This is a genomic window from Streptomyces nitrosporeus, from assembly GCF_008704555.1.
Classification (GTDB): Bacteria; Actinomycetota; Actinomycetes; order Streptomycetales; family Streptomycetaceae; genus Streptomyces; species Streptomyces nitrosporeus.
In genome coordinates, this window is sequence record NZ_CP023702.1 from 625,609 (window position 1) to 683,279 (window position 57,671).

At 72.8% G+C, this 57,671-nt stretch carries 44 protein-coding genes (2 of these 44 only partly in view); 21 read left to right on the forward strand and 23 right to left on the reverse strand.

All coding sequences use genetic code 11. From position 1 onward, the window contains the following. Positions 1-1,448: the 3' portion of an ABC transporter ATP-binding protein gene (locus tag CP967_RS02835; protein ID WP_150486399.1), read on the forward strand. 451 nt of this gene lie to the left of the window's left edge; only the last 1,448 of its 1,899 coding nucleotides appear in the window; its start codon lies off the left edge, out of view; its stop codon occupies positions 1,446-1,448. Positions 1,449-1,556: 108 nt separating this feature from the next. On the opposite strand, the gene yicI is transcribed toward CP967_RS02835, so the two are convergent. Continuing rightward, positions 1,557-3,824, reverse strand: coding sequence for an alpha-xylosidase (gene yicI / locus CP967_RS02840; RefSeq protein ID WP_150486400.1), 2,268 nt, complete (start codon positions 3,822-3,824; stop codon positions 1,557-1,559). Positions 3,825-3,879: 55 nt separating this feature from the next. After that, a complete protein-coding gene (locus tag CP967_RS02845; protein WP_150486401.1) occupies positions 3,880-6,762 on the reverse strand; it encodes a glycoside hydrolase family 3 C-terminal domain-containing protein in 2,883 nt (960 codons plus the stop codon). 384 nt (positions 6,763-7,146) lie between these two features. Between CP967_RS02845 and CP967_RS02850 the strand changes: the two genes are divergently transcribed. Genes CP967_RS02850 through CP967_RS02875 form a run of 6 tightly spaced genes read left to right on the forward strand, consistent with a single transcriptional unit; the run spans position 7,147 to position 17,350 of the window. Further along, positions 7,147-8,823, forward strand: a complete 1,677-nt coding sequence (locus CP967_RS02850; protein ID WP_150486402.1) for an extracellular solute-binding protein — start codon at positions 7,147-7,149, stop codon at positions 8,821-8,823. 1 nt (position 8,824) lies between these two features. Beyond that, a complete protein-coding gene (locus CP967_RS02855) occupies positions 8,825-9,847 on the forward strand; it encodes an ABC transporter permease (protein WP_150486403.1) in 1,023 nt (340 codons plus the stop codon). Between the two features lie 17 nt (positions 9,848-9,864). Next, positions 9,865-10,788 (forward strand): carbohydrate ABC transporter permease, encoded by a 924-nt coding sequence (locus tag CP967_RS02860; RefSeq protein WP_150491664.1) that lies wholly within the window; start codon positions 9,865-9,867, stop codon positions 10,786-10,788. Positions 10,789-10,842: 54 nt separating this feature from the next. Further along, positions 10,843-13,089, forward strand: a complete 2,247-nt coding sequence (locus CP967_RS02865) for a sialidase family protein (protein WP_150486404.1) — start codon at positions 10,843-10,845, stop codon at positions 13,087-13,089. Positions 13,090-13,103: 14 nt separating this feature from the next. After that, positions 13,104-15,083 carry a beta-galactosidase gene (locus CP967_RS02870; protein WP_150491665.1) on the forward strand — a complete coding sequence of 660 codons (1,980 nt, stop codon included), beginning with the start codon at positions 13,104-13,106 and terminating at the stop codon, positions 15,081-15,083. Between the two features lie 23 nt (positions 15,084-15,106). After that, complete coding sequence (locus CP967_RS02875) at positions 15,107-17,350, forward strand: glycosyl hydrolase family 95 catalytic domain-containing protein (RefSeq protein ID WP_150486405.1); 2,244 nt, start codon at positions 15,107-15,109, stop codon at positions 17,348-17,350. Between the two features lie 212 nt (positions 17,351-17,562). On the opposite strand, the gene CP967_RS02880 is transcribed toward CP967_RS02875, so the two are convergent. The 4 genes from CP967_RS02880 to CP967_RS02895 form a co-directional block, all read right to left on the reverse strand. Then, positions 17,563-18,570: a LacI family DNA-binding transcriptional regulator gene (locus tag CP967_RS02880; protein WP_150486406.1), complete on the reverse strand. Its 1,008-nt coding sequence runs from the start codon at positions 18,568-18,570 to the stop codon at positions 17,563-17,565. Positions 18,571-18,771: 201 nt separating this feature from the next. Next, entirely contained in the window at positions 18,772-18,978 is a 207-nt protein-coding gene (locus CP967_RS02885) for a hypothetical protein (RefSeq protein ID WP_150486407.1), read from the reverse strand. Between the two features lie 82 nt (positions 18,979-19,060). Next, positions 19,061-19,852 (reverse strand): ATP-grasp domain-containing protein, encoded by a 792-nt coding sequence (locus tag CP967_RS02890; protein WP_150486408.1) that lies wholly within the window; start codon positions 19,850-19,852, stop codon positions 19,061-19,063. A 137-nt stretch (positions 19,853-19,989) separates the two neighbouring features. Next, entirely contained in the window at positions 19,990-21,231 is a 1,242-nt protein-coding gene (locus tag CP967_RS02895; RefSeq protein ID WP_150486409.1) for a peptidase, read from the reverse strand. Positions 21,232-21,599: 368 nt separating this feature from the next. On the opposite strand from CP967_RS02895, the gene map reads away from it, so the two are divergent. Continuing rightward, positions 21,600-22,376: a type I methionyl aminopeptidase gene (gene map, locus CP967_RS02900; protein ID WP_150486410.1), complete on the forward strand. Its 777-nt coding sequence runs from the start codon at positions 21,600-21,602 to the stop codon at positions 22,374-22,376. Between the two features lie 180 nt (positions 22,377-22,556). Here map and CP967_RS02905 read toward each other — a convergent pair whose 3' ends face one another. The 3 genes from CP967_RS02905 to CP967_RS02915 all read right to left on the reverse strand — a co-directional run bounded on the left by CP967_RS02905 (position 22,557) and on the right by CP967_RS02915 (position 26,097). Then, positions 22,557-23,783 carry a cytochrome P450 family protein gene (locus tag CP967_RS02905; protein ID WP_373300419.1) on the reverse strand — a complete coding sequence of 409 codons (1,227 nt, stop codon included), beginning with the start codon at positions 23,781-23,783 and terminating at the stop codon, positions 22,557-22,559. After that, positions 23,780-25,072 carry a cytochrome P450 gene (locus CP967_RS02910; protein ID WP_150486411.1) on the reverse strand — a complete coding sequence of 431 codons (1,293 nt, stop codon included), beginning with the start codon at positions 25,070-25,072 and terminating at the stop codon, positions 23,780-23,782. Before CP967_RS02910 ends, CP967_RS02905 begins: the two co-directional genes overlap by 4 nt. 266 nt (positions 25,073-25,338) lie before the next feature. After that, positions 25,339-26,097, reverse strand: coding sequence for an SDR family oxidoreductase (locus CP967_RS02915; protein ID WP_150486412.1), 759 nt, complete (start codon positions 26,095-26,097; stop codon positions 25,339-25,341). Between the two features lie 139 nt (positions 26,098-26,236). Between CP967_RS02915 and CP967_RS02920 the strand changes: the two genes are divergently transcribed. The 3 genes from CP967_RS02920 to CP967_RS02930 all read left to right on the forward strand — a co-directional run bounded on the left by CP967_RS02920 (position 26,237) and on the right by CP967_RS02930 (position 30,823). Next, entirely contained in the window at positions 26,237-27,085 is an 849-nt protein-coding gene (locus CP967_RS02920) for a helix-turn-helix transcriptional regulator (RefSeq protein WP_150486413.1), read from the forward strand. Between the two features lie 161 nt (positions 27,086-27,246). Next, positions 27,247-27,891: a YceI family protein gene (locus CP967_RS02925; RefSeq protein ID WP_150486414.1), complete on the forward strand. Its 645-nt coding sequence runs from the start codon at positions 27,247-27,249 to the stop codon at positions 27,889-27,891. Positions 27,892-28,582: 691 nt separating this feature from the next. Further along, positions 28,583-30,823, forward strand: coding sequence for a M4 family metallopeptidase (locus CP967_RS02930; RefSeq protein ID WP_229888515.1), 2,241 nt, complete (start codon positions 28,583-28,585; stop codon positions 30,821-30,823). A 67-nt stretch (positions 30,824-30,890) separates the two neighbouring features. Here the strand turns inward: CP967_RS02930 and CP967_RS02935 are convergent, their stop codons facing one another. The 7 genes from CP967_RS02935 to CP967_RS02965 form a co-directional block, all read right to left on the reverse strand. After that, the gene (locus CP967_RS02935) at positions 30,891-32,339 is read right to left on the reverse strand and encodes an amidase (protein WP_150486415.1); all 1,449 of its coding nucleotides are present in this window, start codon (positions 32,337-32,339) and stop codon (positions 30,891-30,893) included. Beyond that, positions 32,336-33,604 (reverse strand): NADH:flavin oxidoreductase, encoded by a 1,269-nt coding sequence (locus CP967_RS02940; RefSeq protein ID WP_373300420.1) that lies wholly within the window; start codon positions 33,602-33,604, stop codon positions 32,336-32,338. Before CP967_RS02940 ends, CP967_RS02935 begins: the two co-directional genes overlap by 4 nt. Then, a complete protein-coding gene (locus CP967_RS02945; protein WP_150486416.1) occupies positions 33,601-34,623 on the reverse strand; it encodes an oligopeptide/dipeptide ABC transporter ATP-binding protein in 1,023 nt (340 codons plus the stop codon). Before CP967_RS02945 ends, CP967_RS02940 begins: the two co-directional genes overlap by 4 nt. After that, positions 34,620-35,711 carry an ABC transporter ATP-binding protein gene (locus CP967_RS02950; protein ID WP_229888516.1) on the reverse strand — a complete coding sequence of 364 codons (1,092 nt, stop codon included), beginning with the start codon at positions 35,709-35,711 and terminating at the stop codon, positions 34,620-34,622. The genes CP967_RS02945 and CP967_RS02950 overlap by 4 nt, the downstream gene beginning before the upstream one ends. Then, positions 35,708-36,742, reverse strand: a complete 1,035-nt coding sequence (locus CP967_RS02955; RefSeq protein ID WP_150486418.1) for an ABC transporter permease — start codon at positions 36,740-36,742, stop codon at positions 35,708-35,710. The genes CP967_RS02950 and CP967_RS02955 overlap by 4 nt, the downstream gene beginning before the upstream one ends. Next, entirely contained in the window at positions 36,735-37,703 is a 969-nt protein-coding gene (locus tag CP967_RS02960; RefSeq protein ID WP_150486419.1) for an ABC transporter permease, read from the reverse strand. Before CP967_RS02960 ends, CP967_RS02955 begins: the two co-directional genes overlap by 8 nt. A gap of 225 nt (positions 37,704-37,928) precedes the next feature. Next, a complete protein-coding gene (locus CP967_RS02965) occupies positions 37,929-39,548 on the reverse strand; it encodes an ABC transporter substrate-binding protein (protein WP_150486420.1) in 1,620 nt (539 codons plus the stop codon). Between the two features lie 397 nt (positions 39,549-39,945). On the opposite strand from CP967_RS02965, the gene casG reads away from it, so the two are divergent. Beyond that, the gene (gene casG / locus CP967_RS02975) at positions 39,946-41,589 is read left to right on the forward strand and encodes a steroid-24-oyl-CoA synthetase (protein WP_150486422.1); all 1,644 of its coding nucleotides are present in this window, start codon (positions 39,946-39,948) and stop codon (positions 41,587-41,589) included. A 233-nt stretch (positions 41,590-41,822) separates the two neighbouring features. Here the strand turns inward: casG and CP967_RS02980 are convergent, their stop codons facing one another. Both CP967_RS02980 and CP967_RS02985 read right to left on the reverse strand, forming a co-directional pair. After that, on the reverse strand, positions 41,823-42,599 hold the full coding sequence (locus CP967_RS02980; RefSeq protein ID WP_150486423.1) for an SDR family oxidoreductase: 777 nt from the start codon (positions 42,597-42,599) through the stop codon (positions 41,823-41,825). Positions 42,600-42,812: 213 nt separating this feature from the next. Next, positions 42,813-43,424 carry a TetR/AcrR family transcriptional regulator gene (locus tag CP967_RS02985; RefSeq protein ID WP_150486424.1) on the reverse strand — a complete coding sequence of 204 codons (612 nt, stop codon included), beginning with the start codon at positions 43,422-43,424 and terminating at the stop codon, positions 42,813-42,815. Between the two features lie 212 nt (positions 43,425-43,636). On the opposite strand from CP967_RS02985, the gene CP967_RS02990 reads away from it, so the two are divergent. Together CP967_RS02990 and CP967_RS02995 are read left to right on the forward strand one after the other, a co-directional pair. Then, positions 43,637-44,512, forward strand: a complete 876-nt coding sequence (locus tag CP967_RS02990; RefSeq protein ID WP_150486425.1) for a TIGR03619 family F420-dependent LLM class oxidoreductase — start codon at positions 43,637-43,639, stop codon at positions 44,510-44,512. Further along, positions 44,509-44,988: a nuclear transport factor 2 family protein gene (locus tag CP967_RS02995; RefSeq protein WP_150486426.1), complete on the forward strand. Its 480-nt coding sequence runs from the start codon at positions 44,509-44,511 to the stop codon at positions 44,986-44,988. The genes CP967_RS02990 and CP967_RS02995 overlap by 4 nt, the downstream gene beginning before the upstream one ends. A gap of 113 nt (positions 44,989-45,101) precedes the next feature. Here CP967_RS02995 and CP967_RS03000 read toward each other — a convergent pair whose 3' ends face one another. Continuing rightward, positions 45,102-46,022 (reverse strand): SDR family oxidoreductase, encoded by a 921-nt coding sequence (locus CP967_RS03000; protein ID WP_150486427.1) that lies wholly within the window; start codon positions 46,020-46,022, stop codon positions 45,102-45,104. 164 nt (positions 46,023-46,186) lie between these two features. On the opposite strand from CP967_RS03000, the gene CP967_RS03005 reads away from it, so the two are divergent. From CP967_RS03005 to CP967_RS03020, 4 genes are read left to right on the forward strand one after another with little or no spacing between them, the layout of a single operon-like run. Further along, positions 46,187-47,002 carry an enoyl-CoA hydratase family protein gene (locus tag CP967_RS03005; RefSeq protein ID WP_229888517.1) on the forward strand — a complete coding sequence of 272 codons (816 nt, stop codon included), beginning with the start codon at positions 46,187-46,189 and terminating at the stop codon, positions 47,000-47,002. A gap of 14 nt (positions 47,003-47,016) precedes the next feature. Then, positions 47,017-47,865: a CoA transferase subunit A gene (locus tag CP967_RS03010; protein ID WP_150491669.1), complete on the forward strand. Its 849-nt coding sequence runs from the start codon at positions 47,017-47,019 to the stop codon at positions 47,863-47,865. Beyond that, the gene (locus tag CP967_RS03015) at positions 47,862-48,677 is read left to right on the forward strand and encodes a CoA-transferase subunit beta (RefSeq protein WP_150486428.1); all 816 of its coding nucleotides are present in this window, start codon (positions 47,862-47,864) and stop codon (positions 48,675-48,677) included. Before CP967_RS03010 ends, CP967_RS03015 begins: the two co-directional genes overlap by 4 nt. Beyond that, positions 48,674-49,777, forward strand: a complete 1,104-nt coding sequence (locus CP967_RS03020; protein WP_150486429.1) for an NAD(P)H-dependent flavin oxidoreductase — start codon at positions 48,674-48,676, stop codon at positions 49,775-49,777. The genes CP967_RS03015 and CP967_RS03020 overlap by 4 nt, the downstream gene beginning before the upstream one ends. Before the next feature lie 192 nt (positions 49,778-49,969). Here the strand turns inward: CP967_RS03020 and CP967_RS03025 are convergent, their stop codons facing one another. Further along, positions 49,970-50,980, reverse strand: a complete 1,011-nt coding sequence (locus CP967_RS03025; protein ID WP_150486430.1) for a HEAT repeat domain-containing protein — start codon at positions 50,978-50,980, stop codon at positions 49,970-49,972. Between the two features lie 3 nt (positions 50,981-50,983). Further along, positions 50,984-51,673 (reverse strand): HEAT repeat domain-containing protein, encoded by a 690-nt coding sequence (locus tag CP967_RS03030; RefSeq protein WP_150491670.1) that lies wholly within the window; start codon positions 51,671-51,673, stop codon positions 50,984-50,986. Between the two features lie 791 nt (positions 51,674-52,464). On the opposite strand from CP967_RS03030, the gene CP967_RS03035 reads away from it, so the two are divergent. Continuing rightward, the gene (locus CP967_RS03035; protein ID WP_150486431.1) at positions 52,465-54,021 is read left to right on the forward strand and encodes a hypothetical protein; all 1,557 of its coding nucleotides are present in this window, start codon (positions 52,465-52,467) and stop codon (positions 54,019-54,021) included. A gap of 33 nt (positions 54,022-54,054) precedes the next feature. Here CP967_RS03035 and CP967_RS03040 read toward each other — a convergent pair whose 3' ends face one another. Continuing rightward, positions 54,055-55,092, reverse strand: coding sequence for an XRE family transcriptional regulator (locus tag CP967_RS03040; RefSeq protein WP_150486432.1), 1,038 nt, complete (start codon positions 55,090-55,092; stop codon positions 54,055-54,057). A gap of 247 nt (positions 55,093-55,339) precedes the next feature. Here CP967_RS03040 and CP967_RS03045 point away from each other — a divergent pair, with 247 nt between their 5' ends. Together CP967_RS03045 and CP967_RS03050 are read left to right on the forward strand one after the other, a co-directional pair. Then, on the forward strand, positions 55,340-55,588 hold the full coding sequence (locus tag CP967_RS03045; RefSeq protein ID WP_150486433.1) for a hypothetical protein: 249 nt from the start codon (positions 55,340-55,342) through the stop codon (positions 55,586-55,588). A 725-nt stretch (positions 55,589-56,313) separates the two neighbouring features. Continuing rightward, entirely contained in the window at positions 56,314-56,706 is a 393-nt protein-coding gene (locus CP967_RS03050; protein WP_167535316.1) for a peptidase inhibitor family I36 protein, read from the forward strand. Positions 56,707-57,024: 318 nt separating this feature from the next. Here CP967_RS03050 and CP967_RS03055 read toward each other — a convergent pair whose 3' ends face one another. Continuing rightward, positions 57,025-57,671: the 3' portion of an esterase/lipase family protein gene (locus tag CP967_RS03055; RefSeq protein WP_150486435.1), read on the reverse strand. The gene runs 613 nt beyond the window's last position; 647 of the gene's 1,260 nt are visible here — the last part of the coding sequence; its start codon lies off the right edge, out of view; its stop codon occupies positions 57,025-57,027.

The following is a 57,671-nucleotide window of genomic DNA, read 5'->3' on the forward strand; positions in this document are numbered from 1 at the left end:
CCCAGCGGGCGTTCAGCAACACGCTCTCCGGGGTCGTGTCCAACCTGGTCACCCTGCTGCTGACACTCGCCGTGATGCTGACCCTGTCCTGGCAGATCACCCTGCTCGCCCTGGTCCTGCTGCCGGTGTTCGTCGTACCCGCCCGGCGGCTGGGTTCGCGCATGGCGGCGCTCCAGCGGGAGGCCGCCGGACACAACGCCAGTATGGGGACGAGGATGACGGAGCGTTTCTCCGCGCCGGGCGCCACCCTGGTCAAGCTGTTCGGCCGCCCCGCGGAGGAGTCCGCGGCCTTCGCGGCGAGGGCGGGCCGGGTACGGGACATCGGGGTCCGTACGGCGATGCTCCAGTCGACGTTCATCACGGCGCTCACCCTGGTCTCGGCACTGGCGCTGGCCCTGGTCTACGGGCTCGGCGGCCACTACGCGCTGCGCGGCAGCCTGGAGCCCGGCGCGGTCGTCGCCCTGGCCCTGCTGCTGACCCGGCTCTACGCGCCGCTGACCGCTCTGGCCGGGGCGCGGGTCGAGGTGATGAGCGCGCTGGTCAGCTTCGAGCGGGTCTTCGAGATCCTCGACCTGAAGCCGCTGATCGCCGAGAAGCCGGACGCCCGGCGGGTGCCGGACGGACCGGTGTCCGTGGAGTTCGACGGGGTGTCCTTCGGCTACCCGTCCGCCGACAAGGTCTCCCTCGCCTCGCTGGAGGAGGTCGCCACGCTCGACGCACGGGGCGGCGGGACCGTGCTCCACGACGTCTCCTTCAGGGCGGAACCCGGGCAGACGGTGGCCCTGGTCGGCTCCTCGGGAGCGGGCAAGTCGACCGTCGCACAGCTCCTCCCCCGGCTGTACGACGCCGATTCCGGCACCGTGCGGCTGGGCGGCGTGGACGTACGCGACCTGAGCGCGGACTCGATCCGCGCCACCCTGGGCATGGTCACCCAGGACGGCCACCTCTTCCACGAGTCGGTGCGGGCCAATCTGCTGCTGGCCCGGCCCGACGCGTCGGAGGAGGACATCTGGGACGCGCTGCGCCGCTCCCGGCTGGAGGGCCTGGTCGCCTCCCTGCCCGACGGGCTGGACACGATCGTCGGGGAGCGGGGCTACCGGCTCTCCGGCGGGGAGCGCCAGCGCCTCACCATCGCCCGGCTGCTGCTGGCACGTCAGCGGGTGGTCATCCTCGACGAGGCGACCGCGCACCTGGACTCCACCTCGGAGGCCGCGGTGCAGGAGGCCCTGGCCGAGGCGCTGGAGGGCCGCACCGCGGTGGTGATCGCCCACCGGCTGTCCACGGTGCGGGCCGCGGATCTGATCCTGGTGGTCGAGGCGGGCCGGATCGTCGAGCGCGGCACCCACGACGAACTGCTGGCGCTGGAGGGGCGGTACGCCCAGCTCCACCGCACCCAGTTCGACCGGCGGGGGCCCCGGGAGACCGAGCCCGTGGAGTCCGTGGGCTGACGGGCGGGGCCGGGGGCACCGCTCCCCGCCCGGCGACTCCGGCGGCTCCGGCCGCCGACCGCCGCCTGACCGGGGGTCAGGGGACGGGCGGCGGCGGGGCGGGCGCGGTCAGGCCACGGTCACCGTGCCCGTTCCCTCTCCGGCCGCTCCGGTCTCCTCCACGCCGACGCGGTACGGCCGTCCGGTCCCCTCCGCCGTGACCCGCACTCCGGCCGCGTCCCGGACGACGTGGAACGACGCCGCCGCGGCTCCGGTGAGATCCGGCACCGTGACGGTGCGCTCGCCGGCGGCGGAGCCGAAGACGCGCAGGGTGAGGTGGTCGAGCCAGTCGCCGTCCGGGCGCTGGTCGTCGGTGCCCCAGGGCAGGACCGCGCCGTCCCGCACCAGCAGGGGCAGGCTGTCGAAGCCGTGGGTCTCCTGGCGCCAGGCCGGGCCGGTGACCGTCTCGCCGGTGAGCAGGGAGGTCCAGGTGCCCTCGGGTACGTAGTACTCGACTTCGCCGTCCTCGGTGAAGACCGGGGCGACCAGCAGGTCCGGGCCGAGCATGTACTGCCGGTCCAGGGTGCGGGTGGCCGGGTCGCCGGGGAACTCCGCCAGCATGGGGCGCATCACCGGGACGCCGGTGCGGTGCGCCTCGGCGGCCACGGCGTAGAGGTAGGGCATCAGCCGGTGCTTGAGCAGGGTGAACTTCCGTGCCACGTCGACGGCTTCCTCGCCGAACTCCCACGGCACCCGGTAGGAGACGTTGCCGTGCAGGCGGCTGTGGGAGGAGAGCAGGCCGAAGGCGAGCCAGCGCTTGAAGACCGCCGGGTCGGGCGTGCCCTCGAAGCCGCCGATGTCGTGGCTCCAGAAGCCGAACCCGGACAGCGACAGGGACAGCCCGCCGCGCAGCGACTCCGCCATCGCGGTGAAGGAGGCGAAGCAGTCTCCGCCCCAGTGGACCGGGTACTGCTGGCCGCCGGCCGTCGCGGAGCGGGCGAAGAGGACCGCCTCGCCGGTGCCGCGTTCCCTCTCCAGGAGGTCGAAGACGGTGCGGTTGTAGATCTGGGCGTAGTAGTTGTGCATGCGCTCCGGGTCGGAGCCGTCGTGCCAGACCACGTCGGTGGGGATGCGCTCGCCGAAGTCGGTCTTGAAGCAGTCGACGCCCTGGTCGAGCAGGAGGCGCAGTTTGCCGTTGTACCAGGCGGCGGCGGCCGGGTTGGTGAAGTCCACCAGGGCCATGCCGGGCTGCCAGAGGTCCCACTGCCAGATGTCGCCGTCCGGCCGCCGTACCAGGTAGCCGTGTCCGGCCGCCTCGGCGAACAGTGCCGATTTCTGGGCGATGTAGGGGTTGATCCACATGCTGATCCGCAGCCCGCGCTCCTTGAGGCGGGCCAGCATGCCCTCGGGGTCGGGGAAGACCTCGGGGTCCCAGAGGAAGTCCGACCACTGGTACTCGCGCATCCAGAAGCAGTCGAAGTGGAAGACGCTGAGCGGGATGCCCCGCTCGGCCATGCCGTCGACGAAGGAGGTGACGGTGGCCTCGTCGTAGGAGGTGCAGAAGGAGGTGGTGAGCCAGAGGCCGAAGGACCAGGCCGGCGGGAGGGCCGGCCGGCCGGTGAGGGCGGTGTAGCGGGAGAGCACCTCCTTCGGGGTGGGTCCAGCAACGATGTAGTACTCCAGCGTCTGGTCCTCGACGCTGAACTGGACCTGGCCGACGGCCTCGGAGCCGACCTCGAAGGAGACCTTGCCGGGGTGGTTGACGAAGACGCCGTAGCCGCGCGAGGACAGGTAGAACGGGATGTTCTTGTAGGCCTGCTCGCTGCTGGTGCCGCCGTCGGCCTGCCAGATGTCCACGCTCTGGCCGTTCTTGACGTACGGCGTGAAGCGCTCGCCGAGGCCGTAGACGTTCTCGCCGACGTCCAGGGCGAGCTGGGCGATCATGTGGTGGACGCCGTCGGGGGTGGTGGCGAAGGCGGTGCCCTTGGGGCCGGCTCCGGTCAGGTGCCGGCCGTCGGGGCCGAGGAAGGTGATGCCCCAGGGGCCGTCGCCGTCCATGCGCAGCGTCAGGGGGCCGCTGGTGAGTTCGGTGGTCCCGCCCTCCTGCCGGGTGCGGGCGCCGGGGGCGGAACCGTCACCGGGGTAGAGGGTGAAGTCGGGGCCGCGGCGGGCCTTCCCGGCGTGGTGGGTGGTGCGTACGCCGATGACGCCCTCGGCAGGCGAGAAGCACTCGACGGTGATCAGCGGGGTGTTGAGGGTGTCGCCGCGTGCGGCCACCTTCTTGACGGAGGCGTAGGCGGTGAACCGGTTCTCCTCGACGCGCAGGTCGCGGATCTCGGTGGCGTAGGAAGCGCGTACGCCCTCACGCATCAGCCAGAAGCCGTCGGTGAACTTCATGCGGTCTCCTTGCCGGGGGTACGGGGGAAGGGTCGGGGGCGGCGGGCGGCGGGGGTCACTGCGCGGCCCCGGCGCGCGTGAAGCCGAGGTGCGCGAGGCGCACGGTGCCGTGCAGGGTGACGCGTACGTCGTGCACGCCCCGGGGCGTGAAGCCGGCCTCGGCGGTGGTGTAGTCGTACGGTCCGCCGGTGGCGGGCACGGGGACCTCTGCGGTGCGGCCGTCCGCCTCGACGGTCACCGAGCCCCCGCCGGAGACGGCCAGTGTCAGCCGCGCGGCTCCGTCGCCGAAGTCGCAGGCTCGGAAGAGGAGTTCGCCGGGGGTTCCGTCGGCGGCCGGGGTGACCGCGTCGCCGTCCCGCTTCGTGCGGTCGACGATCTCGGTGCCCTGCTGGGTGTCGTAGGCGGCGGCCTCCAGGCCGTGTTCCAGGACGGGGCGCGGGCCGGACGGCAGCCCGTCGAGGGTGACGGACGCGGTGAGGCGGATGTCGGCGCTGGAGGCGCCGGCCAGGATGTCGTACGTACCGGGCTCGACGGCCCAGCGGCCGTGCGCGACGCTCCAGTGGCCCAGTTCCTCGACGGGGACCAGGAATTCGAGGCGCTCGGAGGCGCCGGGGGCGAGGTGCAGGCGGCGGTGGGCGACCAGCTTCCGCCCCGGCAGGTCGCGGGAGGCGGCGTCGGCCGCCCGGACGTAGATCTGGGCGACCTCGTCGGCGGGGACGGGGCCCTCGTTGGTGACGGTCAGCGAGATCCGCAGCTGGTCGCCGTCAGGCCCGGCCTCGATGTCCGTGTAGCCGAAGTCGCTGTATCCGAGCCCGTGGCCGAAGGGGTAGAGAGGGGTGCCCTCGAAGTAGAGGTAGGTCTGCCGGGAGCCGATGACGTCGTAGTCGAACAGGCCGGGCAGGTCCGTGTCGGCGGCGTACCAGGTCTGCGGGAGGCGGCCCGCCGGGGAGACGTCTCCGGCGAGGACCCGGGCGAGCGCGGTGCCGGCCGCCTGGCCGCCGTGCGCGGTCCAGAGCAGGGCGGGCAGTTCGGCCGCCGCGTCGGGGACCGCGTAGGGGTAGGCGGAGGTGAGGGCGAGGACGGTGCGCGGGTTGGCCGCGCGGGCGGCGCGCCACAGCCGGTCCTGCTGGGCCGGGAGGGCGAGGGTGGTGCGGTCCTCGGTCTCGCGGCCGTTGATGTGGGGGTCGTTGCCGGCGACGACGATCACGGTGTCGGCGGCCTCGGCCACCCGGGCGACGGCGTCCTCGCCGCGCTCGACGGTGACCGTCTCGAAGACGGTCGCGCCGGCCGCGGAAATCTTTTCCCCGCCGGCGGCAACCTTCGCGCCGTCGGCGGCGACTGACACGTACCCACCGGTCCCGATGTGCAGAAGGCGGTGCCCGCCCGCGTGTCCCTCCACCGCTTCCCTGCGGAAGGTCTCCTGGACGACCCAGCCGCCCGGCTCCTCGGCGGACGCCCTGACGTATCCGTCGTCGGCGACCGAGAGGTACAGCCCCTCGTCGGTCCGGAAGGTCAGCACCCCGTCGCCCCAGTCCACGACGGACAGTTCGGTGCCCGTCGCGTCGCAGGTCAGCGGTGGCAGGTCGGTGCGGCCCGCCAGCAGAGCCGGGTCCAGGGCGCCTTCGGCCCCGCGCGTCCCGCCGTCGGCGGGTGCCGTGTTCTCCGGCACCCGCAGCCGGCCGCCGTCGCAGGCCAGCAGGACGCGGTCGGTGCCTTCGGCGTACAGGACGCGGCCGGCGCCGTAGCGCTCACGGATTCCGTCGAGCGGGGTGGAGCGGTGGATCAGGGTGCCGCTGTACCAGTCCAGCTTGCAGGCGTCGGCGAGCAGTCCGACGACGGCGACGGTGCGGCCCTCCTCGGGTGCCAGGGGCAGCAGGCCGTCGTTCTTCAGCAGGACGACGGCCTGTTCGGCGGCCTCCTGGGCGAGCGCCCGGTGCCCGGGGGTGTCGAAGGCGTCCGTCGCCGCGTAGGGGTCGAGTTCCGGGTCGAACTCCCCCAGCGCGAAGCGCAGGGCGAGCAGCCGGCGGACGGCGGTGTCGATGTCGTCCTGGGTGAGGAGGCCCTTGTCGAGCGCGCCGCGGATCCGGCCGGTCATGACGGAGGAGTCCTGGCCGTGGTCGGTGAAGCTGTCGACACCGGCCTTGAGGGAGGCGGCGGTGGCCTCCTCGTGGGTGTCGAAGTAGTGCTCGGAGTCGACCAGGTTGGAGGGGGCCCCGGCGTCCGAGCAGACGACGAGCGGCTGGTCGGTCCAGCCGCGCAGCTGCTGCTCCAGGAGCGGGGAGACGTGGTTGGGGCGGCCGTTGACCAGGTTGTAGGCCGGCATGACCCCGGCGACCGCTCCGGCGCGTACCGCGTCGCGGAAGGCCCGCAGGTCGTACTCGTGCAGGACGCGGGGGCGCACCGAGGAGGAGGCGGTGTCGCGGTCGGTCTCGTTGTTGTGGGCGAGCCAGTGCTTGAGGACGGGGGCGGTGCGCCAGTAGTCGGGGTGGTCGCCGCGCAGTCCGCGGGTGTAGGCGACGGCGATCGCGGAGGTGAGGGCCGGGTCCTCGGAGTACCCCTCCTCGCCGCGGCCCCAGAGCGGGTGGCGCAGCAGATTCACCGTCGGGGCCCAGACGTTGAGGCCCACCCGGTCGTCCGTGGCGCGCTTGGCGCGCACCTCGTCGCCGACGGCCTCACCGACCCTGCGGACCAGTTCCCCGTTCCAGGTGGCGCCGAGACCGACGGCCTGCGGGAAGACGGTGGCCGGTCCCATCCAGGCGACGCCGTGCAGCGCCTCCTGCCCGGTGCGGAAGGGGCCGACTCCCAGGCGCTCGACCGCGGGGGCGAACTGATGGAGCATCGCGATCCGCTCCTCGGGCGTGAGCCGCCCGAGGAGGTCGTCGACGCGTGCGGCGAAGGGGAGTCGGGGGTCTCGGAAGGGCAGCGGATGGTCCGTCACGTGCGGGTCCCCTAGTAAAGGTGGGAGGTATGACCGAGCAGAACGCTTCGAAAGATCTTCACAGATCTTCGAAGCGCTTCGATGCTCTGCGTCCGACCCGCACGTGTCAAGGGTGTGCCCTGAGCATTTCGGGCAGCGTGGGCGGTAGGCCGGAAAACAGTTGGGACACAGGTCGGAGGAATATGGAATCCGACTCTTGTGCGACCCGATCGCTTCACTTAACCTCGCTGCAACATCGAAGCGCTTCGACGCCTCATGGTTGACCCGCTTCATCTCGGTCGGCGCCGTGTCGCCGGCTCGTCGGTTACGCCCCTACCTCAGACACAGGAACCGGACGGCACACCGCCCCCGGCTCGACCTGGTGCACCACGAAGGGTTGACGCAATGACGCCGAACATCCCCTCCTCCCCCAGCCGGAGACGGTTCCTCGCCTCCACCGCGGTCGCCGCGGCTGCCGTGGGCGGCGGGATTCCGCTCCTCGCCGCCTGCGGCGGCGGTACCGGCGGCAGCTCGAAGAACGAGGGCGCGACCACGGGCAAGAAGCTGAAGGACATCCTTCCCGCCTACGTGCCCTCGAAGGCCGTCACCCCGGACATCCCCAGCAAGAACGGCTCCGCGGCCGGTTTCACCACCGCGCTCCCGGCCGACCAGCTGGCCGTGTCGGTGCCGAAGAAGCTGGGCAAGGGCAGCGAGCTGACCGTCATGGCGCCGCTGTGGGGCACCTCGCCGGCCGAGGGCAACCCCTACTGGACGGCGATGGACGAGGCCGCCGGCGTCAAGGTCAAGTGGCAGAACCAGGACGGCAACACCTACGGCCAGAAGCTGGGCGCGGTGCTGGCCTCCAGCGCCATCCCGGACGCCGTCGTCATCCCCGGCTGGGAGCTGGGCGGCAAGATCCCGAGCGCCATCGCCAACAAGTTCGCCGACCTCGGCCCCTACCTCTCGGGCGACAAGGTCAAGGCGTACCCGAACCTGGCGGCCATCCCCACCGGCGCCTGGCAGCGCGGTGTCTTCGCCGGCCAGCTGCGCGGCCTGCCGATGCCGGCCGAGTCCACGCCGAACATCACCCCCTTCTACCGGGCCGACATCTTCGAGGAGAAGGGCTGGGAGACCCCGACCACCACGCAGGAGTTCTACGACCTCTGCAAGGAGATCAACGCCCCCAGGAGCAAGGTGTGGGCGTGCAGCGACATGACGTGGTCTGCGTGGGTCTTCTTCGGGGTGCTGCCGGAGAAGCCGTACTACTGGAAGCTGGTCGACGGCAAGCTGGTCAACCGCTACGAGACCGACGAGTACCTGGAGGCGCTGGAGTGGTCGCGCTCGCTGTACTCGGCCGGCTTCGTGCACCCGGACGCCAAGGCCGAGACGGGTGACATGCGCACCACCTTCTCCGCCGGCAACGTCATGATGTACAACGCGGACATCTCGGACTGGTACGCCGCCTGTGCGATCCAGCGCCTGGACAACCCGGACTTCAAGATGGGCGCCATCGACTTCTTCGCCCACGACGGCGGCGCGCCCACCATCTACGAGGCCGCGCCCTCCAACATCTGGTGCATGATCAGCAAGAAGGCCGACAAGAAGACGGTCGAGGACATCCTCGCGCTGGCCAACTACACCGCCGCTCCCTACGGCTCCAAGGAGCAGCGTCTGAAGGCCTACGGCCTGGAGGGCACGCACCACACCCTGGAGGACGGCGTCCTGACGAAGACCGAGGAGGGCAACAACCAGGTCTTCGCCACCTACGAGTACATCGCCTCCCCCTCGCCGTTCCGCGCCTACCCCGACCACCCGGACGTCGCCAAGGGTGTCGTCGAGTGGCAGCAGCGCCAGGGCGCGCACCTGAAGAAGCCGCTGTTCCACGGCATGCAGATCCAGGAGCCCACCCGCTACACCGAGCTGAACGCGCAGTTCGAGGCGCTGGAGAAGGACATCGTGCGCGGGCGGAAGAAGGTCGGCGACATGCAGCAGCAGGTCTCCGACTGGAAGAGCAGGGGCGGCGACAAGCTCCGCGACTGGTACAAGAAGCTGCTCGACGAGACCGGTGAGTCGGCTTCCTGACATGTCACTGAGCACAGAGGGCCGGCGGGCGCGGAAGGCTTCCGCGCCGCCGGCCGAGAAGGGCACGACGGTCACCGGGGAGCCCCCGGTGACCGGGAAGGTGCCCCTGCGGCACCGTCTGCGCCGGGACCGGACGCTGATCCTGATGACCCTGCCGGCGATCCTGCTGCTGCTGGTCTTCGCGTACGTCCCGCTGGTGGGCAACGTCGTCGCCTTCCAGGACTACGACCCCTACATCGCGGACAACGCGTTCCAGGCCATCCTGAACAGCCCGTGGGTGGGCTTCGAGTGGTTCGAGCAGATGGTGAACGACCGGCTGTTCTGGTCGGCGCTGGGCAACACCCTGACGATCTTCCTGCTGCAGCTGACGCTGTTCTTCCCGGTGCCGATCCTGCTCGCGCTGTTCATCAACAGCTTCGTGCGGCCCCGGGTCCGGGCGGTGGCGCAGGCCATCCTGTACCTGCCGCACTTCTTCTCCTGGGTCCTCGTCATCACGGTGTTCCAGCAGATGTTCGGCGGCGCGGGGCTGATCGCGCAGACCCTGCGGGAACACGGTCACGAGGGTTTCGACCTGATGACCGACCCGGGACTGTTCAAGTTCCTGCTCACCTTCGAGATGATCTGGAAGGACGCCGGCTGGGGCGTCATCGTCTTCCTCGCCGCGCTGGCCTCGGTCAGCCCGGAGCTGTACGAGGCGAGCGCCATGGACGGCGCGAACCGCTGGCGCCGGATGTGGCACGTCACGCTGCCCGCCCTGCGCCCGGTCGTGGCCCTGCTGCTGGTCCTCCAGGTCGGCAACGCGCTCACGGTCGGCTTCGAGCAGATCCTGCTCCAGCGCACGGCGGTCGGTCCGGGCGCCTCCGAAGTCCTCGACACCTATGTCTGGAACGTCGGTATCACCTACGGCGGGTTCAGCTACGCGGCAGCCGTCGGCATCGTCAAGGGAATCTTCGGTCTGCTGCTGGTCCTCGGGGCCAACAAGGTCGCCCATCTCATGGGTGAGCAGGGGGTGTACAAGAAGTGAGCGGCCTGCTCTACAGAATGACCGGCGTGGCCGGTGTGAAACCGGGGACCCGCGGCCGGCTGCGGCCGGTGTGGGAGGAGGAGCCCACGAAGGCGGGCCTCGCCTCCAAGGGCGTCGTCCTGGTCCTGATCTGCCTGGCCGTCCTCTTCCCGCTCTGGGTCGTGGTCGTCACCAGCCTGTCCTCGGTGAAGACCATCACCGAGGCCGGCGGGCTGGTGGTGATCCCGCGGGGGGTCACGTTCATCGCCTACCAGGAACTCCTGGGCGGCGGCCAGGTCACCCGCGCCACCCTGGTCAGCATCTGTGTGACGGTGGTCGGGACGCTCTTCAGCATGACCGTGTCGATCATGTGCGCCTACGGACTCTCCCGCCCCGGGTCCGTGCTCCACCGGCCGCTGCTGCTGACCATGCTCGCCACGATGTTCTTCGGCGCGGGGCTCATCCCCACCTATCTGGTGGTGCAGGGCCTGGGGCTGACGGACTCCTATCTGGCGCTGATCCTGCCGAGCGCGCTGAACGTCTTCAACATCCTGGTGCTGCGCGCCTTCTTCATGAGCACGGCCCAGGAGCTCATCGAGAGCGCCCGCATCGACGGGGCCGGCGACGTCCGCATCCTGTGGCAGATCGTCATGCCGCTCTCCCGCGCGGTCATCGCCGTGATCACGCTCTTCTACGCGGTCGGCTACTGGAGCGCCTGGTTCAACGCCTCCATCTACATCAGCGACCCGAAGATGCTGCCGCTGCAGAACGTGATGAACCAGCTCGTCCTCAAGCAGGAACGGCCCACCGGCCTGGCCCAGGTGATCAACACCGGTCATCTCTCGCCGCTCGCGATCCAGATGGCGGTCATGGTGCTGGCGCTGATCCCGGTCGCGGTCCTGTCGCCCTTCGTCCAGAAGCACTTCAAGGAGGGCATGCTCACCGGCGCCGTCAAGGGCTGACGTCCGCCGCTCCCGCCCCGCCCCCTCCCCTCCCTCCCCGGAAGGTCCCTCGTCATGCGCGCTTCGTCCGACCCGAGACCCGAATCCGTCCAGCACACCGGGCCGGGGCGCCGGGCCGTCCTCGCGGGCGCCGCCGTGGCGGCCGCCTCCGCCACGGTGCTGCCGGCGGCGGGCGCCGCCTCGGCGGCACGCCGGCCCGCCGCGTCCGAGCGGTACCGCTGGCGTACCGCCGCGATCGGCGGCACCGGTTTCGTGACGGGTCTCCTGTTCCACCCGTCGGCGCGCTCCCTCGCCTACGCCCGTACCGACATCGGCGGGGCCTACCGCTGGGACGCGCGCGCCTCCCGCTGGACGGCGCTGACCGACCACATCGGCTGGGACGACTGGAACCTGCTGGGCGTCGAGGCGATGGCCGTCGACCCGGCGCACCCGGACCGGCTGTACCTGGCGCTCGGGACGTACGCCCAGGACTGGGCGTCGCCGGGGGCGGTGCTCCGGTCCGAGGACCGGGGCGCGACCTGGGAGCGTACGGACCTGACGGTGCGGCTCGGCGCCAACGAGGACGGCCGGGGCGCGGGCGAACGGCTGCTGGTCGACCCGCGTGACAGCGAGACCCTGTGGCTGGGCACCCGGCACGACGGGCTGCTGCGGTCCGCGGACCGGGGGGCGAGCTGGTCGGCGGACACCTCGTTCCCGGCGGCCGTGTCGGCGACCGGGCAGGGGGTCACGCTGCTGGTCGCGGCGGGCCGCACGGTGTACGCGGGCTGGGGCGACGGCGGGACGGCGCTGTACCGGACGACGGCCGCGGGCGGCTGGGAGGCCGTGCCCGGACAGCCGTCCGCCGGCACCGCGACCGGCGTGCCGATCCGCGCCGCCTACGACGCGCACACCCGCGCGCTGTACGTGACGTACGCGAACGGGCCGGGCCCCAACAACCAGACGGACGGTTCGGTGCACCGCCTCGACACGGTCACCGGCGCCTGGAGCGACGTCACCCCGGTGGTCCCGGGCGAGGGGGACGCCTTCGGCTACGGCGGTGTCGCGGTCGCCGCGTCCCGCCCCGGTACGGTCGTGGTCTCCACCAACAACCGCTGGGGACAGGTGGACACCCTGTTCCGGTCCACGGACGGCGGGGCGAACTGGACCTCGCTGAAGGACACCGCGGTGCTGGACGTGTCCGAGACCCCCTATCTCGAATGGGGCGGCGAGGGCGCCAAGTTCGGCTGGTGGATCCAGGCGGTCGCCGTCGATCCGCACGACGCCCGCCACATCGTGTACGGCACCGGCGCGACGGTCTTCGGGACACGGGACCTGGTGCGCTGGGCGCCGGAGATCCGGGGCCTGGAGGAGACCTCCGTACGCCAGCTGATCTCACCGCCGTCGGGGCGCGCCCGGCTGCTCAGCGGGCTCGGTGACATCGGGGTGATGTACCACGACTCGCTGACGGCCTCCCCTTCCAGGGGCATGGCGTCGAACCCGGTGTTCGGCACGGCGACCGGGCTGGCCCTGGCCACCCTGGAGCCGTCGTACGTCGTCCGGGCCGGCTGGCCGTCGGGGTCCTCCTCGGCGGGCGCGTACTCGCGTGACGGCGGCCGCAGCTGGAAGCCGTTCGCGGCCCAGCCGGAGATCGCCGCCTCCGCCCCCGGCCCGATCGCCGTCTCCGCGGACGGCGCGGTGCTGCTGTGGTCGTTCGTCCACTGGGACGGCACCACGTACGCCGCCCACCGGTCCACCGACAACGGTGCCACCTGGGCGGAGGTCCCCACCTTCCCCGAGGGCGGTGCCCCGGTCGCCGACCCCGTGGACCCCGCCCGCTTCTACGTCTACGACACGGACACCGGGGCGGTGTTCCGCTCCACGGACGGCGGCGCCACCTTCACCCGGGGCGCCACCGGACTCCCCTCGGGCGACGTCCAGTTCAGGATCGCGGCGGCGCCGGGCCGCTCCGGCGACCTGTGGCTGTCGGCCAAGGACAACGGGCTGCTGCGCTCGGTGGACGGCGGCCGGACCTTCACCGCGGTCGCCGGCTGCCAGGCCTCGCACGCCCTGGGCTTCGGCAAGGCGGCCCCGGGCAGCCGGGACCGCTACCCGGCCGTCTTCCAGACCGGCCGGGTCACGGCGGTCCACGACGACGTGGTCGTGCTCCGCTCCGACGACGCGGGCCGCACCTGGGTCAGGATCAACGACGACGCCCACCGCTGGGGGTGGACCGGTGAGGTCATCACCGGTGACCCCCGCGTCCACGGCCGTGTCTATCTGGGCACCAACGGCCGCGGCATCCAGTACGCAGACCCCGTATGAGGAACGAGAAGTCCATGCCGTCCCTGCACGACGCCACCCGCGGCCGCCTCCTCTTCGGGGGCGACTACAACCCCGAGCAGTGGCCCGAGGAGGTGTGGGCCGACGACGTGAGGCTGATGAAGGAGGCCGGGGTCAACTCGGTCACCGTCGGCGTGTTCTCCTGGGCGAGGATCGAACCACGCCCGGGGGCCCGCGAGTTCGGCTGGCTGGACCGGCTGATGGACCTCCTGCACGCGCACGGCGTCGGGGTGGTCCTGGCCACCCCGACGTCCTCGCCGCCGCCGTGGATGGGGGCGCTGCACCCGGAGACCCTGCCGCGCGCCGAGGACGGCACGGTCGTCTCCTACGGTTCGCGGCAGCACTTCTGCCCCAGTTCGCCGGTCTACCGGCGGTACGCCGCCGCGCTCACCGAGGACCTGGCGGCGCGGTACGCGGACCACCCGGCGCTCACCGTGTGGCACATCAACAACGAGTACTGCACGCACTGCTGGTGCGACGAAACGGCCGCGCACTTCCGCCGCTGGCTGACCGCCCGCCACACCACCACCGACGCGCTCAACGAGGCCTGGGGCACGGCGTTCTGGAGCCAGCGCTACGACACCTGGTCGCAGGTCCTGCCGCCCCGCAAGGCGCAGTACATGCGCAACCCCGCACAGGTGCTGGACTTCAAGCGGTTCACCTCCGACGCGCTGCTGGAGTGCTTCACCGCCGAGCGGGACATCGTCGCCCGGCACTCCCCGCACATCCCGGTGACCACCAACTTCATGCCGATGTGGGCCGGCCAGGACGGCTGGGCCTGGGCGGAGCAGGAGGACGTGGTCTCCGTCGACGTCTACCCCGACTCCCGGGACCCGCAGGGCGGGCAGTACAACGCGATGCTCGCCGACATGACGCGTTCGCAGGCCGGCGGGCCGTGGATGCTGATGGAGCAGGCCGCCGGCGGGGTCAACTGGCGTCCGGTCAACCAGCCGAAGCCGGCCGGGCTGAACCGGCTCTGGTCGCTGCAGTCGGTGGCCCGGGGCGCGGACGCGGTCTGCTACTTCCAGTGGCGCCAGTCGCGGCAGGGGGCGGAGAAGTTCCACTCGGCGATGCTGCCGCACGCCGGGGAGGGCGGCCGGACCTTCGGCGAGGTGAAGCGGATCGGCGCCGAACTCGCCCGTATCGGCGGGAAGGTGGCGGGCACGCACAGCACCGCGGACGTGGCCGTGCTGCACGACTGGGACGCCTGGTGGGCGAGCGCCCAGGAGGGCCGGCCCTCCACCCTGGTGGACTACCCGGACCTGGTGCGGGCCTGGCACCGGGCGCTGTGGGAGAACGGCACGGCGACCGACTTCGCCCGCCCGGAGTCCGGCCTCGACGGCTACCGGGTGGTCGTCGTCCCCCAGCTGTACCTGCTGCGGGACGCGGCGGTCGACAACCTGATCGCCTATGTCCGGGGCGGCGGCACCCTCGTCTGCGGGTTCTTCACCGGGGTCGCGGACGAGGACGACCGGGTCCGGCCCGGCGGCATGGACAGCCGGCTGCGGGAGCTGTTCGGCATCCGCAGGGTCCACGAGTGGTGGCCGCTGGACGCGGGCACCACGGTGGAGTGCGAGGGCCTGCGCGGCACCCTGTGGTCGGAGGAGCTGGAGCCCGACGGCAGCGCCGAGACGGTGTCCGCCTACCGGGGCGGTGAGCTGGACGGCCTGCCCGCGGTGCTCCGCAAGGGCTCCGCCTGGTACGTCTCGACGCTTCCGGAACCGGAGGCGCTGCGCGGCCTGCTGGGCCGGGTGACGCGCGAGGCGGGTGTGCGTCCGGTGCTGGAGGGGCTGCCCGAGGGGGTGGAGGCGGTGCGCCGGGGCGGTCTGCTCTTCCTGCTGCACCACGGCAGCTCCACGGTGACGGTGGAGTTGCCGGAAGGCGGCTGGAGGGATCTGCTCACCGGGACGGCGGCCGGCGGCCGGGTGGAACTGGGCCGTTTCGGCGTCGCGGTGCTCGAAGACGGCCCGGCATGACCGACGGGACAAGACGGCCCGGCATGACCGACGGGACCTGGGAGCCGCTGCCCGCCGCCCGCTGGGAGGACGCCTTCCTCAGCGGGAACGGGCGGCACGGCGCGATGGTGTGGGGCGACCCGGCGGACGACCGGGTGATCGTCAACCACCACAGCCTGGTGCGCCCCAACGGCAGTGAGCGGCTGGGGCCGCCGGAGCTCGCGCACCGGCTCGGCCGGGTGCAGGACGGGCTGCTGGCCGGGGAGGTGACGGCGGCCGAGGAGTTCGGCGCGGGCCGGCCCCTGGTGTGGGTGCAGCCCTTCCACCCCGCCTTCCAGACACGGATCCGCCGGGACCCCGGCCGGCACGGCGCGGGCACCGGTTACCGGCGCGCGGTGGACTTCACCACCGGCGAGGTCAGCGCCTCGTACGAGGCCTGGCGCAGCCGGGTGTTCGTCTCACGGGCCGACGACGTGATCGTGCAGCACGTCACGGATCCGGGTCTGAGCGCCGACGTCTGGCTGGACCCACTGCTGCCGGGCGCCCCGGCGCGGCTGGCGGTGGGGCGTTCGACGGTGCTGACCCCGGACGGGGCGCGGCTGGCGCTGCGGGTGGGGTACCCGGACGGCTCCACGGCGTACGCCGGGGTCACCGTGGTGCGGGTGGACCGCGGCACGGTGGCGGTGGCGGGCGACGGTGTGCGCGTCGAGGGGGCGCGCGGCCTGACGCTGACGACCCGGGTCCGCCGCGCGCCGGGCCCCACCGACTTCTCCGCCCTGTGGGCGGACCTGCCCGGGGACGAGTACGCGGAACTGCTCGCCCGGCATCTGCCGCTGCACGGCGGGGCGTACCGGAGGTCCTCCCTCACGCTGCGGGACGCGGCGGGTGAGCGGGAGCTGTCCGGCGGCGAGCTGCTGGCCCGCCCGCGCTCCCCGGCGCTGCTGGAGCGCCTCTTCGCGGCGGGCCGCTACCATCTGCTGTCCTCCTCCGGGGTGCTGCCGCCCCGGCTGACCGGGCTGTGGACCGGTGACTGGGACACCGCCTGGTCCGGGGCGTTCACCACCAACGCCAATCTCAACCTCCAGGTCGCGTCGGCCGCGAGTGCCGCGCTGCCGGAGGTATCCGAGGCCCACGCGGCGCTGGTGTACGGGCAGTTGGAGCACTGGCGGGACAACGCGCGGGCGCTGTTCGGTGCCCGGGGCATCGTGGCGCCCTCCCACACGGACGGTGAGTCGGGGCACACCCGGCACTTCCAGCGGGCCTATCCGCTGCATCTGTGGACGGCCGGCGCCGACTGGCTGCTGCAGCCGCTGCTGGAGCACGCCGAGGTGACGACGGGGGCACCGGACGCCGGGCTGACCGCCGCCCTGGTGGAGGTGGCGCTGTTCTACGAGGACTTCCTGACCCGGGAGGGCCCGGACGGTGAGCTGGCCGTGGTGCCCTCCTACTCGCCGGAGAACCGTCCGGCCAACGCGAGCTGGGGCACGGTCAACGCCACGATGGACATCGCGGCGGCCCGCCACGCCCTGACGACGGCCGCCGCGCACGCCGCGGACCATCCGTCGGCGGGGCGCTGGCGTGCGCTGGCGGCCAGGCTGCCCCGCTACCTGGTCAACGGGGACGGGGCGCTCGCGGAGTGGGCGTGGCCCGGCCTGGAGGAGACGTACGACCACCGCCATCTGAGCCATCTCTACCCGGTGTGGCCGCTGGACGAGATCAATCCGTACGACGCGCCCCGCGAGGCGGCGGCGGCGCACCGTGCGCTGGAGCTGCGCGGGGCGGAGAACGACTCCGCGCACGGGCATCTGCACCATGCGCTGATCGCCGCCCGGCTGCGGGACCCGGCACGGGTGGCGGGGGCGCTGGACGCGGTGCTGGGCGGGGACTTCTTCCACCACTCGCTGATGAGCGCGCACTATCCGTCCCGGAACGTCTACAACGCGGACGCGGCCCACACCCTGCCCGCCGCCGTCATCGAGTCGCTCGTCCAGTCCGCGCCGGGCCGCCTGGTGCTGCTGCCCGCCGTCCCGGCGTCCTGTCCGGCGGGTGAACTGCGCGGTGTACGCACCCGGTTCGGTGCCCGGCTGGACCTGAGCTGGTCCGGTTCGGGGGCCACTGCGGTGCTGCGTCCGGACCGCGACGCCCACGTCGATCTGCGTACGGGCGACGGCTACGCCCTCACCGACCGCCCGTCCGGTACCACGGCCGAGCCGCACGCCGGCCTCCCCGCGGCTCCTCTGGAGCTCACGGCCGGCGTGGACCGCGTCCTCACCCTGGAGGCGCGGTAGCAACCTCCGCCCCCGCGTGGAAGGGACACTCCCACGGCGCGTGCCCGCACCGCCTCGGGCAGGCCGGCCGCGGAGGCGGGCGGCCCGGGCTCCCGGACGAGCGGCTTCCCTGTCTCGCCGGGCCGGCGGCCCGGCCCGGGGCCCGGTGCGGGCCGCCGGCGCGGGAGGGGCCGGCCCGCCCGGACGGCGCCCGCCCCCTCCCTCGTCGCCGGTCAGACCGGGGCGGGGCCCGTGCTCGCCCGTACGGTCAGTACCGGGGCGAGCAGTTCGACCTCGTCCGCCTCGCGGCCGGCCAGTTTCGCCACCACCTGCTCGACCGAGCGCCGGCCCATCTCCTGGGCCGGGATGGCGACGGAGGTGAGCCGGACGGAGGCGCCGGTGGCCACCTGGTCGGGGCAGACGGCGACGACGGAGACGTCCTCGGGGACGGCCCGGCCCTGCTGCTGGAGCAGGTTGAGCAGGGGTTCGACGGCGGCTTCGTTCTGCACGATGAAGCCGGTGGTACCGGGGCGTTCGTCGAAGACCCTGGCCAGGGTCCCGGCCATCGCGGCGTAACCGCCCTCGCTGGGCCGGTGCAGGATCCGCACCCCGGTCTCCTGCGCCTTGGCCCGGATGCCGTCCACGGTCCGTTCGGCGAAGCCGGTGTGCCGTTCGTAGACGGCGGGGGCCTCACCGATCACCGCGATCTCGCGGTGCCCGAGCTCCGCGAGGTGTTCCACGCAGAGTGCGCCGGTGGCCTCGAAGTCGAGGTCCACGCAGGTGAGTCCGGCCGTGTCGGCGGGCAGCCCGATGAGGACGGCGGCCCGGCCGGACTCCCGCAGCAGTGGCAGCCGTTCGTCGTGCAGCTCCACGTCCATCAGGATCATCGCGTCGGCGAGCGAGCTCCCGGCGATCCGCCGGACGGCGGCGGGGCCTTCCTCGCCGGTGAGGAGGAGGACGTCGTAGCCGTGGGTGCGGGCGCAGGTGGCGACGGCGATGGCGATCTCCATCATCACCGGCACGTACATGTCCGTACGCAGCGGGACCATCAGCGCGATGATGTTGGACCGGCTGCTGGCCAGGGCGCGCGCCCCGGCGTTGGGGTGGTAGCCCAGCTCCTGGATGCTGTGCTGCACCCGTTTCCGGGTGGACTCGGAGATCGACCGCTTGCCGCTGAGGACGTAGCTCACGGTGCTCGCGGAGACTCCGGCATGCTGGGCGACCTCGGCAAGCGTGACCATTCGGCTCTCCATTACCAATGGGGCGGAAGGAGAGCAGGTACCGTTGGTGAAGCGCTTCGACAGCGCTCCCGTCCGCTCTGTTTTCCGCTCTGACATGCACAGATACACGAGCCTAGACGTGCTCACAGATGCTGTCCAGAGCGAAGATCGGAAGGGCGAGTCGAAGCGCTTCAACTCCAGGTCGGCGGAACTCCTGCGCCCTCAGGACGCCGACGGCCCCCCTCCTGTCGGCCGGTCCGCGGTCTCCTGGTACGCCGCCCGGGAGTCCGGGAGCCGGGGCCTCTCGCCGCTCGCCGCGCCGGACGCGGGGCCGAACGCCTGGAGGGACCCGATGGCCAGGAAGGCCGTCACCCCCGCCGCCAGGGCCCGGCCGGACCGTTGCGGGGTGCGCCGGGGGTTCACTGCCATGGCCTGGTCCGTTCGCTCGGAGGGAGGTGGGGTTCCGTCCTGTAGTCGCCGCCGGTGCCGGAAAGGTTGCCGTGATGCCGCGTCAGGTCCGCCGGAACCGTACGTCGTGTTCACGGAGTCCGGCTTCGGGACCGGCGGAGCGGAGGACCACGTCGAGGGCCCGGCCGGGGTCGGCGGCGTAGATGTTGCTGAACCAGGCCATGTTGGCCTCGACGACGGCCCAGCGGCCGGGCCCCGCTCCGCCGGCCGGCCGCATCAGGCCGATGTCCACGACGACGCCGCTGGGCAGGGTGTCACCGCACGTCCCGGTCAGCCGCCGGGCGAACGCCCGGACGGCGGGCTCGTCCGCGTGGCCGTCCAGGGGGGCCACGTCGAGCCGGCCGAAGGTGGCGTACTGGGAGCCGGTGCGCACCTCCCCGTCCAGCAGGTGGAGCCGGAACTCCCTCACCCAGGTGACCACTTCGCTGATCTGTACCGGCGGGTCGCCCTCCCCCGCCGGTGCGGGCAGACCGCTGCCGTCGGCGTACACGGCGGCCGGGAAGCTCTTGTCGGTGGGCGGCTTCGCGAAGAACGGGCCGGGGACCGCGCGGGCCCGGCTGAGGGGCAGGCACCGGACGCGGCGGCCGGTGAGCCCGTACGGCAGCAGGTCCAGCCAGCCGTCGGCCGGTTCGAGGAGCGCGGTACCGAGCCGCCGGGCGGCCCGGGCGGCGAAGCGCGGTCCGCCGTAGTAGTGGGCCGGGGTGCCGGGCGCGGGTGCGGGGGTGCCGCCGGGCGGCAGGACGGTGACGTCCATGCCGCGCCCGCGGGCCTCGTCCGCCAGCAGGGCGGCGGTGCTGGAGCGGTGCGGCGCGAGGGCGAGAAGCGGGGCGGCCATACCGCCCCAGCCTAAAGGCTGTCCGGCCGGTCCCGGGCGGAACGCCTCCGGACAGGCCTCCGCCGTGCGGTGTCCGGCGGATCAGGGGCGGCCGGTACGGAGGTCCGTACCGGCCGCTCCCCTTCCGTCCGGAGCTCTTACCGGCCGGCGGCGGCCCGCCGCCGGGCGGTGTACAGGAGGACGCCGCCCGCGGCCAGTACCGCGGCCGAGCCGCCCAGCACGGGGAGCGTGGAGCCGGAGCCGGTCGCGGCCAGGGCGTCCCCGCCCGTCTGCGGGGCGGAGCCGCCGGAGGCGGCCGTACCGCCGGTGGACGAGGAGCCCCCCGAGGTGGAGCCTCCGGACGAGGCGCCCTCGGACGCGGAGCCCCCGGACGCGGTGCCCCCGGTGGTGCCGGTGCCGGTTCCGGCGCCGACCACGATCTCGGCGGTGTCGTTGGCCGCGTTCTTGTCGAAGGGCCTGGCCTCCCCGCCGAAGGAGACCTTCCCCGCCGCCCCCTCGACGGCCTTGTCGATCCGCAGGACGAAGGTGTACTCCTCGCCGTCCGACGCGTGCACCCAGGACTGGGAGGTCCCGCAGCGGTAGTGGGTCTTGGTGACCGGCTCGCAGTAGCCGTCGCCCTTCACGACCGAGGTCCCCTCCGGGATGCGGACGTCCACGGTCGCGGCGCCCTGGCCCGGTTTCCGGTAGACCCACGCCGGGCCTTCGTTGACGAACTTCACCGTCGCGGTGACCTTGTCGCCGGCCTTGCCCTCGATCCGGGCGCCGGTCAGCGCGAAGTCGGCCGTGTTGGCCGTGGTGACCTCGGTGATCGCGTACCGCTCGCCGTGGGCCGCCCGGTCGCTGTCGGTCGCCGGGGCCTTCTCCACCAGCTTCAGGGGGGCGCCGGTGCCCGGTACGCGCTCGGTCTCGCCGGTGTCCTCGTCCCGTCCGGAGTCCGAGTCCGCGACGGTCATGACCACTTCGTCGTAGAGGGCGCTGTCCGACGCCTCCAGGCCGATCGGCTGCTCAGGCACGTAGAGGACGCCGGGCTTCAGCGGCTGGTCGATGGCACACACGGCCACGTCCCGCTCCGGTTCCTCGTCGCCGGAGGGCACGGTCGAGTACAGACAGTTCCCGTAGGAGGCGGCCGAGGCGAGGCCCGAGGTGACGGCGTAGCTCACCCAGACCTTCCCGACCTCCTCGGTCCCCTTGTTCAGTACCGAGAACGGCACGCCGACAGCGCTGCCGGGCCGCGCGTCCGCGACCGGACCCGGTGACGCGATCCCGAGGTCCGGCTCCTCGGCCGCGGCGGGGAAGGCCGTGAGCCCGGTCAGCAGACCGGCGGCGAGCACACCGGCCGCGGCACGCGGGAAGCGGCGGCCGGGAAGGACGTGGGTCATATCAGTCACCTTCGTCACGCACGGGGGGTGAAATGCCGTCGTCGGCACAACACTTACGTGAATAACAGACGCTCTTGACCGTCGAACGGTTGTGGCACACCGCTTCTTTTGAGGCCGATGGGCCACCGGACGGTCCGCCGTCCGCCTGCGGTGAGCCCGCCGTGGGCCCGGTGGAGGCGGGGCCGGGCCGGGCTCCACCGACCCGCACCGCCCCGCCCCGCCCCGGACGAGCGAGCCGGGGCCGGAGGGCCGGCCGCGTTCCACCTCGGCGGGAGGAGGGAGGGAGGAGCGGCGGCCCGGCCATGACCCTATTCAAATACCGGTATAGTTAGACCGGTATAGTTATTGGACGCATCTGAGAGGCCCCCATGATCGAGATCCTGAACTCCGCGCGGCTCCAGCGGGCGAGGGAGACCGGCGCCCTGGTCGGAGACATCCTGCACACGCTGAAGCAGCGCAGCACGGCCGGGACGAACCTGCTGGACATCGACCGGTGGGCCAAGGAGATGATCGTCGGGGCGGGAGCGCGGTCCTGCTACGTCGACTACGCGCCTTCCTTCGGGCGCGGCCCGTTCGGGCACTACATCTGCACGGCCGTCAACGACGCGGTGCTCCATGGGCGGCCTCACTCCTACACGCTGGCGGACGGTGACCTGCTGACCCTCGATCTCGCCGTGGTCAGGGGCGGGGTGGCCGCGGACGCCGCGATCAGCTTCCTGGTGGGCAGGGCCAGGCCCGCGGAGAGCGTCGCGATGATCGAGACGACCGAACGCGCGCTCGCCGCCGGCATCGCCGCCGCCGTACCCGGGGCGCGCACCGGCGACCTCTCCCACGCCATCGGCACGGTCCTCGGTGAGGCGGGCTATCCGGTCAACACCGACTTCGGAGGCCACGGCATCGGCTCGACCATGCACCAGGACCCGCATGTCGCGAACACCGGGCGGCCCGGCCGCGGGTACACGCTGCGCCCCGGACTGCTGCTCGCCCTGGAGCCCTGGATCATGGCCGACACCGCCGCACTCGTCACCGACGCCGACGGCTGGACGCTGCGCAGCGCGACGGGCTGCCGGGCCGCGCACAGCGAGCACACCATCGCCATCACCGACGAGGGAGCCGAGATCCTCACCCTGCCCACGCGGGCGTAAGGAAGCGCACCGCCGCCGTGCCGGGGACCCCCGGCCCGGCCGGACAGGACCGCCGCCCGCCCGGTCATGGAAGCCTGCGGGGCCCGGGTCCGGACCGGGGAGCCGCTCCGGCACCTCAGTACACGGGCCTGCCGGTCCCCGGCCCGGACTTCGGCCTGTGCGGCGGCGGGGGACGCTTCCTCAGCCGTGCAGCAGGACGGGGAAGGACTCCGTGTCGTTCTGCGTCATCACGGGCAGCTTGCGGAGCTCCTCGTCGGGTATCGCGAGCCGCAGGTGCGGGAACCGCCCGAAGAGCGCCGGCAGGGCGATGCCGGCCTCGACCCGGGAGAGGGCGGCACCCGGGCAGATGTGCGGCCCGTGGCCGAAGGTCATGTGGCGGATGGGGGCGGGGCGGGTGATGTCGAACTCGTGGGCCCGGTCCCCGTGCTGGGCGGTGTCCCAGCCGATGGCGCGGTAGGAGATCACCACCCCCTCGCCCTCGGGGATCGTCTGGTCGCCGACCTGGATGTCCTCGGTGGCGAACCGCATCAGCAGGTGGGTGGTGGGGGTGTCCCAGCGCAGCGTCTCCTCGATCACCGCCTCCCACGGGACCTCGCCGTCCAGCACCGCCTTCAGCTGGGCGGGGTGGGAGAGCAGGGCGCGTACGGCGTTGAGGATGAGCCCGATCGTCGTCTCGTGCCCGGCGGCCACCATGGCCTTGAGGTTGCCCACCACCTCTTCCTCGGTGAGCGGCTCACCGCCCTCGTCGGCGAGGATCAGCGCACTGGTGAGGTCGTCCGTGGGGTGCGCCGTCTTCTCCCGGACCAGGTTCTCGTAGAAGACGTCGAGCTCCTTGAGCAGGGCCATGCGCTCCTCGTGGGGGGTGAGCATGGAGAAGAACGCCTTGTACCGCTTCGTCAGCATCGGGTGCTGCGCCTCGTCCACCCCCATGAGCTGGCCGACGACCCGCATCGGCAGCGGCTGGGCGAACACGCTCTTGAGGTCGACGGCCCCGTGCTCGCCCTGTGCGGCGAGCGCGTCGAGGAGTTCCCCGGTGTACCGCTCGATGTCGGGGCGGATCTCCTCCAGCCGGCGCGGGGTGAGCGCCTGGGAGGTCTTGGTGCGCAGTCTGCGGTGCTCCTCGCCGTCCACCGTGAACATGGAGCGCCCGGCGTCGATCATGCCGATCAGCGGCCAGGCGTGGGTGACCTCTCCGCTCCGCCAGAGCCCCCAGGCGTCCAGGTCCTTCACCAGCCGCTGGTCGAGCAGGAGCCGGCGTGCGTCGGCGTGCCGGGTGACGGCCAGAACGCTCACCCCGAGCAGTTCGATCCGGGCCAGCGGTTCGCCGGCGCGCAGCAGTTCGGTCTCGCCGTCGAGGTCCCGCACCATGGGGTCGATGACCACGGTCTGGGCGTGCGGACAGTTCACAGCAGGTCTCCTGTCGTACGTACGGGGGCGAACCTGACGGGCAGGGCGTTCATCCCGCGCAGGAAGGCGGAGGGCCGCCGGACCAGGTCCTGGGCGGGGACGGCGAGCTGGAGGTCGGGCAGCCGGTCGAGGATGACCTCGATGCCGGTACGGGCGATGGTCTCGGCGATCTCCTGGGCGGGGAACGGGCAGCGGTACTCGCCGTGGCTGAACGCCAGGTGCGCGCCGTTGCTGCCGCGGGCGGCGGTTCCCCGGACGTCCGCTCCCTGGCGTATCAGCGGGTCGGTGTTGGCCGCGCCGAGGCCCAGCAGGAGCATGTCACCGGCCTTGATGGTCCGGCCCGCGAGGTGGGTGTCGCGGGACGCCCAGCGGCCGGCCAGGATCTGGGTGGGGCTCTCCTCCCAGAGGACCTCGTTCATCGCGTCACCGATGCTGCGCCGGCCGCCGGCCAGGGAGTCGGCGAACTCGTCCTCGGTGAGCATCAGCCGCAGGGAGTTGCTGATCCAGTCGGCGGTGGTGAGGTGGCCCGCGGCGGTGATCGCCATCAGGTCGAGTGCGTACTCCTCGTCGGTGAACGGTTCCGGGTCGGCGAGCATCCGGGAGGTCACGTCGTCGCCCGGCCGGGCCCGCTTGGCGGCCACCAGCCGGCTCATGTGCGCGCCGAACCTGGCGTGCGCCTCCTGGGCTCCGGGGCCGCCGTCGGCGAGGTCCTTCAGGACCCGGGCGATGTCCGCTCCCTCCGAGTCGGGGAAGCCGATGAGCCGGGCGAGGACGAGCACGGGCAGGGGTTCGGCGAATTCGGCGACGAGGTCGGCGGTGCCCCGGCCGCAGACGGCGTCCACGAGCCGGTCGGCGAGCTGTTCGCAGTGCCCCCGGATCTCGAAGGGGTCGGCGGCCTCCAGGGCGGGGACCACCATCCGGGCGTGGCGCCGGTGTTCGGCGCCCGCGGTGAAGTAGATCGAGGGCATCGGCCGGCCGACCATGGGGAGCAGCGGCCAGTCCTCGGGGATGTGCTCCCACTGGTTCCACAGGCCGACGTCCCGGGGGAAGAGTTCACCGTCACCGGCCACCTGGTGGAGCTCGCGGTAGCCGACCACCAGCCAGGCGGGGAACCCGCCGGGCAGTTCGACGGGCACGACCGGGCCGTACTCGCGCCGCACGGTGCGGTAGAGCGCCTGCGGTTCGGTGTGGAACTCCGGGCCGCTGAGCGGTACGGGGACGGTGCCGGCGGCATGCGCGGGGCAGCCCGCGGCGGGGGCGGGCACACCGGATAAGGAGGGGGTCGTCATCGTACGGGCTCCTGGAGACGGCTTCGCGCGTTGCGACCATACGATCAACGCGGCACCACTATAAGGAGATTGGGTGCAGCATCGGACGTCAGTCATACCGATCCGCGCCTTGAAGCGATCGCCCTTCGATCGCATACAACCGTGAACAGCCAAAATCGGGCGCAGTATTGCTCGCTCCCGCCCCCGCCCCCGCCCCCGCCCCGTCTCCCGCCCCTGTTCTCCGGGCCCGCCCCCGCCCCTCCCCCACGGTCACGGACCGCCGGGGGTCACCCCTGCCGGGCTCCGGCGGGCCGCACCACGATCTCGTTGACGTCGACCTCCGCGGGCTGGGAGACGGCGAAGGCGACCGCGTCCGCGATCGCCGATGCCGGGAGAGCGACCGCCCGGTAGGCCGCCATCGCCTCACGGGCCTGCCGGTCGGTGATCGAGTCGGCCAGTTCCGACTCGGTGACGCCCGGCGAGACGACGGTGACCCTGATGTCACCGCAGGACTCCTGGCGCAGCCCCTCGGACAGCGCCCGGACCGCGAACTTGGTGGCGCAGTACACCGCGGCCGTCGGCACCACCTCGTGGGCACCGATCGACGCGATGTTCACGAAGTGCCCGCCGCCCTGTTCCCGCATCACCGGCAGGGCGGCCGCGATCCCGTGGAGCACCCCGCGCACGTTGACGTCGATCATCCGGTCCCATTCCCCGGTCCTCAGCTCGGCAAGCGGCGAGAGCGGCATCACCCCGGCGTTGTTGACCAGCACGTCCACCCGCCCGAACCGCTCCCGGGCGGCGGTGACGAAGCCGCGCACGTCATCGGCGTCGGTGACGTCCAGGCTCCGGCAGGCCGCGGTTCCCCCGGCCGCGGTGATCTCTCGTACGAGGGCCTCCAGCCGTGCGGTACGCCTGGCGCCCAGGTACACACGGTGCCCGTCGGCCGCCAGCCGGCGGGCGGTCGCCTCCCCGATCCCGCTGCTGGCTCCTGTGATGAGCACGGCCTCGGACCGTACCGTCGTTTCCTCGTTGCCGTTCGTCATGTCCGACTCCTTCTCCTCCGGGCGCCGTCCGGCCCCCCGGGAGCAACCCTGCGGCCGGGGCGCCCGCCCCACCAGGACGGCCGGTGCCTGGGTGCGGCACACCCAGGCAGAAGACGAGGGGGGTTTCTACCCTGGGGACATGACTGACGGTGGCAACGGCCTCGGAGACTTCCTGCGGGCCCGGCGGGCGGCACTGAGGCCGCAGGACGTGGACATGCCGTCGTACGGACCCCGGCGGGTCGCGGGGCTGCGGCGCGAGGAGGTGGCCGTGCTGGCCGGCGTGAACGCCGACTACTACACACGGCTGGAACAGGGGCGCGAACGCAACCCGTCGCCGCAGGTGCTCGACGCCCTCGGCCGCGCGCTGCTCCTGGACACCGACGCCCGGGAGCATCTGTTCCGGCTGACCGGCGCCACCCCGAAGGACGGGCTCCGCCGCACCCATGACCGGGTCGGCCCGGACCTGCGGCAGATGCTGGACGGCTTCCCGCACACCCCGGCGTTCGTGATCAACCGCACCCTGGACATCCTGGCCGCCAACGCGCAGGCCCGGGCGCTGCACTCGCCCTTCACCCGGCCGGACAACCTGGCGCGCATGGCCTTCCTGGACCCCGCCGCACGCGCCTTCTACGTCCGCTGGGACTGGACGGCCCACGCCTGTGTGGCCCATCTGCGCCAGGCCGCCGGCTACGACCCGCTGAACCCCCGGCTACAGGCACTGACCGATGAACTGAGCACCTGCGGCGAGGCGTTCACCGGCCTGTGGAAGGCGCACGCGGTACGGGGCAAGACCCGGGACACCAAGCACCTGCTGCACCCGGACGTCGGGCCGCTGACCCTGTCCTACCAGGCGTTCGACGTACGCGAGACGCCGGGCCAGCAGCTGATCGTCTATCAGGCGGAGCCCGGCAGTCCGAGTGCGGACGCGCTCGTCCTGCTCGGCACCGCCGACGCCACCCGCCGCCGTGAGCCGGGGCGCACCGGCTGAGCCCTCGGGACCGGGTGCCCCGCACCCCCGCACCCGCCGCACGGCACCCTCGCGCACAGAACCCCGCCCCGAGCTCCACGCGGTGAAGGTCCCACAGCGGTTGAGCGGGTTCGGCAGGGGCGTCTTGCGAGGGCTCCCCGCCCCCGCGTAACCAGTCGATCATGAACATCTTCAGTCGTAGCTCCACCCTCCGCCGCCCGGCCGCGCCCGCCGGACCGGCCGGGCCCGCCTCCGCCCCGGTGACCCCTGACCCCTCCCTGGCGGCGCTCACCGGCGAGTGGGTCATCGACCCCGCGCACAGCAGGATCGGCTTCTCCGTGCGGCACGCCATGGTCACCACGGTGCGCGGTTCGTTCACGGAGTACGACAGCCGCCTCTACTTCGACGGCCGGGACCCCTCACGCTCCCGGGCGAGGATCGTGATCCACACCGCGAGCGTGGACACCGGAGTGGAGCAGCGGGACGCCCACCTGGTCGGACGCGACTTCCTGGACGCCAGGTCGTATCCCCGGATGTCGTTCACCAGCGGTGCCGTCGAGCAGGCGGGCAAGGACGTGTTCCGGATGACCGGAGACCTCACCATCCGGGACACGGCCCGTCCGGTGACGCTGGACCTCACCTACATCGGCCACGTCACCGACCCGTTCGGCTACGAGCGGGTCGGCTTCGACGGTACGACCACCATCGGCCGCTCGGACTGGGGCCTGACCTACAACGCCCGCCTCGCCCAGGGCGGGGCGATGGTCAGTGAGCGGCTCCGGCTCCAGTTCGACATCGCGGCGGTCCGCGCCGTCCCGGAGGGCTGACGGCCCGCTTCCATCCGGCCGGCCGCGATCCGGCCGCGCCCCGGTCCTTCCGGGCGGTACCGCCGAGGGCTGTCCCACCAGGCATGACGGGGCAGCCCTCGGCGGTATACCCCACTTCACCCCGGTTGGTCTTCAAGAAGTTGAACTCAAAGGAACGCTAGGGCCGTTGGTCCTTCATTCTGTTACATCCAGGTGTCCAGCAGACGACGCACGGATTCACGGGTGGCGCGAAGGCGATCCCCGCCCTCCATGAGCCGCGGGCAGTCTTCCCACCGGCGCGAAGAGATCCGCACGACGCCACTTCACCGGCAAAACCGCTGATCAGAAGCGTGATGTGAGAAAGTGTTACTTCAAGTAGACTTCCGTTCGAGCGTGTTGGAAGCCCGGCCTGGCAGTCGGTGAGTTTTGGACAACCGTCCTCCCAGCTCTGCCTGTTTGCTTAATTTCTTGAAAGCATCGAGCTGCTCCGGACGGCGTGTACCGCGGCCCGGAGCCGGTTGTGCCGGTTCACGTCCGGCATCCGCGCCACCGGCCGTCGCGCGTACGGCCGGACACAAGGAGAGCTGCAGAAGTGGCTGACAGACTGTCATCCTCCAGATATTTCCTGATATCAGGATCCCGTTCCCCCTCCCGCCCCCTCCGGAGTGCCGGCACCGCCCGCAGGCGCGCGGCACTGACCGCGGCGCTCGCCGTGGGAGCGCTCCTCCTGCCGGTCGCCACCGCCGCGGGCCCGGCCGCTTTCGCCGCGGACAGGGACCGGGCACCCCGGCAGATCGAGGTCCGTCCCGAACCCGGGTCCGGGAGTGTCGGACTCTCCGCCGCGAAGCGGGAGAAGCTGCTCAGGAACGCCGCCGCCGACGGCCCCGCCACCGCCCGCCGGCTGAAGCTGGGCGACCGCGAGAAGCTCGTGCCGAGGGATGTCGTCAAGGACGCGGACGGCACCGTCCACACCCGTTACGAGCGCACCTACGCCGGGCTCCCGGTGCTCGGCGGCGACCTGGTCGTCCACCAGGACGGCGACTCCAGTACCGTCACCAGGGCCACCACGGCGCGGATCGCCGTGGACACGGCCGAGCCCGACGTCACCGCCGGTACCGCCAGGAAGAAGGCGCTCGCGGCGGGCGAGGAGGAGGGCACCGCCGGGGCCACCACCGCGCAGGCCCCCCGCCAGGTCGTCTGGGCGGGCTCCGGCGAACCCGTCCTGGCCTGGGAGACCTTCGTCACCGGCGTCCAGCAGGACGGCACCCCGAGCCGCCTCCAGGTGGTGACCGACGCCACCACCGGTGAGCGGCTGCACAGCGCGGAGCAGATCCACGCCGGCGAGGGCCAGAGCCTGTACAGCGGACCCGTGCAGATCGGCTCGGTCCACAACGGCACCGCGTACGAGCTGACCGACCCGGCGCGCGGCAGCCACCGGACCTACTCGTTCGCCCCGGACAACACGCAGAGCCTGGTCACCGACGACGACGACCACTGGGGCGACGGCACCGCCGCCCACGAGCAGACGGCCGCCGTGGACGCCGCGTACGGCGCGCAGAAGACGTGGGACTTCTACCAGGACCGGTTCGGCCGCAACGGCATCGCCGACGACGGGGCGGGGGCCCGCTCCCGGGTGCACTACGGCAGCGGATACGCCAACGCCTTCTGGGACGACCTGTGCTTCTGCATGACCTACGGCGACGGCATCGGTGACGCCCGCCCCGTGACCTCCCTGGACATCGCGGCCCACGAGATGACCCACGGCGTCACCTACTCCACCGCGAACCTGTACTACTCGGGTGAGTCGGGCGGCCTCAACGAGGCGACCAGCGACATCATGGCCGCGGCCGTGGAGTTCTACGCGGACAACCCGCTGGACACACCGGACTACACCATGGCCGAGCTGATCGACCTGCGCGGCACCGGCGGGCCGATCCGGTACATGGACCAGCCCTCCAGGGACGCCTCCCCGAAGGGGACGTCCCAGGACTACTGGACCTCCGAGACCAGGAAGCTGGACCCCCACTTCAGTTCCGGGGTGGGCAACCACTTCTTCTACCTGCTCGCCGAGGGCAGCGGGCAGAAGACCGTCAACGGCGTCCAGTACGACAGCCCGACCTACGACGGCAATCCGGTCGCCGGCATCGGCATCGAGAACGCCGCCGCCATCTGGTACCGGGCCCTGACGGTCTACATGACCAGCCGCACCGACTACGCGGGCGCCCGCGTCGCCACGCTCCGGGCCGCGGACGACCTCTTCGGCATGGACGACGGCGCCTACACGGCCGTCGGCAACGCCTGGGCCGCGGTCAACGTCGGCCCCTCGTACGTCAACAACATCGCGGCCGTCGTCCCGTCCGCCCGGAAGTCCGCGGTGGGCCAGCCCACCGAGCTGCGGATCGACGCGGTCTCGACCCGTCCCGGCGCTCTCGGCTACGCCGCGACCGGCCTGCCCGCCGGGCTGGGCATCGACGCCGCCACCGGCGTCATCAGCGGGACCCCGACGGCGGCGGGCGACTTCTCCGTGGTCGTCACCGTCACGAACTCCGCCTCGGAGACCCGCGAGCTGTCCTTCGCCTGGACCGTGCTGGCCTCCGGCGGGGACTTCTTCACCAACCCGGCCAGGGTGGACATCCCCAACTGGGTCACCGTCGAGTCACCCATCACCGTCACGGGGCGGACCGGCAACGCGCCCGCCGACCTCAAGGTGACCGTCGACCTCGTCCACGACTTCATCGGCGGGCAGGTGATCAACCTCGTCGCCGGGGACGGCACGGTGATCCTGGTGAAGGACTTCGTCTGGGACGAGGGCAGGGAGCTCCACGAGACGTTCACCGTGGACGCGTCGGCCGTGCCCGCCGACGGCACGTGGAAGCTGCGCGTCACCGACAACACCCCCGGCATCTTCACCGTCGACCCCGGGTACCTCGACGGCTGGAGCCTGACCTTCTGAGGCTCCCGGCCTCCCGGCCTGTCCTCCTGGCCCGCCCCCCGGCCCGCCCCGGCCGGGGGGCGGGCCCTCACCTCGGGGGCGGCGGCCCCCAGGGTGCCGCCTCCTCCAGTTGCGCGGCGAGGGCGAGCAGCAGGCCCTCGCCGCCGAGGGGGGCGGCGAACTGGACGCCGAGCGGCAGACCGTCGCCGTCGTGGCCGAAGGGCACGGACATCGCGGGCATCCCGGTGACGTTGTACACGCTGGTGAAGGCCGAGTGGACCGAGGCGTGGCGGTAGACGGACTCCGGGTCCGTGGTGTCGAGCGTGCCGAGCGGCGGGGTGGGCCGGGCGAGGGCCGGGCTGAGCAGGACGTCGGTGCCGGCGAAGGCGGCGCCGACCTCCCAGCCGATCTCCTGGGCCCGGCGCAGGGCCCGGCTGACATCGGCGGCGGGCAGGGTGCGGTAGGTGTCGTACAGAAGACGGGTGAAGGGTTCGATGTCGTCGTCGGCCAGGGGCCGGCCGAGTTCGGCGAGCCGGGCGTCGATCTGGGCGACGAGGTCGGCGCCCATCAGGACGCCGGAGGTGCGGCCGACGTCGTCGGGGCGGTAGCGGGCGGTGGTCTCGGTGACGTGGTGGCCGAGGCGTTCGCAGAGCACGGCGGCGGCGCGTGCCGCGTCCGCGCAGTCGGGATGGACGTCCGGGCCGTCGGGGAGCGCGGTGAGCAGTCCGATCCGCAGGCGGCCCGGCGGGCGGGCGGCGAGCTCGGCGAAGGGCGCGGCCGGGGCCGGGGCCGCGTAGGCGTCTCCGGGCAGCGGGCCCGCGGCGACGTCGAGGAGCAGGGCGCTGTCGCGGACGGTCATGGTGAGCGCGTGGTGCACGGAGACCAGGCCCGCCAGGGTGGTGGGGCGTGGTGCGGGGCTGACGCGTCCGCGGCTGGGTTTCAGGCCGAACAGTCCGCAGGCGGCGGCCGGGATGCGGATCGAACCGCCGCCGTCGCTGGCGTGGGCGACCGGTACCATCCCGGCGGCCACGGCGGCGGCCGAGCCGCCGCTGGAGCCGCCGGGTGAGCGGGTGGGGTCCCAGGGGTTGCGGGTGGGGCCGGACAGGACCGGTTCGGTGGAGGCGTTGAGGCCGAGTTCGGGGGTGTTGGTGGTGCCGAGGACCACCGCTCCGGCCCGCCGGTAGCGGGCCACCAGTTCGCTGTCCCGGCGGGCGGTCCCCTCGGCGAAGAGACGGCTGCCGCCCGTCGCCGGGAGGCCCGCCACCTCCGTACCGAGGTCCTTGACGAGCATCGGGACACCGCGCAGCGGGCCGTCGGGCAGGCCGGCCGCCACCTCGTCCAGGGCGGCCTCGAAGCGGGTGTGGAGCACCGCGCCGATGCCGGGGTCGAGTCTCCCGATGCGGGCGATCGCCTGTTCGGTGACCTCGCGTGCGTCGCTGTCGCCGTCGCGGACGGCGGCGGCCGTGGCGGTGGCGTCGGGAAGAACGGCGGCGTCGGGAAGGGCGGCGGCCGCGGCGGCGGCGTCGGGGCGCCTCATGCGACGTACCCCTCCTGTTTGCCCCAGGTGGCGCGGCGGGTGGTGCCGCGGTCGACCAGGACGCAGCGGGTGCCCGTGAAGTTGGTCGGCATGCACTTGTTGCAGTGGATGCACAGGGACGGTGTGGCGGAGTCCTCGCGCACGCGGTTGACCAGGTCGGGCTCGCGCAGCAGGGCGCGGGCCATCGCCACGAACTCGAAGCCCTCGCGCATCGCGAGGTCCATGACGGGCTTCCCGGTGATCCCGCCGAGCAGGATCATCGGCAGCTTCACCGCTGCGCGGATCTGCCGGGCGTCCTGGAGGAGGTAGGCGTCCTGGTAGGGGTAGCTGCGCAGGAAGTGCTTGCCGACCGCCTTCACACCGAGCTTGATCGGCTGCGGCATGATCGCGGAGAACTCGCGGAGCGGGGCGTCGCCCTTGAAGAGGTACATGGGGTTGAGCAGGGAGCTGCCCGCGGTCATCTCCAGGGCGTCGACGGTGCCGTCCTGTTCGAGCCACTGCGCGACGGGGATGGCCTCGTCGAGCCAGAACCCGCCGGGGACGCCGTCGTCCATGTTCATCTTGGCGATGACGGCGATCCTGCCGCCGACGGCGTCGTGGACGGCGCGCATGATCTCGCGGGCGAACCTGGCCCGGTTGGTGAGGCTGCCGCCGTAGGCGTCGGTGCGGTGGTTGACCCGGGGGCTGAGGAAGGAGCTGGCCAGGTAGTTGTGGCCCAGGTGCACCTCGACGGCGTCGAAGCCCGCCTCCACGGCGCGGCGCGCGGCCTCGGCGTGGGCCTCGGTGATGCGCCGGATGTCGTCGAGGGTGGCTTCCCTGGCCCAGCTGATGGTGGTGGCGTGGAAGTGCTTCGACGGGGAGAGGGCGGGGGCCCCGTTGCCCTTGGGGTTGGCGACGGGCCCGCCGTGGCCGATCTGCGCGGCGACGGCGGCGCCTTCGGCGTGCACGGCGTCGGTGAGGGCGCGCAGGCCCGGCATCGCCTCGTCGGTCCAGTAGATCTGGTGGCGGTCGGTGCGGCCCTCCTTGGCGACCGCGCAGTAGGCGACGGTCGTCATGCCGACGCCGCCGCGGGCGTAGGCGACGTGGAAGTCGACGAGGTCCTTGGTGACCAGGGACCGGTGGCTGAGTCCTTCGTAGGTCGCGGCCTTGATGACGCGGTTGCGGAGCTCGACGGGGCCCAGTTTCGCGGGTGCCAGGACGTCGGGTGCCAGGACGTCGGGTGCCGGGGCGGCGGGGGCGGCTTCGGGGGTCTCGCTGGTGGTCACGGGTGGTTCCTCCTGGGTTCGGCGTGGTGGCAGGCGACCCGGTGTCCGGGCCGGATCTCCCGTGGTGGGGGTTCGTGTGCGGCGCACTCGCCGGTGGCCAGCGGGCAGCGGGTGCGGAAGCGGCAGCCGGACGGCGGGTCCAGCGGGGAGGGGAGTTCCGCGGCCGGCCCCTCGGTGTCCACGGCGGCGGGGGCGGCACCGCCCGGGCGCCTGGCCTCGGGGAGGGAGGCGAGCAGCAGCCGGGTGTAGGGGTGCACGGCCTCGTGCTGCATCCCGTCGGAGGGCAGCACCTCGCAGACCTTGCCGAGGTACATCACCATCACGCGGTCGCTGATGTTCTTCACCACGGACACGTCGTGGGCGATGAAGACCATGCTGAGCCCGCGCCGGGCGGTCGCCGTCTCCAGCAGGTTGAGGATCTGGGCCTGGACGGACACGTCCAGGCTGGAGACGGGTTCGTCGCAGATCAGCACCTCGGGGTCGAGCATCAGGGCGCGGGCGATGCACACCCGCTGGCACTGGCCGCCGGAGAGTTCGTGCGGTCTGCGGTCCCGTACGGTCGCGGGGTCGAGGCCGACGTCGCGGAGCGCCTCGTCGATCCGGGTGTCCCTGTCGCGCGGGTCGTCGCCGGCGCCCCAGACCGAAGGGCCTTCCCACACCAGGTCCTTGACCTTGCGGCGCGGGTTCAGGGCGGACACCGGGTCCTGCATGATGATCTGCATCCGGGCGCGGGCGCGCCGCAGTTCCCCGGGGGCGAGGCCGCTGAGGGAGGTCCCGCCCAGGCGGACGGTCCCGGAGCCGGGGGGCGGGAGCTGGATCAGGGAGCGGCCGACGGTGGACTTGCCGCAGCCGGACTCCCCCAGGATGCCGAGGGTCTCGCCGACGGCGACGTCCAGGCTGACCCCGGAGACGGCGTGGACCTTGCGGCCGTGTCCGGCCGGGAACTCCACGACGAGGTCCTCGGCGCTCAGCGCGGGCGGCCGGGGGGCCGTCCGGGCGGTGTCGGGTGTGGTCGTCATGCGGTCGCCTCCTGGACGGCGCCCAGCGGGTGGTGGCAGGCGACGACGCCTTCGGCGTCCTGGTCGCCGTGCCGGCCGGTGAGCCGGGGCGCCTCGGTGGTGCAGCGGTCGGTGGCGGCGGTGCAGCGCGGGGCGAACCGGCAGCCGGGCGGGGGGTGCAGCAGGTTGGGCGGGCGGCCCTCGATGGTGGGGAGCAGGGTGTGCGGGGGCAGGTCGAGCTGGGGGATGGAGGCGATCAGGGCACTGCTGTACGGGTGCCGGGGCCGTTCGAAGACGGCCTGGGTGGGGGCGTGTTCGACGAGGCGTCCCGCGTACATCACGGCGACGCGGTCGGTGCGGCCGGCGACGGTGGCGAGGTCGTGGCTGATGAGGACGGTCGCCATGCGCAGGTCCTGGGCCAGTGTCCGGAGCAGGTCCAGGATCTGCTTCTGCACGGTGACGTCGAGTGCGGTGGTGGGCTCGTCGGCGATGAGCAGGCGGGGCCCGCAGGCGAGGGCCATGGCGATGACGACGCGCTGGCGCATTCCGCCGGAGAGTTCGTGCGGGTACTGGCGGGCGCGCCGGGCCGGTTCGGGGATGCCGACCTGCCGGAGCAGGCCGACGGCCCGGTCCCGGGCTTCCGCGCGGCTGAGGCCGAGGTGCAGCCGTACGCTCTCGGTGAGGTGGGCGCCGACCTTCTTGACCGGGTTCAGGGAGGTCATCGGGTCCTGGAAGACCATGGCGACCTCGGTGCCCCACAGGGCGCGGCGCCGGGCGGGGGTGAGTGCGTGGACGTCCTGGCCGCCGAGGAGGACGGTGCCGGAGACGGTGGTGCCGGGGCCGTCGGTGATCAGGCCCATCAGGGTGCGGCCGAGGACGGACTTGCCCGAGCCGGACTCCCCGACGATGCCGAGGGTCTCCCCCTCGGACAGGGTCAGGTCGACCCCGTCGACGGCCTGGACGAGGCCGCGGGGGGTGAGGAAGCCGGTGCGTACGCCGGTGGCGCTCAGCAGCGGGGCGGGGGCGGCCCGGGGGGTGCCGGCAGCGGGTCCGGGGGCGCCGGGGGCGGGGGCGGGGGCGGGGCCCCCGGGCGGGGGTGCGGTGGTCACAGCTTCACGCTCCGGGAGTCCCATCGCCCGCGAGCCTTCTCGCCGACGATGTTGAAGGCGAACACGGTGAGGAAGAGGAAGGCGCCGGGCACGAGGACGATGTGCGGGTGGTCCTCGAAGGCCCGCCCCTCCCCTTCGGCGATCATGTTTCCCCAGGTGGGTTCGGGCGGCTGGATGCCGAGTCCGAGGAAGCTGAGCGAGGCCTCGGCGACGATGAGTACCGAGATCATCACGACGGCCAGGGACAGCAGGGGCAGCAGGACGTTGGGGAGCAGTTCGCGCAGCAGGATCCGGGTGCGGGTGGCGCCCATGGCGCGGGCCGCGACGACGAACTCGCGGTTGGCGTAGGCCATGGTGGTGGCGCGGGCGAGCCGCACCATGCCGGGGACGGTGAGCAGGGCCAGGGAGAGGGCGACGTTGCGCAGGTGCGGTTCCAGCACGGTGGCGAGCGCGATGAGGAGGATCAGCGGGGGTACGGCGAGCAGGGAGTTGGTGGCGATGCCCACCGCGCGGTCGACGCCCTTCTGGAAGTAGCCGGCCACCATGCCGATCGCGCCGCCGACGACGGTGCCGACGGCGACCGCGGACAGCGAGATGACCAGTGAGGACCGGGCGCCGTACAGGGAGCGGGCGAGCAGGTCGAGGCCGAAGGCGTTGGTGCCGAGCGGGTGGTCCCCGGTGAACGCGGGGGTCGCGAAGACCGGTTCCATGACGGTGCTCGCGACGTCGCGGTCCTCGGCGAGCGGCAGCCAGGGGGCGCACACGATCGCGAGGCCGAGGAGGATCAGCCAGCCCGCGCCCGCCCAGAACACCAGGTCGAATCCGGGGCCGGCCCAGCGCTTGCCGAGCCGGGAGGCTCCGGCGAAGGCCGTGCCGAGGCCGAGGAGGGCGAGGGCCGCCTTGGCGGGCGGGACGAGCTGGGCGGTGGTCGCGCCGAACACCAGCAGGGCGAGGCCGACGGCGGTGAGGGTCAGGGCGGTGAGCAGGGGCGGCGGGAAGGCGGTCCGCGTGCGCGGAGCGATGTCAGACATGGACACGTCGCGTCCTCGGGTCGAGGTAGCCGTAGGAGAAGTCGATGGCGGCGTTGATCACCACGTAGATCACGGCGATGGTGAGCACGGCGCCCTGGACCATCGGGTAGTCGCCCTGGCCGGCGGCGTTGACGACGAGGGTTCCCATGCCGGGCAGCGCGAAGAGGTACTCCACGACGACGGTGCTGCCGATCAGCCGGCCGAGGCTGAGGCCGAGCAGGGTGACCAGGGAGAAGGAGGAGGGGCGCAGGGCGTCGGTGAACAGGATGCGCAGCGGGTTCATGCCCTTGGCGCGGGCGGCGAGGATGTAGTCCTCCCGCAGGGTCACGATGAGGTCGCCGCGCAGTACCCGGGTGAACATGGCGAGTTCGGCCAGGGCCACGGTCAGGGCCGGCAGGAAGGCGTGGTGCAGGTTGCCGGCCAGGTCTCCGTCGCCGAGCCGTACCCACTCCGAACGCGGGAACCAGCCCGCCGAGTTGACCAGCAGCAGGATCAGCAGCAGTCCGGCCAGGAAGCTGGGCACCGAGAGCACGCCGAAGGTGCCGGCCCCGATGATCCGGTCGGCCGCCGAGTTCTCCCGGTACGCCGACCACATGGCCAGCGGCACGGCGATCAGGAGGGCGAGCAGCAGCCCGAGGGCGGCGATCTCCAGGCTGACGGGCAGCGCGGACAGCACCCGGTCGGTGACGTCGCTCTGCGGGGGTACGACGGACTGTCCGAGGTCCCCGGTGAGGACACCGCCCAGCCAGTCGAGGTAACGGGTGGCCAGGGGCTGGTCGAGGCCGAGTTCGGTGCGGAGTTCGGCGTACTCGGAGGGTGCCCGGCCGGCCCCCAGGATGTCGACCGCGGGGTCTCCGGGCAGCAGGACCACCAGGGAGAACACCCCGATGCTCGCGATGAGGAGCACGCCCACCAGTTCCAGGGCCTTGAGGGCCGGTCGGCGCAGCGCAGCGGGACTCATGGGTTCCTCCAGATCTGCCCGGTGGCGGCACACGGGTCTACGGGACGCGCACCACGGCGCGGTGAAGCTACGGGGCGGGCGGGCGGACCGCCCAGGGCGGTGTCCCGGTGAGCGGGAGCGCGCGGGTCCGCCCGGGGCGGGCCCGGGCGCCGTGGTCCGGGGGCCGGCCGGAGCCGTGCCCCGGCCGGGCCCGTGTCCCGGTGCCGGCGGGCCCGCCGGACGGGGTCACTTGCTGATCCACGCCTCGCCGAAGAGGGTCATGTACTCGTCGGTGGGCACGATGCCGTGCACGTTCTCGCCCCAGGCGGTGAATCCGGCGCTGGCGCCGAGGTTGACCAAGGGGACGTCCTCGTTGAAGAGCGTCTGGACCCGGTCGAGGATCTTCTGGGTCTCCTCGTCGCCGTCGGCGGCCTGGAGCTCGGCCAGCAGCGCGTCCATCTCCGGGTTGGCGTAGCCGCCGGGGTTGCCGTAGCTCGTGGAGTTCAGGACGCTCTGCAGCCGGTGGTAGGGGTCGCTCTCGGAGATGCTGGCGGCGCCGCGGCTGATGTCGAAGTCGTGTTCCACGTAGGTCTTGGCGACCCGGTCGGCGATCGAGGAGACCAGGTCCAGTTCCACGGTGAAGCCGACGCGCTCCAGCATCGCCTTGGTGACGACGCCCTTGGCCCGGGAGACGGGGTCGGTGCCGTCCATGTAGGTGATGGCGCCGTCGTACCCGTCCTTCTTGGCCTCGGCGAGCAGCTTCTTCGCCTCGTCGAGGTCGATGCCGACGGGTTCCACCTCGGAGTGCAGGCGTGACTCGGGCGGGAAGATCTCCTGTCCGGGCAGGCCCTTGCCCTCGTAGGCGCGCTGGGTGTCGAGCTCGGGGTCGAGGGCCAGGGCCATCGCCTTGCGGACGCGCAGGTCGGCGCCGGGCCGGCCCTCACGGGTGTTGATGGTGATCATGTTGCCGAGGCCGGTGAGGGTCAGTTCGCCGGGGTGGCCTTCCTTCACGGCGTCGTCGACGACGTCGGGGCTGCGCATGTACGTCACGTCGGCGGTGCCGTCGTTCAGCGCCTCCAGCTTGGCGCGGTCGGACTGCGGCCAGGTGAAGCGCAGGGCGTCGAGGTGGGGCCGGCCCTTGAAGTAGTCCTCGTTCGCCTTGAGGACCATCTCCTCCTGGGGGGCGTGCTCGTCCAGGACGAAGGGTCCGGCCCCGATCGGCTCGAACGTCTTCCCGGCGTACGCGGCCGGGGCCACGATCATCCCGGGCGCCTGGGCGAGCATGGCGGGGAAGGTCGCCCAGGGGGTGCGGAGGGTGAAGACGACGGTGGTGTCGTCCACGGCCTCGGTCTTCGCGAGGTTCGGGGCGAGCAGGGCGGTGTCCGCGCCCTTGTTCTTCTGGTACCAGGCGAGGGAGGCGGTCACGGCGGCGGCGTCGAGCGGTGTGCCGTCGGAGAACTTCACGTCCTCGCGGAGCTTCAGTGTCCAGGTCTTCAGGTCGTCGCTGCTGTGCAGCGACTTCGCGAGCTGGGGTTCGTACTTCTTCGCCGCGGTGTCGTAGCGCATCAGCACGTCGTAGACGGCGGCGAGGGCGGAGCCGCCGGAGGCACCGGTGGCGTAGGTGACGGCCGGGCTGAGGCTGCGGGCCTCGGCGTAGTCGGCGATGCGCAGGGTGCCGCCGTCGACGGGTGTGCCGCCGTCGGGCTGGTCGCCGACGAGACCGAAGGTGTAGCGGCCGCGCTCGGCCTTCTGTGCCTTTTCGCCGCCGGTGCTGCCGGTGTCGGACGATACGCACGCGGAGGTGAGCATCGCCGCGGCGGCCAGGGCGGCGGCGAGGCGGGCTCGCGGCCGTGGTGCTCGCTTCATTTCTTCCTCCAGATGTCCGCGGGCCGGGTCCGGCGGAGCCGGTGACCGGTGCGGGAAGGCGGAAAGTTTGGTGCCGGATGGCGGGCGGAGCGGGTGTCCGGCGGCGCAGGGGCCCGGGTGCCGGAAGAGCGGGCGGGCGCCGGAGGGCGGGAGCCCGTGGCCGGAGCAGGTGGGGGGACGCTACGGCCGGCGAAATCCGGCGACGTGACGTATCCCACTCACCGGGAACCCCGCGTGGCTCCCGGTCCGGGCGGGCGCCGGCGCCGTCCGCCCGGCGTCCCCGCCGTGAAACGGTGTCCCAGTGACCGGAATCAGCCATGAGGCGGGAGGCCGGCACTGCCGAGACTGACCCCGACCGCGATCCCAGTGGAGTCCCCGACGCACCAGGAGTCACCCGATGTCCAGCGACACGGATCACCGCTCTTCCGCTCTCGCCCGAGCGGCCGCGCTCACCGGCCCGGGAGGCCGCTTCGAGCTGTCCGAGGCCGAGGTACTGGGGGCCCGGCTTCCGGTGTTCACGCACCGCAGGCGGGCCCTGCACGAGGTGCTGCACGAGTCGGCCGCCCATGCCGGCCGTGAGTACATCGTCACGGCGGACCGCCGGATCACCTTCGCCCAGCACGCCGCCCAGGTCGCGTCCCTGGCCCAGGTGCTGCGCGAGGAGTACGGCGTCGGCAAGGGGGACAGGGTCGCCATCGCCGCGGCCAACTCACCTGGCTGGATACAGACGTTCTGGGCGACGGTGTCGATCGGCGCGGTGGCGGTCGGCTTCAACGCCTGGTGGTCGGCGCGCGAAATGGCCCACGGCATCGCCAACGCGGAGCCGGCCCTGGTGGTGGCCGACGCCAGGCAGTCGGCGAAGCTGGCCGGCTGCGGGGTGCCGGTGCTGTCCATGGAGGACGACATCAGCCGCTTCGTCTCGGCCCGTCCCGGCGCGCCGCTGCCGTCCGCCGATGTCGCCGAGGACGACCCGGCCGTCATCCTCTACACCTCGGGTACCTCGGGGCGCCCCAAGGGGGCCGTGCACACCCACCGCAATCTGCTGGCGGTCGTGGAGTACCACCGGCTGAACGACGCCCTGCTGCGGGAGTTCGGCGATCCGCTCGCCCCCGAGGACCGCGTCTACCTGCTGACCCTGCCGCTGTTCCACATCGCGAGCCTGCACAACCTGGCGGTGCCGCGGCTGGCGACGGGCAGCCGGATCGCCCTGCACCAGGGCTCCTTCGACGTGGACGCGGTGCTCTCCATGGTCGAGCGGGAGCGGGTCACCAACTGGGGCGCGGTGCCGACGATGGCGCACCGGATGCTCGAACACGGCGGTGTCAGCCGTTACGACACCTCCTCGCTGACGGCGTTCGCCCTGGCCTCCGCGCCGTCGTCCACCGAGTTCAAGGAGAAGCTGCGCCGGGCGCTCCCCTTCGCGAAGGACTCGCTGGTGGACAGTTACGGCCTGACGGAGTCCTGTACGGCGATCGCCGCGGCGAACCCCCAGGAGCTGGCGGCGGCCCCGGGCACGCTGGGCCGGCCCGTCGTCGGCGTACGGCTGGAGATCCGGGATCCGGCGGGCGAGGTGCTGGGTGAGGGCGAGGAGGGCGACATCTGGGTCCGCAGCATGTACAACATGCTGGGCTACTGGCGCGACCCCGCGGCCACGGCCGAGGCGATCGGCGCGGACCGCTGGCTGCGTACGGGCGACATGGGGCAGGTGCGCGAGGGCAGGCTGTACCTGCGCAGCCGCCGTTCGGACCTGATCATCCGGGGCGGCGAGAACGTGTACCCCGCGGAGATCGAGACGGTGCTGGCCGGGCACCCGGACGTCCGTGAGTGCCTGGTCGTCGGGTTCCCCCACCCGGACCTCGGCCAGGAGGTCGCGGCGGTGGTGGTGCCGGTGCCCGGCGCGGCGCTCACCGAGGAGGCGCTGCGGGAGTACGCGGCGGGAGAGCTGGCGTACTTCAAGGTGCCCAAGCGCTGGCGGATCACCACGGACCCGCTGCCGCGCAACGCGACCGGCAAGGTGATCCGGCGCGACGTACGCGTCTGACGTGGGGCACTCCGCGCCCACGGAGGGTGTCCGGCCGTGGGCGCGAAGTGCCCCGCCCCCGGACACCCGGCCCGGACCACCGGCCTGAGCGGCCGGCCCCCGGACGCCTGCCCCGGCACCCGGGGGTCCGGGCTCCCGGGCTCCTGGGCCCCCTGGCCCGACGCCCGCGGGTCCTTCACGGCCCGGGCCCCCGGACGCCTGCCGCGCGTCCGGGGGCCCGGGCCGTGAAGGGATCAGAAGACCTCGGGGCCGCGCAGGGTGGCCTCGGCGCCGCCGTCGACGTACAGCACCTGGCCGGTGATGTGGCTGTTCGCGCCGGAGACCAGGAAGAGCACGGTCCGGGCGACGTCCTCGGGCCGGAGATAGCCGTTGAGGGGCATCGGGACGGCGGTGTCCATGACCTTCTTCATCCCGGGGTCGTCGAAGAGTCCGGCGGTCATCGGGGTGAGCACGATGCCGGGCGCGACCACGTTCACCGGGATCCCGGCGTCGGCCCAGCCCGGTGCGACGGCGGTGCGCCGGGCCCACCGGGCGAGGGCCGCCTTGGAGGAGGGGTACAGCCGGCGTGCGTGGCCGTCGGCCACGGCCCGCCCGGCGTGCCGGAGGGCCTCCGCCTCGTCTCCGGCCAGGCAGGCGGTGACGACGTCCGGGTCGGCGGGCTGGGTGCCGGAGACGGAGCCGACGGCCACGACGCGGGGCTGTCCGGCGGCGGCGAGCGCGGGCCGCAGGGCGGTGAGGAACTCGGTGGTCCCGAAGTAGTTGACCGTCACCATCGCGGTTCCCGGCACGGAGGTGCCGGCGCAGGTGACGGCCGCGTCCACGACGCCCCCCGCGGCCTCGGACGCGGCGGTGGCGGCGGCGGCGCGGCCGGCCGGGGTGGACAGGTCGGCGTCGATGTCTCCGCCTTTCAGGTCCACTCCGATCACCCGGTCGCCCTGAGCGCGGAGCAGTGTGGTGAGCGCGGCACCGATCCCTGAACCGGATCCGGTGACGACGACGTTGCGCGGCATGGGTACTCCCGTGAGTGGTCGGGGGGTGTCGGGCGCCCGGGGCCGGCGGCGCCTCTTCGCACCGTAACGAGGCGCGGCGGGGCGGGTGCCGGGTGCTCCCGGTGACCGGACGGAGGGACGGTCCGGTCACCGGGCCGGGGGCTCCCGGCTCCCGGCTCCCGGCTCCCGGGAGGGACCGCCCGGCCGCCGGGGGCCCGGTGCCGGTGCGGTGCCTCAGGGGCGGCGCTCGGCCAGGACCGGGCCGAGGAGGAGGTGGCAGGCGAGCCTGATGCCGTCCTGTGCCGCCTCGGCGGTGGACCGTTCGTACAGGACGGTGGTCAGCAGCCCGTACCAGGCCTGTTCCAGGATGCGCACCACGCGCCGGTCCCGGTCGGTGGGATCGGTGACGCCCGCCGTGCGCAGCACCAGGTCCACCACGATCTCGTCGGCGGACCGGTCCGGGCCCGTGGCCGGGGAGGCGTTGTGCGACTGCATCATCGCGATGGCCAGCAGAGGCTGTTCGAAGAGCTGTCCGCTCGCCTCGGTGAGCAGGTCGGTGACGGCGTCGACGGGCCGGGTCCCGGGTGCCGGCGGCGGGGTGGCGGCGGCGAGGCGGAGCACCTGGGCGTGCATGACGGCGGCGAACAGGTGGGTCTTGGAGGGGAAGTAGCGGTACAGGGTGGCGATCGCGACGCCGGAGGCCCTGGCCACGTCGTGCATCTGCATCCGTTCGAGCCCGTGCTCCGCTCCGAGGCGGGAGGCGGCCCTGAGGATCCGGGCGTACCGTCGGCGCTGCTGGGCCGATCTGGGATGCGCGGGCGTTCTCTCGTTGCTCGTTCGGGGCACAGTGCTGCCGTCCTTCCGCGCGGGTCGCCGATGATCTCCCGCGCGGTGCGGGCCCGTACGGGCCGTTCCGGTCAGTGGGACCGCCGGGCGCAGCCCGGTGCCGGCCCGGTTTCCCGCCCACCGGGACGGGGGCTGCGGGGCCGGGGCGCCCGGTCTTGGATGGCCTCTTCCCCCATGGCGTACTGCGTCCCGTCCGAGAGAGGTGCCCGCCCATGCGGCTCGGTATCAACAGTCCCGTCGTCACGGCCGTCCCCGGTGTGCACTCCCCCTGGGAGCGCACCGCCGGTATCGAGGAGCTGGGGGTGGTGGCCGAGGCGGCGGACCGGCTCGGCTTCGACCACCTGACGTGTTCGGAGCATGTGGCGGTGCCCGTCGGCGTCGCCGCCCAGCGCGGCGGGACGTACTGGGACCCGCTCGCCACCTTCGGTTATCTGGCCGCCCGGACCCGCCGTATCCGTCTCGCCACCCAGGTGCTGGTGGTCGGCTACCACCACCCGCTGGCCCTCGCGAAGCGGTACGGCACGCTGGACCGGGTTTCGGGCGGGCGGCTGGTGCTGGGGCTCGGGGTGGGCAGCCTGGAGGAGGAGTTCCGGCTGCTGGGTGCGGACTTCGAGGGCCGGGGCGCTCTCGCCGACGACGCGATCGCGGCGCTGCGTGCTTCGCTGTCGGAGCGTGAACCCGCTTACCACGGTGAGCACTTCGACTACGAGGGGCTGGTGGTGGAGCCGCACGCGGTGCAGGACCGGGTGCCGTTGTGGATCGGTGGCCGTACACCGCGTTCGCTGCGCCGGGCGGTGGCGCACGGCGACGGCTGGGTGCCGTTCGGGCTGTCGCTGGAGCGCCTGGGCGAGATGGTCGGCGCGGCCTGCCTGCCGGAGGGTTTCGAGGTGGTGCTGAGCGCGGGCCGTCCGCTGGATCCCTCGGGTGACGCGGAGGGCACGCGGACGGCTCTGCGGAAGGTGTCCGAGGCGGGTGCGACGCTGGCCGGTGTGTCGTTGACGGCGGATTCGGCGGGCCATTACGTCGAGCAGCTGGAGGCTCTCGCCGGGATCGCCGGCCTGGTGGCGGACGCGGAGGCGCGGGCATGAGCGAGGACCGGATGGCGGCGCTGGAGGCCCGCGTCGCACGGCTGGAGGACGAGCGGGACATCGCCGGGGTGATGGCCTCGTACGGTCCGCTGGTGGACGGCGGTGACGCGGACGGGGTGGCGGCGCTGTGGGCGCCCGACGGGGTCTACGACATCGACGAGCTCTTCCTCGCGGGCCGGGAGCAGGTCCGTGGGATGGTCCGCTCCGCCGCCCACCAGGGCTGGATACGGCAGGGGTGCGCGCATGTGGTGGGGCCGCCGCACATCACGGTCGAGGGGGACGAGGCGGTGGCGGTCTGCCACTCGCTGATGGTGGTGCACGAGGCGGGCCGGTACGTGGTGCGCCGGGCGACGGCCAACCACTGGCGGCTGCGCCGGGCGGCTTCGGGGTGGCAGGTGGTCACCCGGACCAACCGTGTCCTGGACGGCCGTCCCGAGTCCCCGGCGCTGCTGGCCGGCGGGGTGCGGGGCGTGTAGGAGGCATGGGGGTCCCGCGCGGGAGGGACGCCCGGCCCCCGGCGCCCCTCCCGCGGGGCCTCTTGCTCCGCAGGGCGGCTGACGCATGGTCAGTCACCCTGCGGAGCGGTGTGTCAGCGGGCTCCGTACACCGGCTGCGGGGTCTCGGCCGCGGCGAGCAGGCCGGTCACCGCCTCGCCGGCCTCGGCGGGGCTCCAGCGGGCGCCCTTGTCCGCGGTGGGGCCGGGCCGCCATCCCTCCATCACGGTGATGCGTCCGGCCTCGGCCTCGAAGACCCGGCCGCTGACCCCGGCGGAGGCCGCGGAGCCCAGCCAGACCACGAGCGGCGAGACGTTCTCGGGCGCCATGGCGTCGAAGACGCCCGCGCCGGGCGCCGCCATCGTCCCGGCGAAGGCCGTCTCGGTCATCCGGGTGCGGGCGGCCGGGGCGATGGCGTTCACCTGGACCCCGTAACGGCCCATCTCGGCGGCGGCCACCAGGGTCAGACCGACGATGCCCGCCTTGGCCGCCGCGTAGTTGCCCTGGCCGACGCTGCCCAGCAGCCCGGCGCCGGAGCTGGTGTTGACGATCCGCGCCTCGGGGGTCCGGCCCGCCTTCGCCTCGGCGCGCCAGTGCGCGGCGGCGTGCCTGAGCGGCAGGAAGTGCCCCTTGAGGTGGACCCGCATCACGGCGTCCCAGTCGTCCTCGTCCAGGTTGACCAGCATCCGGTCACGGAGGAACCCGGCGTTGTTGACCAGTGTGTCCAGGCGGCCGAAGGCGTCGAGCGCGGTGGCGACGAGGGAGGCCGCCCCCTCGGTGGTGGCGATGTCACCGTCGTGGGCGACGGCCTCGCCGCCGGCCGCGCGGATCTCCTCCACGACCCGCTGGGCGGGGCCGGTGGCCGCCCCCGAGCCGTCCAGCCCGACGCCCAGGTCGTTGACGACGACCTTCGCGCCTTCGGCGGCGAAGGCCAGGGCGTGGGCGCGGCCGAGTCCACGGCCTGCTCCGGTGACGACGGCGACGCGTCCGGCGCACAGGGCGCTGGGTGAGGTCATGACCACATGTCCTTTCGGTGGGGCGGGGGTTGCCGGGTGCCGCGCGGGAGGCGGAGGAGGGAGTGGCCGTACCACTCAGTGGCACCACGCCCTCCCGCGGCGCCCGCGACGCTGCTACCTTCTGTCCCTAACAAACGTTTGGTGGAAAGGTAGCTGATCTGCTCATGGGTGTCTCCACCTCCGTCCCGGAAGAAGGCGTCGCCTTCGTCACCGTGGACTACCCCCCGGTCAACGCCCTGCCCGTCCAGGGCTGGTACGACCTGGCCGCCGCCGTGCGCGCCGCCGGGGCCGACCCGGACATCCGCTGTGTGGTGCTCACCGCCGAGGGCCGCGGCTTCAACGCCGGCGTGGACATCAAGGAGATGCAGCGTGCGGACGGGCCCGAGGCGCTGATCGGCGCCAACCGGGGCTGCTTCGAGGCGTTCGCGGCGGTCTACGAGTGCGAGGTACCGGTGGTCGCCGCCGTGCAGGGCTTCTGCCTGGGCGGCGGCATCGGCCTGGTCGGCAACGCGGACGCGATCGTGGCCGCCGACGACGCGACCTTCGGCCTGCCGGAGCTGGACCGGGGCGCGCTCGGCGCCGCCACCCATCTGGCGCGGCTGGTCCCGCAGCATCTGATGCGGACGCTCTACTACACCTCGCGGACCGTGACGGCCCTGGAGCTGCGACGGCACGGCTCGGTGTGGGACGTCGTCCCGCGCGACCGGCTGGCCGCGTCCGCCCTGGAACTGGCCCGGGAGATCGCCGCCAAGGACGGCACGCTGGTGAGGCTGGCCAAGGCCGCCATCAACGGCATCGACCCCGTCGACGTACGCCGCAGCTACCGCTTCGAGCAGGGGTTCACCTTCGAGGCCAATCTCAGCGGTGTCGCCGGCCGCGTACGCGACACCTTCGGCACGAAGCCGGACACCGGGCCGGACACGAAGCCGGACACGGGGCCCGGTACCGCCCCCGGCACGGACAAGGAGCGTCAGGCGTGACTCAGGACAAGACGATGACGGCCGAGGACGTCGTCGGCCGGCTGGAGAGCGGCATGACGATCGGCATCGGCGGCTGGGGCTCGCGCCGCAAGCCGATGGCCCTGGTGCGGGCGCTGCTGCGCTCCGACGTCACCGATCTGACCGTGGTGTCGTACGGCGGCCCCGATGTGGGTCTGCTGGCGGCGGCGGGCAGGATCCGCAAGCTGGTCGCGGCCTTCGGGACGCTCGACTCGATACCGCTGGAACCGCATTTCACGGCGGCCCGGCAGCGCGGCGCCTTCGAGATGGTCGAGCTGGACGAGGCGATGATGATGTGGGGCCTGACGGCGGGCGCGCAGCGGCTGCCGTTCATGCCGGTGCGCGCGGGCCTGGGATCGGACCTGATGAAGGTCAACCCGGCGCTGCGCACGGTCACTTCACCGTACGAGGACGGGGAGGAGCTCGTCGCGGCACCGGCTCTGCGGCTGGACGCGGCCCTGGTCCACCTCAACCGTGCCGACGCGCAGGGCAACGGGCAGTACCTGGGCCCGGACCCGTACTTCGACGACCTGTTCTGCGAGGCCGCGGACCGGGCGTACGTCTCCTGCGAGCGGATCGTGGAGACGGCGGACCTGCTGAAGGAGCACGGGCCGCAGACCCTGCTGGTGAAGCGGCTGTTCGTGGACGGGGTCGTCGAGACGCCGAACGGCGCGCACTTCACCTCCTGCGTCCCCGACCACGACCGGGACGAGGCCTTCCAGCGCGCCTACGTCCGGGCCGCCCGCGACCCCGAGGCGTGGCCGGCCTTCGCCGAACGGTTCCTGTCCGGGGACGAAGCCGCTTACCAGGCCGCCGTCACCGCGTTCCACCAGGAGGAAGCATGAGCGCCACCGAGCCCACGGGTGCCCCCGGCACCACCGCCGTCACAGCCGCCACCGGCACCCCGGCGGCGAGCCGCGCCGAGTACTGCGTGGTGGCCTGCGCCGAGGCGTGGCGGGGCGCGGGTGAGATCCTGGCCAGCCCCATGGGCACCGTCCCGGCGATCGGGGCGCGCCTGGCGAGGCTGACCTTCTCCCCGGACCTGCTGCTGACCGACGGGGAGGCCCTGCTGATGGGCGACACCCCGGCGGTCGGGACGAGGCCGGGGAGCACGGAGGGCTGGCTGCCGTTCCGCCAGCACCTCACCCTCACCGCCACCGGACGCCGCCACGTGATGATGGGCGCCAGCCAGCTGGACCGGTACGGCAACCAGAACATCTCCTGCATCGGCGACTGGTCCCGGCCCGCCCGGCAGCTGCTCGGCGTACGCGGCGCCCCGGTCAACACCCTCAACAATCCGACGAGTTACTGGGTACCGAAGCACTCCACCCGGGTCTTCGTGGAACGCGTGGACATGGTGAGCGGCGTCGGCTACGACCGCGCGGCCGAGGCCGGGCCCTCCGCGACCCGCTACCACCGCCTGCCCGGCGTGATCACCGACCTGGGCGTCCTCGACTTCGAGACCCCCGACCGCACCATGCGGCTGCGCTCGCTGCATCCCGGTGTGAGCGTCGAGCAGATCGTCGCGGCCACCGGGTTCCCCCTCACCGTCCCCGACGAGGTGCCCTTCACCCGGGAGCCCACCGGCGACGAACTCCGGCTGATCCGCGAGGTCATCGACCCGAAGGGGCTGCGCGACCGCGAGGTCCCGGCATGACCGGCCCCGCCGCACCCCCGCCCGCGGCCCCCTCCCCTCCCCCGTCCGTGTTCCCCACCGCCCTCACCGAGCTGACCGGGGTGCGCCATCCGATCGTGCAGACCGGGATGGGCTGGGTGGCGGGCCCCCGTCTGGTCTCGGCCTCCGCGAACGCCGGGGCCCTCGGTGTCCTCGCGTCCGCCACCATGACCGTGGATCAGCTGCGCGCCGCGGTCCGCGAGGTCAAGTCCCGTACGGACGCACCGTTCGGCGTCAACCTGCGGGCCGACGCGGGGGACGCGGGCGAGCGGGTACGGATCATCATCGACGAGGGCGTACGGGTGGCTTCCTTCGCCCTGGCGCCCTCCAAGGACCTGATCGCCCGCCTCAAGGACGCCGGTGTCGTCGTCATCCCCTCCATCGGCGCCCGCCGCCACGCGGAGAAGGTCGCCGCCTGGGGTGCGGACGCGGTGATGGTGCAGGGCGGCGAGGGCGGCGGCCACACGGGCGACGTGGCCACCACGGTGCTGCTCCCCCAGGTCGTGGACGCCGTGGACATCCCGGTGATCGCGGCCGGCGGTTTCCACGACGGCCGGGGCCTGATCGCCGCTCTCGCCTACGGGGCGGCCGGCATCGGGATGGGCACCCGCTTCCTGCTCACCTCCGACAGCACCGTCCCCGACGCGGTGAAGGCGAGGTACCTGGCGGCCACCGTCAAGGACGTGACGGTCACCACCCGGGTGGACGGCCTGCCGCACCGCATGCTGCGTACCGGCATGGTCGACGCGCTGGAGCGTTCCGGCCGGGCCACCTCACTGCTGAGGGCGCTGCGGCACGCCTCGGCCTTCCGGAAGGAGTCCGGTGCGAGCTGGCCCCAACTGGTCCGGGACGGACTGGCGATGAAGCACGGCAAGGAACTGACCTGGAGTCAGGTACTGCTGGCGGCGAACACCCCGATGCTGCTCAAGGCCTCACTGGTCGAGGGCCGTACGGATATCGGGGTGATGGCCTCGGGCCAGGTGGCGGGCCTGATCGAGGACCTGCCGTCCTGCACGGAACTGGTCGAACGGATCATGGACGAGGCACGGGCGGCGCTGAAGGGCCTGCCGGGGGCCGGCTGACCGCCCGGGGCCGCCGCACACCGGCCGCGCGGGGCGGCCGGCCCGTCCGGACCACCCCGCGCGGCCGGCTCCCGGGGCGGCGCCTCCGGCCGGCCGCCGCCTCGTTCCGTTCTCCGCCGGCCGTCGTTCCGCCCCGCCTTCAACCTGCCGACGCTCTGCCCCGCCTTCAGCCGACCGCCGCCCGCCGTACCTTCAGCCGGCCGTCGCCTCACCGCGCCGTCCGACGAGGTACCTGGCGGTGAACGCGACAGCGCGGTCCTCGTCGTGCGACAGCTCCGCGAGGGTGTCCGACGCCGTGCTCCCGGGGATGTCCGCGAGCGCCTGGGTCAGCCGGCCGCGGGCGGACGGTTCCGCGCCGCGGGCGAGCCGCTCCACGAGGCCGGCGGCGATGCGTTCCACCAGTTCCGGGCGGCTCGCCAGGGCGCTCAGCCTGTCGGCCGCGTCGACGTCGTTCACCTCGTCCACGATCATGTCCATCAGCGTGGGGATCGCGTCGGCCACCCCCCGCGCCCCGAGTTCGAGCGCCGCGTGCCCGCGCACGACGGCGTCGGTGTGGCGGAGGGCCTCCCGCAGCAGGACGGTCACCTCCTCGTCCGGGATCTCGGCGAGGCTCTGGACGGCGCGCTCCCGGACCTCCGCCACGGGTGAGCCGAGTCCTTCCGCCAGCAGCGCCGGCCCCGCCCCGCCCGACCGCGCCAGAGCCCATCGGAGGGCTCCGGCGACGCTCGGGTCCCTCTCGCTCAGCACCGCCTCGACCAGTGCTTCCACCGGCGCCCGGTCCTCCCCGGCCGAGGACAGGGCCGCACGCTGGCGTTTTCCGGCGTGCTCCGAGCCCAGCCCGTGCAGGAGCGCGACGGTCTGGAGGACGTCCTCCCAGGCGGCGGGTTCCGTGGCGCCGATCCGGCGGAGCCGGGTGAGCAGTTCCGTCTCGGCCGCGATGCGCTCCCGGGTCTGCCGCACGAGGTCGTCGACCAGCTCGGAGGGCGCGAACCCGGGGTCGTCGAGCGCCCGCCCCACCTCGCGCAGCGACAGTCCCAGGGACCGCAGGCTCTCCACGTGGAAGATCCGCCGGATGTCCTCGCCGGAGTACTCCCGGTAGCCGGAACCGGACCGGCCCGTCGGCCGCACCAGGCCGAGCGACTCGTAGTGCCTGAGCATGCGGGCGCTGACCCCGGACCTCCGTGCCACCTCACCGATCCGCACCGCCTACCGCTCCTCCTGGCCGGCCGTCCCGAGCACCCTGACCCGCTTCGCCTCCTCGACCGCGAGCTCGAACCCGCCGTCGGGGTCACGCCACAGCCGTTCCGTGGCCACCGCGTGCGCACGGACACGGGGATCGGGATCCGCCGTCGCGGCGCTCAGTACCGGCGTCACCACCTCGCCGAGGGCGATCAGCGCCCGGCTGAGGCTCAGCTGCGTCTCCCGTCCGCCGCGCCCGAGCTGGGTCGCCAGTACCTCCGCCAGTCCGGCTTCCTCCCCCTCCGGCACGAGGACGACCGCCGCCCGCCAGGCGGTCCGCGCCACCTCCTCGTCGGCGTCGGCCAGCAGCGCCCGCGTGATCACCGGCCACGCCCGCCGGTCCCCGATCTTGGACAGGGTGTGCAGCGCCTGGCTCCGTGCCTGTGCACGCTCCGAGCGGACCTCCTCGACGAGCGCCGGAACCGCCGTCCCCGCCGGGTGCCGGGTGAGCGCCCAGGTGAGCATCTCCCGTACCTGGAAGTCGGGTTCGACCGCGCACCGCTCGACCAGCTTGCCGGTGTACCGCCGGTCGGGGGCCGTACCGGCTGCCATCGCCGCCCTCAGCCGCACGGATGGCCGGCCGTCCTCCAGCGCCCGGAGCGCCTGCGTCACCCGCGTATCCGTATGCATGTCCGTGTCCTGGTCCGGCATGGCCATCGGGACCACCTCCTGGGCCACAGTGAAGACCTTGCCACTGTGTCAAGGTCAAGCGAGGCGCGCCACGGGCGGCGCGTCATGGCGCGCGCCGTGGCCCCCGGCGGGCGGCGGACCACCGCTCACCGGTACGTACAAGGCGCTGCCCGGCGAAGGCCGTCCGGTCGGCCCGGCGGCCCCGCACAGCCTTCGTCCAGGGCAGGGCCGCCCGAGCAGGCGACGGCAGAGCCATGCGCAGGTACCGAGCGGGGCCGCCCCCATGGATCGCGAGGCCGAGAAGGGCCAGGAGCCGCCCCGGCCCGTGCACCGGCAGACATGTGAGCGCTCTGCCGCCTCGGTGAAAGCGGTCACCCTAACGGGGTAATGCCCGGCGGAACACAGGACAGTACATTGGGGACGCCGGCGAAGAAGGCATGTGATCCGGCTTCGGATGTGCCTGTGTCCGAGCGCTCGACGTGGTTCCCCGGGAGCAGAGGCGCGAAGAGCGGCCGACAGCGTCGCTTCTGCTTCCCACCCCGAGGACATTACCGGCTGCGGGAACACGCAGCCGGATGACACCTGACGTCATGTCAGCCACGGCCCGGCGAGCGGTCCGCCGGACGGGCTTGGTTCCGTTCCCCGGCCGCGCGGCCGGTTCCAGGTCCGCCGCTCTCCCCCGACTCCCCTGCTCCGGCTCGCCTTCCTCCGTTCCGGCGGATGAGCCGGTGTGCCGTCCCCTCATGCTCCGGCCGCGCCGAAGCGGCACGGCTCCCACCGCCACTTCCACCGTCCAGCCTCACAGAAGGAGTTGGCCCATGAGTGAATGCGGCTGCGGGAATTCCCCGATCGCCATAGGCGGCTGCCGGCCCTCCAAGCCGCCCTGCCCTCCTGCCGCCTGCCCCGGCCCCAGACCTCCCTGTCCTCCCGTCCCCTGCCCCGGCCCCGTTCCCTGCCCCGAACCGTGCGAGCACTGCGAGACGATCCCGCTGCGCGATTCCGCGCCGTACCGGGTCACGGCGACCGCGAGCAGCACCGACCCGACGCCGTACTACACCATCGCCGACACCCATGCCGCGCTGGACCCCGCCGTCGCCCAGACCATCCTGAACAGCGGCACGGGCACGTTCCCCGCCGACGACGGAACACACAGCGGCCGGCACACCTGGCTCGCCGGCGTCGTGCACATCGACCCCGCGTCCCTGCGCGGCAAGCCCGCCGATGTCACGGTCAGCGCCTCGGTCCATGTCCACAACGACGGCAGGAGCACGGCCTGCCGGCTCTACGGCCGCTTCGCCCTGTGGAACGGCACGACCCCGGTCCGCACCGACCTCCTGGGCCCGCCCGACCTCCCGGCGGGCGGGGACGACAACGGTGTCATCCCACCGACCGCCGTGCCCCTCGCGGACGTCCTCGCGGGAAAGGTCGTCATCGAGCTGAACCTGGAGACGGGCGACGACGACGCCTGCCGGGTCGGCCCCAAGCAGTGGACCGTCGACAGCTTCGTCCTCACCGTCCAGGCGTCCGCCCCGGGCTGCGGCAGGCATTTCCTCCGTACGACCTGCCGTGACTGCGACGGCACGGTCACCTGCACGACCGACACCCTCGACGGCTCGATCCCCTACGCCGCGGTCCCGCCGGTCTTCCCGGTCGCCTCCTGCCAGGACGGGTGCTCCACCGCCCGCCCCCCGTGCATCTCCACCGACCGTGACAACGCCATCGTCCGGGGCAGCGACGGATGTCTGTACGCGCCCGACACGCCTGCTCTGGACCCGTCCCCGTGCAATGCGGCGCGGAACACGACCGGCGGGCTGCTCGTGCCGCGGATCGGCCTGACGGGTATCGCTCCTGGCGGCAGCACCGGCGGCGAACGGTCGGTGGACATCGACGTCACCGGGACGTCCGGCTGCCCCGAGAGGTGGGAGATCGGCGCCCGCCTCACGCCGGTGAGCGGGTTCCTCAACTCCGAGCGGCAGCACGCCGACCTCCTGGCCCGGGCCGGTACCGACGTGCCGGTCCCCGAGTCCGACATCGTGCTCCCTGAAGCCGGGGTCTACCACATCGACAGCGATGTACGGTACGCGCTCGGTTCCGCCACCGGCGGCAGCGGCTACATCATCGGCTGGCTCAGGGACGAGACCACGGACACCCTCCTGACGAGCTTCACCCAGATCGCGGCGATCAACGCGGCGAGGCAGGAGCAGCAGGGCGGAACCACACACATCATGACCGAGTACACGGTCACCTCCGGCCCCCGGACGGTCCGCCTGCACCTGATGTTCGTCCTCACCGGCGGCAGGATCACCGACGCCGAGGCCGGGGGGACCGACAGCAACGGCGCGACCAGGATGCGCTTCCTCAAGGTCAGGGATTAGGAGCTGTCCGACGGATCGCGGGCGCACCGGTTCCTACGGGAGCCCGGACCGGGACGACTGGGCTCGTCCGGCAGCGGGGTGCGGGGGCGGGGTCAGTTCGATCAGGAAGTCCTGGTCAGTGGCGCCGGAACAACGGCCCTGGACGGCTTCCGCTCCGTCCTGGGTGTCCTGGTCGCGCAGGCTCAGGCACCGGCCGGTGACGACCGGGCGGATACGGAAGCGGGCGGTGGCGGGCGGCCCGAAGCGCTCGATGTGGAATTGCTGGGCCCGGTCGTGGTCGGCGCAGTCGTCGCGGGGTTCGAACAGGTCGAGCCCCGGTCCCTTCGTCAGGGCGGTGAGGCAGCCGATGCCGTGCTTCGGGTGGTGCCACTGGATCTGCACGGTGTCCTTGCCCAGCGGTTCGAGGAACACCTGAGGCAGGGCGGCATCCGCGCAGGGCCGTTGGGCGGCGACGGCGGTCCGGTAGCGACCGGTGCGGTCCCTGCCTTCGGTGAGGCACAGCTCGGGCGTGCGAGCGGGGTGGATCCTGGCCCAGCTTCCCACGGCAAGCATGCGCAGGCCGGTCACCGGCATCTCGGGCAGGGCGGCCGGTGCCGGCACATCGCGTGGCAAACCGCTGACACCGAGTGCGCCCATGATCCCGAGAGCCGCGGCACCGAGCAGGCCGGCCACCCGGTGCCACCGCGGGGGGCCCGCCGGAGCGGACGCGCCGGCGGGCGCGGGGCCGGGATCTTCGCGTGCGTCGCCGTCTGCCAGGGGTTCGTCGGCCGCGATGCGGCGGCGGGTCCCGAGCCATCGGCGCACCTCTTCGGTGCCCAGGCCGCACGCGCGGGTGTAGGCGTCGACAAATCCTTCCCTGGGCAAGGTGACGCGCCCGAGAGTGGTCGCGATTGTGCTGGCCGGGAGGGCGTCGCCGTGTGCGGCGGCCTTGTCCTCAAGCTGTCGGTAGGTCAGCCCCGACCAGATCCTCAGCGTGCGCAGGGCCGCGGTGAACTCTGCGGGGGTCCGGGCCTGTGCGGGGTGTGGTGCTCCCTCAGGCAGTTCCGCGAGGCCGCTCCCCTTCTGGCTCATTGCTTCAGCATGACCCCACAGGTGTTGACCTGGCTCTTCCGAAACCGGCCATGTTCGGGGGTGTTCGGAACACTGCTGGGCTCCGTTCCGAACAGACCCGAACGCTGGATCTCCTTGTCGGCCCGGTGGCCGCGCGGTCATTGTCGGCGTTGCCCGGATCCGGCTGAAGTCCCGTGCCGGAGACGTAGGGGGAAGGGCGGGACCCGGCCCCCGGCACATCACCCGACACATGATCTGAAGGAGCACCATGCGTACTCGTACATGGATCGCCGGCCTCGCGGCGGGAGTCGCTCTGCTGGCCGGCGGGTCGGTCGCCACCGCGCAGGCGGCCCCCGCCTCCGACACGGGCACGAATCGGACCGCAGCCGTGCCCGGCTACGTGAAGTACGGCACCTTCTCGTACTCGACATGCATATCGCTGCGCGATTCGTACGCCGGCGACGCCTACTGCGACGGGATCGGCGGCGGCCAGTACATCCTGTGGGTATGGCAGTGAACCGCCCCCGGTGAACCGAGTGTCCCTGGCAGCCCGCTCCAGCGGACCGCCAGGGGCACTCCGCGTGGCCCGGCCAGGATGCCGGGCGAACCGGCTCCGCCCCGGTCATTGATGACGCCCTCCGGCCCCTGTCCGTCCGCGGGAGGACGGGCGGGCCGTCGGGAGGGGGGACATCCTGGCCGCCACCACGACTCAGCCGTCCGGCGCCTTCGGGCAGCGCGCCCTCACCGAAGCACGCGAGGCGGCACAGAGAACTCAGGGTCTCTGGCAGAAGGGGCGCCTCATCCGGAGGTCCTGGCAGAGGGGCGCCCGGCTCACGGTGCCCGGACCCCCCTACCAGCGCCACTCATACCGCCACGGGCGGGCCGGTCACTCTCACCGTCCTGTGAACCACCGGAGCACGGGGAGCGCGTGACTCCGCTGCCGCCACCTGTTCCCGAGCGGCGCCGTCGCAGCCCCGGCCGACTGCGCGTTCCCGGCCGGACCGCACTCGTGGGGACCGTGCGTGTACCGCGGGCCGGAGTCGCACGGCCTGATGTCCCGGACGGATGGCGGGCTGCTCAGGAGCCACGGCCCGGCGCCGGCTCCTCCAGAGGCTGTGATCAACCTCATCCCTGTGAACACATGCGTGTGGGAACCGCCTTACGACCGGATGCCCTCAACGAAGGCAGATGAACGCGGCGATCATGACCGCGCTTCCATGGGAGAAACGGGAGTGGGCACTTATGAAACTGTCAGTCAGAACCGCCGCAGCAGGAGTGGTCCTCGCCGCCACCGCCGTACTGGCGGCTCCGGTGACCGCATCGGCCGATGACCCCAAAGACGGTGGCGTGGCCCGCTGCTCGGAAGGCAAAGTCTGCCTCTTCGACGGCCAGAACAACACCGGGGACGTCCTGCAGCTCGATCCGGTGGACATCCGCAACATCGGCTGGGCGTGGAACGACCGGGCTGGATCGGTGTGGAACCGCAGTGACCGTCATGTGTGCGTCTGGACCGACGAGAACTTCCGCGGCCTCAACTGGATTATCGAGCCCGGCCACAAGCAGGAACTCCTCTTCCTCTACGACAACGCGGTGACCAGCGTCGAGGCCCATTACGGCTACGGCTGCGGGGGCTGAGCCGACGGGTTGACCGAACCCGCCATCCGCCCGCGCTTCCGGGGGATGGCGGGATGCGGCCGTACGGCGTCGCCGGTGCGTCCGAGGCCGTCCGCCGGCCGCTGCCGGCGCCTCTCGCGCACAGTCTTGACGCGTTGTCGGGGGCCACACACGTTCCGACCCGCAGCACGGGACTGCGGTGTTCCCGCCCTCCCCGTCACGAAGGTCATCAAGCGCTGGGCCGATGCTCCGGTTGAACCGCCCCTTTCCATGACCACGTTCCATCAGGTCGCCGGGGTGGGCGGGGATCGTCCGTTAGCTGCCCGCCCACCCCGGTGGTCAGCTGCCCGAGACGATCTCGTTCACGATCCAGGCGCCGAGTTCCTCGGTCATGGCTGTGTGTCCCTCGTTGCGGCTCGCGCACAGGAAGGCGTCGAGGGCGCTGAGGTCCGGCGTGATCGGCTGGTAGAGCGCCTTCGGGTCGCTGATGTCGCCGGCGGCGACGGCGCTGATGCTCGGGATGAAGCAGGACGTGGTGATGGCGTCCGGGTCCACCTCGTTGCCGAGGAGACGCGCGAGGAGGGCGACCAGGCCGAAGCTGCCGAGGTCGCCCTGAGGGGAGGGCGCGGCGAACAGGCCTCCGGGAGCGCCGTCGATGTCGGGCAGCCCGCTGGTGGTGACCGGGACCGCCTCGTCGCCCTTCTTCTGCAGGCGGGCGACCTCTTGGTTGCCCTGCGTCTGGGTCTTGAGCCACGTGTCGGCCAGCGTCTCACCGTCAGCCCGCACAGCGGTCGCGTCGGGCTCGATGCCGTTGCCGCTACCGGTGTCGACCCCGTTGGCGACGCCGATCTTGCGAACGGCTCGCGGCCAGCCGCCGGCCTCTTCGAGTGCCTGGAGGAACTCCACGCGCTCCGGCGCCTCCTTCGCGGTGCTGGTGGCCTTCTCCACGTGCCAGCGCGCCATCTGCCGGGCGGCGGGGCTGTTGA

Coding starts and splice junctions, on each gene's coding strand:
- yicI (WP_150486400.1), bottom strand. CDS start 3,824: ATGAAGTTCACCGACGGCTTCTGGCTGATGCGTGAGGGCGTACGCGCT.
- CP967_RS02850 (WP_150486402.1), top strand. CDS start 7,147: ATGACGCCGAACATCCCCTCCTCCCCCAGCCGGAGACGGTTCCTCGCC.
- CP967_RS02855 (WP_150486403.1), top strand. CDS start 8,825: ATGTCACTGAGCACAGAGGGCCGGCGGGCGCGGAAGGCTTCCGCGCCG.
- CP967_RS02860 (WP_150491664.1), top strand. CDS start 9,865: ATGACCGGCGTGGCCGGTGTGAAACCGGGGACCCGCGGCCGGCTGCGG.
- CP967_RS02865 (WP_150486404.1), top strand. CDS start 10,843: ATGCGCGCTTCGTCCGACCCGAGACCCGAATCCGTCCAGCACACCGGG.
- CP967_RS02870 (WP_150491665.1), top strand. CDS start 13,104: ATGCCGTCCCTGCACGACGCCACCCGCGGCCGCCTCCTCTTCGGGGGC.
- CP967_RS02875 (WP_150486405.1), top strand. CDS start 15,107: ATGACCGACGGGACCTGGGAGCCGCTGCCCGCCGCCCGCTGGGAGGAC.
- CP967_RS02880 (WP_150486406.1), bottom strand. CDS start 18,570: ATGGTCACGCTTGCCGAGGTCGCCCAGCATGCCGGAGTCTCCGCGAGC.
- CP967_RS02885 (WP_150486407.1), bottom strand. CDS start 18,978: ATGGCAGTGAACCCCCGGCGCACCCCGCAACGGTCCGGCCGGGCCCTG.
- CP967_RS02890 (WP_150486408.1), bottom strand. CDS start 19,852: ATGGCCGCCCCGCTTCTCGCCCTCGCGCCGCACCGCTCCAGCACCGCC.
- CP967_RS02895 (WP_150486409.1), bottom strand. CDS start 21,231: ATGACCCACGTCCTTCCCGGCCGCCGCTTCCCGCGTGCCGCGGCCGGT.
- map (WP_150486410.1), top strand. CDS start 21,600: ATGATCGAGATCCTGAACTCCGCGCGGCTCCAGCGGGCGAGGGAGACC.
- CP967_RS02910 (WP_150486411.1), bottom strand. CDS start 25,072: ATGACGACCCCCTCCTTATCCGGTGTGCCCGCCCCCGCCGCGGGCTGC.
- CP967_RS02915 (WP_150486412.1), bottom strand. CDS start 26,097: ATGACGAACGGCAACGAGGAAACGACGGTACGGTCCGAGGCCGTGCTC.
- CP967_RS02920 (WP_150486413.1), top strand. CDS start 26,237: ATGACTGACGGTGGCAACGGCCTCGGAGACTTCCTGCGGGCCCGGCGG.
- CP967_RS02925 (WP_150486414.1), top strand. CDS start 27,247: ATGAACATCTTCAGTCGTAGCTCCACCCTCCGCCGCCCGGCCGCGCCC.
- CP967_RS02935 (WP_150486415.1), bottom strand. CDS start 32,339: ATGAGGCGCCCCGACGCCGCCGCCGCGGCCGCCGCCCTTCCCGACGCC.
- CP967_RS02945 (WP_150486416.1), bottom strand. CDS start 34,623: ATGACGACCACACCCGACACCGCCCGGACGGCCCCCCGGCCGCCCGCG.
- CP967_RS02955 (WP_150486418.1), bottom strand. CDS start 36,742: ATGTCTGACATCGCTCCGCGCACGCGGACCGCCTTCCCGCCGCCCCTG.
- CP967_RS02960 (WP_150486419.1), bottom strand. CDS start 37,703: ATGAGTCCCGCTGCGCTGCGCCGACCGGCCCTCAAGGCCCTGGAACTG.
- CP967_RS02965 (WP_150486420.1), bottom strand. CDS start 39,548: ATGAAGCGAGCACCACGGCCGCGAGCCCGCCTCGCCGCCGCCCTGGCC.
- casG (WP_150486422.1), top strand. CDS start 39,946: ATGTCCAGCGACACGGATCACCGCTCTTCCGCTCTCGCCCGAGCGGCC.
- CP967_RS02980 (WP_150486423.1), bottom strand. CDS start 42,599: ATGCCGCGCAACGTCGTCGTCACCGGATCCGGTTCAGGGATCGGTGCC.
- CP967_RS02990 (WP_150486425.1), top strand. CDS start 43,637: ATGCGGCTCGGTATCAACAGTCCCGTCGTCACGGCCGTCCCCGGTGTG.
- CP967_RS02995 (WP_150486426.1), top strand. CDS start 44,509: ATGAGCGAGGACCGGATGGCGGCGCTGGAGGCCCGCGTCGCACGGCTG.
- CP967_RS03000 (WP_150486427.1), bottom strand. CDS start 46,022: ATGACCTCACCCAGCGCCCTGTGCGCCGGACGCGTCGCCGTCGTCACC.
- CP967_RS03005 (WP_229888517.1), top strand. CDS start 46,187: ATGGGTGTCTCCACCTCCGTCCCGGAAGAAGGCGTCGCCTTCGTCACC.
- CP967_RS03010 (WP_150491669.1), top strand. CDS start 47,017: ATGACGGCCGAGGACGTCGTCGGCCGGCTGGAGAGCGGCATGACGATC.
- CP967_RS03015 (WP_150486428.1), top strand. CDS start 47,862: ATGAGCGCCACCGAGCCCACGGGTGCCCCCGGCACCACCGCCGTCACA.
- CP967_RS03020 (WP_150486429.1), top strand. CDS start 48,674: ATGACCGGCCCCGCCGCACCCCCGCCCGCGGCCCCCTCCCCTCCCCCG.
- CP967_RS03030 (WP_150491670.1), bottom strand. CDS start 51,673: ATGGCCATGCCGGACCAGGACACGGACATGCATACGGATACGCGGGTG.
- CP967_RS03035 (WP_150486431.1), top strand. CDS start 52,465: ATGAGTGAATGCGGCTGCGGGAATTCCCCGATCGCCATAGGCGGCTGC.
- CP967_RS03040 (WP_150486432.1), bottom strand. CDS start 55,092: ATGAGCCAGAAGGGGAGCGGCCTCGCGGAACTGCCTGAGGGAGCACCA.
- CP967_RS03045 (WP_150486433.1), top strand. CDS start 55,340: ATGCGTACTCGTACATGGATCGCCGGCCTCGCGGCGGGAGTCGCTCTG.
- CP967_RS03050 (WP_167535316.1), top strand. CDS start 56,314: ATGAAACTGTCAGTCAGAACCGCCGCAGCAGGAGTGGTCCTCGCCGCC.